This window comes from Fusicatenibacter faecihominis, from assembly GCF_020686945.1.
GTDB classification, from domain to species: Bacteria; Bacillota; Clostridia; order Lachnospirales; family Lachnospiraceae; genus Limivivens; species Limivivens faecihominis.
The window spans coordinates 115,343-173,013 of sequence record NZ_JAJEPR010000005.1; the positions used below are offsets into that span (position 1 = coordinate 115,343).

A 57,671-nucleotide genomic window follows, 5' to 3' on the forward strand; every position below is an offset into this window, starting at 1 on the left:
CGCCAGCGCATGCACTCCCACCAGCTGGCCAACAACCGCCGTATCTACCATGGTATACGTCTGCTGAAATATATTTCCAAGCATCAACGGCAGTGCAAACTGAAGCAGAAGTCTGCCGGGATGCCCTTTTGTCATATCTTTTGCCTGTGTTTTCATTGCTGCCCCCCCTACTTCAGGATCTCCTGATAAACTCTCAGGACGTTTCCGCTGAAGATTTTCTCGATCTCACTCTCATGGAAGCCTTTCTTTTTCAGTGCAGGTACCAGACGCTGAACAAAAGACACATCCGGAATGGCCGGATTCGGATCGATCCCGTCCATATCACCGCCAAGTGCACAGACCTCCACACCTCCGATATCTGCTGTATGGCGGACATGCTCTGCCATCACGCCAAGGAGCTGCTCCGTATCCATCTTTTTTGCTTCCCAGGTCAGGAAATCCATACAGTAATTGAGGCCGCAGACACCGCCTCTCTCTCCCAGCGCTTTTATCATTTCATCTGTCAGGTTCCGACAGACATTCTGCACGGAGGCAGCATTGGAATGACTGGCCACAAAAGGCTTCTCTGTATGCCGGTACACATCCCAGAAACCTCCGTCGGAAAGATGAGAAACATCCACGATCATTCCCAAACGTTCCATCTCCTGGATCATCTCGATCCCAAAAGGCGTCAGGCCTTTTTCCGTCCGAAGTTCTATGCCTTTTCCGGTCTTTTCACATTCGGGATGCATATTCGGACAGCCTATCTGATTGGCAAAATTCCAGGTCAGTGCGATCATCCGCACGCCTAAACGGTAAAAATCTCTCAGATAGGAAAGTTTTCCCAGCACCGTTTCCCCTTCTTCGATGGTCAAAAGAGCACTCATTTTCCCTGCTTCTCTGTTTTTCATAATATCCCGGAAAGAAAATACCGGTGCGATCAGACTACTGTTTTTCTCCAGTTCACAGTAATAAAGATCTATCATTTCCATTGCCGTTTTAAAGGGATCTTCCACTTCGCCAAACGGCACGAACATGGCAAAATTCTGCAAAAGATACTCTCCCTTTTTCATTTTTTTCAAATCTACCTGAAAGGAATTTTCAAGAAGTCCCTCTTTTGTTTCCCCTTTTTCTCCTGAAAAATAAAACCGTCCTATGGTGTCACAATGCATATCTACAATATTCATTTTTCCTCTCCTTGTTTTCGCGATTATTCGTAACTGTAAAAGTATGGAACAGTTACAGCTATTCTTTTTATTTTAGCATACTGCCTGAAAAAGGGCAATGAATCATCTCTTTACAGAATCCCTTTTTTTTCTTATAATAAAAGCAGTTGCAGCTTTGAAAGGAGGATTTCCATGGCAGCAAAAGAAGAACTCCAGGATGAGGTCCCCAGATGTGAATTCATCCATGCTCATCCTGAAACCATAAAGGCAGTGGAAGAAAATATGCCTGCCGAGGAAGAGCTTTATGCTCTGTCCGAACTTTTTAAGATCTTTGCCGACTCCACCAGGATCCGTATTCTCTATGTTCTCCTGGAACACGAAATGTGTGTCTGCGATCTGGCCCAGCTTCTGAACATGACCCAGAGCGCCATTTCCCACCAGCTTCGGATCTTAAAGCAGAGCCGTCTTGTAAAATTCCGCAGAGAGGGAAAAACCATCTTTTATTCCCTGCTCGACGAACATGTCCACAGCATTTTAAGTCAGGGCATGGAGCACATCACCGAATCGAAAAACCCCTGATCACCGTCTCCAGAATCCCAAGAAGATTGGCTCCGATGTGAAGGAGCACCGGCGCTGAAAGACTTCCCCAGCGTTCGTAGGACCAGGCCAGAAGAAGTCCCATGGGAAAGGCATAAACCAGCTGAACGATGTTTCCATGATAAAGGGCAAAAAGCGCTGCGCTGACCGCGGCTGCCGCCCGGAAAGAAAAGAGTCTTCTCATTTTTCCGTACACCAGTCCCCGGAAGACCAGTTCTTCCACAAAGGGGACAAAAAGACCGATTCCGATGATCTGGACCAGCAGGTTACTCTGAAAGAGCGCTTCCTGGGAGGCATTGGAAAAATGCTCCGTCAGGTGAACCACATTCAGAATCAAAGAAAACAGGGTGTTCCCGGCCATTCCCACAAAAGGCAGAAGCCAGAGGGAACGGCGGGAATATTTTTTTTCTGGCTTCGGCTCTTTTTTATAAAGCATCCATAGAAAAGGGAGGGCCAGAAGAGCTGCCAGCGTAGTCTGGGAAGCCGCATCCAGAAAATTTCCTGTGAGCATCGCCGCGAGAAGCATCATCCCGTAATGAAAAGCCACTGGAAAAAGAATCTCCAGGACCTGATAGGCAGATAGTTTTTTCAATCTCGTAATTCCTTTCGTTTTTCTGCCTATCATACCATAATTTCTTATGAAAATCCATTCACTGAAATTTCCGGATAACCCAGGAAACCGCTCCCATCCACATCGTAAGGAGCCCCAGGATCCACACTCCTTTTTTCAAACCGGAAGTTTCTGTCTCTGCCTCTTGTTCTTCTGAGAGGACTGTCAGCACTTCTTCTGTCTCTTCGGAACGATCGTTTCCCGTTTTCTCTGGTGCTCCCGCTTCTTTCAGATACCAGCCGTCTCCGGAGCAGAGTTCTTCCACCTCATCCAACGTCTGACTGCCCCGGGATATTTTTGTTCCTGCCGCCAGCTCCATCCGTTTTCTCTGAATCAGCGTTTTGATCTCACCGGTTTCTTCCATTTCCGTTTCTGCTCCCGCCCGGTTTAATCCCCAGACTTCTGTCTTAATCTCTTTTGGATCTTCCTCCTGCCGCTGTTTCTTTCCTTCCGCTCCCACATAGACCCGATAATTCTCCGACCAGCTCTCGTTTCCAGCCTGATCCACAGCCAGAATCCGAAAATCTGTCGTTCCAGAAAGTTCCACAGCCACCTCCGTTTTTTCTCTTGTTGTCCGAAACAGCCGTTCTCCATTCCTCCAGAGCTCCATATACGCCAGTTTGCCGTTGTCTCTGGCCTGAATGGTAAATTCTGCCTCTCCCGGCTCCAGATCCTCCGGAAGGCCCGTCAGAAAGCTTACAGGGCCGGTTCTGTCGATACAGAACTCCAGGAACGTATTTTTCTCCCGGCTATCGCTCTGATTCCCGGCCTGATCCAGGGACTGAAAGGCCAGCGTATAGACGCCCTCCTCCAGAAAACACTTCCGGAAGATCTGATAGCGGTAAAGCCAGCGCTCTCCTACCTTCTGAATTGTGGTCTGGTAATCCCGCCCCTCCTGAAGGATCCGAAAGCTTCCGTCCTTCACGCAGACGATGGCTTTTTTCGAAAGCTGATCCCTGTTCCGTTCCGTCACTTCCAGATTTTCCGCATTTCGAATGTAGTAGGTCGTACCGATTCCGGCTGTCCTTGAAGAAAGCGTATAAAGGGAGCCGGAACGGTTCACCCGGAACGATACGCTTTTTTCCGTCTGGTTCCCCGCCAGATCTTCTGCCTGCACGAAAAGCGTATAACTGCCGTCCGCCAGCCGGGCCGTAGAAAAGTCATAGGAAAGCTTTTTTCCGTTCTCTGTTTCCCTGGCCGGGGTGAAAACTGTTCTCCCCAACTGATCTTTTACCTCGCAAACTGCTGTCTTTGCAGAAAGATTTTCATCCTCCACAAAAGCCGCCACCGTTTCTTCTTTCTGGTAAGATTTTCCTTCCATCACTCCCTGTACCGAAACGACAGGATCTGTCCTGTCGATAACGATAGTCTGTGAAGTTACTTTTCGCTCATTCCCCACCTGATCCCGCAGCCGGAAAAGAACCTGCCAGGTTCCTTCCTCTTCCAGCGCAATAGCGCTCCCCGGCTGATAGGGACGATAGTCCTGTGTTTTTCCTTTTTCTGTAAGAAAAGCGACGCTGTATTCCACGGTGTTCAGACCGCTTTCTTTGTCCACAATCTCTGTTCCCATAAGCTGGCAGTTTCTCTTATAAATCCGGCCACCCGCGCTTTTCGCATCCCCGGTAAGCTTCATCTCCGGCGGCCGGTCATCGATACGGTAGCGGAAACCATTCTTAGCGGAGCTGGCCAGGAGGCTGCCATCCCGGTCTCTTCTCTCTAAAGCAAAGACCCACTCTCCCGCTTCTGTCACCGCATCGGAAAGGATGGGCTGATTAAAACCGCTGCCTTTGTCCGGCCTTGCCAGGAGCACGCTCCCCTTTGACACCCAGAAAATACCGTCTTTGTCATAGAAGCCCTTTCCATTCCGGACTTCCACCTGGTAGGAAGGATTTTTTCCCTCCACAAGGGTAATGCTGCCTTTCTGGCAAGTAGAAAGATCAAAGTAATAATTCTCTGTGGCATTGCCGGTGAGAGTACCGTCTCCCCTGCTCGCAGGCACAAGAGCTCCCGCATAGGTGATGAGCTCGCCATTTTGGTACATGGGGCTGTCGGTACGGATCACCGAAAGATCAAAATCAATGCCCGGGGCCTCAAAGCCCGCCGGTGCTTCGGAAGTTGGCACACCATCCCTCACAAAGCCGCTCACCTGCACCGGACTGCGTTCTTTGAACTGAAGTCCCTGGATGCTGAAAGGAGCGCCGTACTCTTTCAGCGCATCGCTGATACAGATTGTCAGCGACCGTTTCTTTATGCGGACAGTCAGTTCTCCCCTGGGAAGTTCCAGCTCGAATTTTCCTGCGTCTGTTCCTGTGAGGACAGTCACCGGCTTTACTTTCCATACTCCCGCATCTGCAGACTCCGCCTCGCCGTAAATTTCCAGGCCTACTCTGCCTTTTCCTTCCTGTCTGGTTTTCACAGACAGCGGAATCCGGCTCGTTCCGTCGTATACCTTCTCCCCGCCTGGAAGATTCACCGCAATCTGCTCGACGATCAGACGACGCTGAGGTTCGGTGGGCGGCTCTGTCACAGGCTCCGTTTCCGCGGGTTCTGTAGGTGATTCGGTCTCTACGGGTTCCGTGACTACTTCTGTCTCCGATTCCGTTTCCGCAGGTTCTGTAGGCACTTCTGTCTCTGCCGGTTCTGTGACGGGTTCTTCGGTCACGGGCTCTGTGACAGGCTCCGTTGGAATTTCCGTGACAGTTTCGGTCTCTACAGGCTCAGACACTGTCTCGGATTCGGACTCAGTCTCCATCGGCTCCGTAACTGGCTCTGTATTTTCTTTGCTACCTGTCTCCCTCTCCGACTCCCCAGGCTCAGTCCCGGCTTCCGTATTTGCCTCTGTCTCATCTTTCGTAATATCCTCCGACCCCATTTCCGTTTCCTGCTCTGACATTACCTCCGACTCCCTTTCACCCTCCGTAACCACCTCGGATTCCGTCATTTCTTCCGCAGGTGCTTCCGTCGCATGTTCACTCTCAGATTCTGCTGCTTCTGTCTCTACGGACTCCGCAGCCGTCTCACTCTCCGCTGGTGCTTTCGTAACCGATTTCGTGTCCATTTCTTCTCCATCCACTGGCGCAATCTCACTCTCAGACTCCGTTCCTGTCTCGCTCTCAGTTTCTGTCTCAGACTCGCTCTCTGTCTCCGTTTCCGTCTCACTTTCACTCTCTGTCTCTTCTCCCAAAGCGCCCTGCTCCTCGCTTCCTTTGCTCTCCAGAAAGTAATTATCTCCCAAAAAGGACAAACTCTGCAGCGGAGCTCCAAGGAGCGCCGCCGTACAGGCCGCCGTCATCCACTTTTTATTTTTCATCTTTTCTTCCTCCTTCTTCTGTAAAAGTATGCCCCGCATAAAGCGCCTGAACACTCTCCTCTGTGACAGAAAAGGCTTCCGCCTGTTTCCCCGGCGCCATGTTTTTCAGTTCCTCTACCAGCTCCTGAAGCTCGGTTTCCGTGATTCCATTGTCCCGGAAATACAGAAGTCCGTCGTAGCAGAGCGACAAAAGTTCCTCCTGAAGCCGTTCCCGCAGGAGCGCAGGGACACTTTCCTGGCTGTTTTCCACACAGCACGCGCAGATTGCCTCAAAGAAACCCTTCCAGTTAAGCGCGCCCTCCCCTGAGAGCTCCTGACGGGTCTTTTTCTCGCAGTAGCTCCCCAGTTCTCTATAGATCTTTGCCTTTTTCTGTCTTTCCGGCGTCAGGCCGCCTTCCAGCGCCCGCTCAAACCAGACCCCCGCATAGTTTTTTCCTTCTGCCTGCTGAAAATAGTACCAGTAAGCGATTCCCAGCTCATAAGCAAGGTCCCCATAGGCCTCCTTTTCCAGTTTTTCGCCCCAGGAACCAAGAATTTCCTCCAGTTTCCGGCTCTCTTCCCGGGTAAATACCTGATCCAAAAGATCAATTTGCAATAGTTTCTGATAAGCCGCTTCCCGATCGGGAAACAGGCGGATCGCAGACACCAGCTCCTCTGTCTGGCTGCTCTCCATTAAGATTTGATATTGTTCTTCCGCCGTCCGGTTCTGACGGCGAATGTGTATGATACTTCCAAAAAACAACAGGAATACTGCGAGAAAAGAAAACAAAAGGCAGTTTCTCTTACCCTTTCGGCAAACCCTAAGAAGCCTTCTTTGAAGCTTCCTGTCGTCCGAAAAACGCCGGCTCCGGTCTTCCTGCATACAGATATCCAGAAACCTCCGGAAACCAGGGCTCTCTTTTCCCCCGCTTAAGAAGCGGAAAGTCTTCCCGGCACTGTAAAAATCACTGCGGATATCCAGCTCCAGCTTTTCATCCAGCTGCTCCGGGGCAGCAAAGACTTTCGTCCCGTACCGCTCCCTTTTTTCCTTTCCAAGGCTCAAGCAGGCTCCAAAATCCAGAAGAACCAGCCTGCCTCCGGGCCCGATCATCAGGTTGGAGGGCTTGATATCCCCATGAATCAGGGGCGGTGTACGGGAATGAAGATATTCCAGGATCTCCGAAAGCTGTCTCAGCCAAAGCAACAGCTCTTTTTCCGAAAAGCTCCCTTTTTCCTGCTTCAACTGTTCCAGCGTCTTTCCTTCCAGATACTCCATAACGATACAAATATAGCCCTCCGCCTCAAAGACATCGTAAATCCTCGGAAGGCCGGGATGATCCAGATGCCTGGCATAATCCAACTCCCCTCTGGGCCACCTGGCCCTTAAAGGAATTCTTTTCAGCGCCAGAAGGCTACAGATTCTTTTGTGCAGAACCAGCCAGACCTCCGACTGGCCGCCTTTCCCGAGAGGCTCCAGAACCTGATAGGTTCCGCCGATCATGGTTCCCCTTTTCAATTCCAGCACCTCCCTTTCGTGTACCGCCATTATACCGCATTGCGTATTTTTTGTCCATTCGCAGACTGCACGAATTTCAGCAATTTCCGGACTGTGTATTTCTACGCTTGAACAAAGTATTTCGTCGCTTTGCACAAGACATGAAGAAAACGCCTTACCCGGCAAAACAGGATAAGGCGCTTAACAAACATTCAAAAATTACTCTGCTGCAAAGCAGCTCCCGCAATTCTATCTATTACATTCTCTCCGGTGCAGAGAAGCCCAGCACATCGATGCACTTCTCCAGAACGTCTCTGGTCAGTCTCAGAAGGGCGATCCAGGAAGCTTTCTGCTCTTCATTTTCCTCGGAAAGGATCTTCGTCTCATGGTAGAAACGGTTGAAGGCGTTGGCAAGATCGTAAATATAAGAACAGATCTTGTGCGGCGCGATCTCCTCGAAGGCATTCTCCATCACGCTGTTGAAACGGGAAACCTCAAGCATCAGTGCTTTCTCGCTATCGTTGGCTGCCTTGTGGATGGAGATTCCCTCCAGGCTGTTTCCAGCCTGCTGATATTTGTTCAGGATGGATTTGATCCGGACGATCGTGTACAGGATGTAAGGACCGGTGTTTCCCTCGAAGGAAGTGAAGCGGTCAAGGTCAAAGACATAATCCTTGCTGGCCTGGTTGGAAAGATCGCCGTATTTGATGGCGGAAAGGCCTACAATCTTGGCGGTCGCTCTTGCTTCCTCCGGGTCGATCTCATGGTTGTCCATGATCTTATGGTACATCTCCTCGTCGATATCGCGGATCAGGTTCTCCAGACGCATCACGCCACCCTCTCTGGTCTTGAAGGGCTTGCCGTCTTTTCCGTTCATCGTACCGAAGCCCAGGAAGGAAAGTTTGGTATTTTCATCCACAATACCAGCTTTCCTCGCGCAGCGGAATACCTGGATGAAATGCATCTCCTGACGCTTGTCCACAACGTAGAGGATCTCATCGGGATGATAGTCCTCCATACGCTGAACGATGGTAGCCAGATCTGTCGTGGTGTAAAGAGATGCTCCGTCGGATTTCAGGATCATGCAGGGCGGAACTTCTTTCGTATCGGTCTCTTCCTTGACATCAACAACCAGAGCGCCCTGATCCTCGTAAGCCAGTCCCTGCTCTTTCATTTTTTCCACCATACCCGGGATGTAGGGCTGTGCGTCGGACTCGCCCTTCCAGAGATCGAAGGAAACGTTCAGATTTGCGTAGTTTCTCTTCAGGTCCGTCACGGAAACTTCCATAATATGCTTCAGGATGGCCTGATAGCCTCTGTGGCCGTGCTGCAGAAGGTAGGTTGCCTGCATGGCCGCCTCTTTGTATTCCGGATGCTCTTTGGAGTAAGCGCTGGCCGCGGGATAAATCTCCTCCAGCTCGCTGATCGTGAAGGGAGCCACCTTCGGGTACTCGCCGGTGTAGCTCTCATCGAAGTAAACCAGCTCCGGTTTTCTCTTTTTCAGCTCCACGATGATGAGTCCCATCTGCAGGCCCCAGTCGCCCAGATGCACGTCTCCGATGACCTCATGGCCCAAGAAACGGCCCATTCTCTTGATGCTCTCACCGATGATGGCTGATCTTAAATGACCAACGTGCAGGGGTTTTGCCACGTTCGGTCCGCCGTAATCGATGATGATCTTTTTCGGCTCTTTGGCTTTCTCCACGGAAAGATTCTCGTCTGCCTGCATTTTATCAAGATACGCAGCCAGAAACTCCGGGTTCAGCTTCAGATTAATAAAGCCCGGATTCACAACCTGGATATCTGAAAAGATTTCCGAACCGGAAAATGCTTCCACCACCGCATTGGCAATCATAATCGGGGCTTTTTTGTAGGTTTTAGCAGCCGCCATGGCTCCATTACACTGATATTCACATAAATCAGGCCGGTTGGACAGGGTGACTTTGGCGAATTTCTCGTCATAGCCAGCCTTCTGAAAAGCCTGGATCATTTCTTCTGTGATCAAATTCAGAATTTTCTGCATGTATTTCTCCTTTTCTTTTTGCTCGTTTCTCCATACAGCTTCTGCTTTGTGAGCAGAATACTCTTTATTATAGCCTTTCAAACCACTATTTTCAACTGTTTTTCGGGTAAAAAACCTCCACCAGCATAAGGCCCCTCGCCGGGGCTGTAAATCCGGCCAGGTTCCGGTCATTTTTCTGAAAGACTTTCCCGATGCTCTCCGGCTCCCGTTTTCCCATTCCGATCTCCAGAAGGGTGCCTGTGAGAATCCTCACCATATTATAGAGGAAACCGTTTCCCGTAAAATCAAACTCCACTTCCCCCGGAAGTTCCCGGATCTTTACAGACTCCAGACGGCGGACGGTGGACTTCTTCGTCTTCTTCATAGAAGAAAAGCCGCGAAAATCTTTTTCTCCCACCAGAAGGGCTGCTCCCAGGCGCATGGCCTCCACATCCAAAGGCTGATTGAGCGGATAGATCTGCTTCCTCTCAAAAACATTTTTCCCCTCGCCGGTGGCCACCCGGTAACGGTAGGTTTTTCCCAGCGCGTTCAGGCGGCTGTGAAAACGCTCCGGCACTTCCTCCACCCGGACCACGCCGATATCTTCTGGAAGATAAGTGTTCAGTTCGGCTTTGAGTTTCTCCGGATCCAGTTTCCGGTCCGTGTGAAAATTCGCGCTCTGCCCGAGAGCGTGAACACCGGCATCGGTTCTTCCGGCCCCGTCGATCTCCACCGTCTCGCCCAGAAGCCTGGTCAAAGTCTCTTCTATTTTTCCCTGAATAGTCTTTTCCGTATTGCCCTGTCTCTGCCAGCCGTCGTAACGGCTTCCATCATATTGTAAGGTCAGACGGTAATTCATAAAATCCCTCCCCAGAAAAAAAGCTGTCTGGACTTTTCCAGACAGCTCTGTTTCAAATATGAAAAAAGCTGCTGACGGGAATCGGACCCGTGACCTCCGCACTACCAATGCGACGCACTACCGACTGTGCTACAGCAGCTTGTATTAAGCGCCACAAACAATTTACAAAGCTGCTGACGGGAATCGGACCCGTGACCTCCGCACTACCAATGCGACGCACTACCGACTGTGCTACAGCAGCTTATTCAGTTGTTTGCGATTGCTCGCTACAGTTAAGTATACTACTATAACTCCCCGAAAATGTCAACTACTTTTTTCAAGTTTTTTTTGTTTTTTAATCAGTACATTCAATTCAGTCTTTGACGCACAATTTCATAGGCCAGAACACCGGCTGCCACAGAGGCATTCAGAGAGTCAATATCGCCCTTCATCGGGATGGAGGCAATGTAGTCACACTTCTCTTTTACCAGGCGGCTGACGCCCTCTCCTTCGTTTCCAATGACCAGACCAATCGGCCCTTTGAGGTTCAGGCGGTACATGCTCTCTCCGCCCATGTCGGCGCAGACAAACCAGAGTCCCTCTTTTTTCAGCTCGTCAATGGTTGCAGCAAGGTTCGTCACCTTCGCCACCGGCGTATAGTTCAATGCTCCGGCGGAAGTTTTTGCTACCGTAGCAGTCAGACCTACCGCTCGCCTTTTCGGGATAATGACCCCGTGAGCTCCTGCCAGGTTTGCGGTACGGATGATGGCTCCCAGATTGTGGGGATCCTCAATATTGTCCAGAAGGAAAATAAAGGGCTCTTCCCCTTTGTCTCTGGCGTTTTTCAGGATATCCTCCACCTCGGCATACTCGTAAGCTGCCGCATAGGCGATGACGCCCTGATGCTTGCCGGTCTCAGAGAGCTGATCCAGACGTTCCCTTGGTACATATTTGATCAGGGTATCGTGTTTTCTCGCCTCGCGGGTGATACTCAAAATCGGACCGTCCTTGCAGCCGTCCTGCACGAACAGCTTGTCGATGGTCTTTCCGGAACGGAACGCTTCCAGAACCGCGTTTCTTCCTTCGATGGTCAGTTCTTCATATCTCATGCTCTGTCCTCTTCTTTCTTTTCCTCCGCCCAGGTGTCTCCCAGGCCTTCTCTCACCAGTGATACCAGCCTCTCCGTCTCGCCTTTCAGATAAAGATATCCCATCAGCGCTTCAAAGCCTGTGGCCTTCCGGTAGTCCTTCATCGTGGCATTTTTCGCCATCGTATAGGATTTGGCATTTCTGCCCCGTTTATAAACGGCCAGCTCCTCCTCCGTCAGGCTCTCCATAAGTTTATCAATCATCTCCGACTGAGCGGAAGCCTTTACCAGGGCGCTGGTCCTCTTGTGAAGCTTGTTGGGCTGGCAGCTGCCGTGGCGCACGATCAGGGTACGGATCACCAGATCGTAGATGCCGTCCCCGATATAGGCCAGGACCAGAGGCGAGTAGGTGCGGATATCCGCAGTCTCGCCTCCGAACTGTTCTTTCAGGATCTCAGGCAGATCCATTACGCTCTTTTCCATTTGACACCTTCCCGTGTATCTTCCAGCACGATTCCTTTGGAAAGAAGTTCATTGCGGATCTCGTCTGCTCTTGCAAAGTTTCTTGCCTTTCTGGCTGCCTGACGTTCCTCAATGAGAGCTTCGATATCAGCATCCAGCATTTCTTCTTTCTTCTCAGCGATGAGACCCAGCACATCGGAAAGGGAAACGATCTTTTCTTTCAGGGCAGAAAGGAAGGCTTTTGAGCTTTCCTCGCCGGCATGGGTATTTGCAAAACGAACCAGCTCAAAAATAGCGGCCAGAGCGTCCGCCGTGTTGAGGTCGTCATCCATGGCGGCATCAAATTTTTCTTCATAGGAAGAAAGCTGAGAAACCAGCTCTTTTTCTTCCTCTGTCAGCTCCTCTGCGCTGGCATTTGCCAGGAGATGATTCAGGTTGCCCACGGCGTTCTGAATACGCTCCAGAGAGTTTCTGGAGGCTTCCATCAGCTCGGCGCTGAAGTTTAAGGGACTTCTGTAATGAGCGCTCAGCATGAAGAGACGCAGCACCTGAAGATCGTATTTCTCGCCGATCTCACGAACAGTAAAGAAATTGCCCAGAGATTTGCTCATCTTCCGGTTGTCGATGTTCAGGAAAGCGTTGTGGAGCCAGTAGCGGGCAAAGGGCACGCCGTTGCAGCATTCGCTCTGGGCAATCTCGTTCTCATGATGCGGGAAGATCAGATCCTCGCCGCCGGCATGTATATCGATCTCCTCACCCAGATATTTTTTTGACATGACGGAGCACTCAATATGCCAGCCGGGACGGCCGTCGCTCCAGGGTGAAGGCCAGGAGGGCTCGCCCTCTTTTTTCGGTTTCCAGAGAACGAAATCCAGGGGATCTTCCTTCTGATCCTCACCAGTCACGAGAAGGGAACGGCCGCCGCTTCTCAGATCGTCCAGATTTTTGTGGGAAAGTTTTCCGTACTCGGAGAATTTGCGGGTGCGGAAATAAACGGTGCCGTTTACATTGTAGGCATAGCCTTTTTCCATGAGAGTAGAAATCATCTCCACCATTCCGCCGATCTCCTCGGTAGCCTTGGGATGGGTGGTCGCGGGTTTGACGTTCATTCCAGCCATATCTTTCTGACACTCTTTGATGTAACGCTCGGAAACTTCTTTGGAGGAAACGCCTTCCTCGTTGGCTTTTGCGATGATTTTATCATCCACATCGGTAAAGTTGGACACATAGTTGACCTCGTAGCCCTTGTGCTCCATGTAACGGCGGGCTGTGTCAAAAACGATCATCGGGCGGGCATTTCCGATATGGATAAAGTTATAAACCGTGGGGCCGCAGACGTACATCTTGACCTTTCCCGGCTCCAGCGGCACAAATTCTTCTTTTTTCTTTGTCAGTGTGTTGTATAATTTCATGTTCGATCTCCTTTTCCTGTATTTAGCGCCTGCATCCCGGACAGCTGCCGCAGCCTGAAAGCGCGTCCCGGTCTGAACCGGCATAATCCATAAGCCCCACCAGAGAGCAGATGGCCTGAGATGCCATCCCTTCACCGGTTCCGGTAAAACCCAGGCCCTCTTCCGTCGTGGCTTTGAGGTTCAGACGGTTCTCCTCAATTCCCAGAGCCCCGGCAACATTTTTCGTCATCTCTTCCATGTAAGGACGAAGCTTCGGCCTCTGGGCAATGACCGTCGCATCGATATTTTCGATGACATAATTGTTTTCGTCCAGAAGCTTTGCCACATGTTTTAAAAGCTCCACGCTGGAGATGCCTTTATACTGAGGATCCGTATCCGGAAAATGCTTGCCGATATCTCCCAGAGCCGCTGCTCCCAAAAGAGCATCCATGATCGCATGGATCAGGACATCCGCATCCGAATGGCCCAGAAGTCCTTTCTCATAAGGAATCTCCACGCCACCCAGGATCAGTTTTCTGCCTTCCACCAGGCGATGGACATCATATCCCATTCCTACCCGCATTGTTCTGCTCCTTTCTTATAATAAAAAAAGAACCACTCCATCTCTCCATTAGAGACGAAATGATCCGCGGTTCCACTCTACTAAAGATCTAATGATCTTCACTCTTCCTGCATGTAACGTATGCGCTACGGACCAGGTTGGGGCTCTCGCCGTTCTCCTGATCAGCTCCCGGATGCACTTTCAAAAAACCTTCCCCGAAAACTGCTTTCAGCCAGTGGCAGTTTCTCTCTGACGGAGCTTTTGTTCTTCTACTCTTTCCGTTCTCTGCTTTTTATCTATGAGATTTTCTTCACAGTAACCAGTTTATTCATTCCCTGCGGGTTTGTCAATCCTTTTTTCCTTACAAAAAAGACCTCCCGGTTTCCCGGAAGGCCTTTTCGATATTCCAAAAAATTATGCCTCAGTAGCTGCCTCGGTGCTTGCTGCCTCGGTTGCTGCTTCTGTAGCTGCCTCAGTTGCTTTCTCAGTAGCTGCCTCGGTTGCCTTCTCAGTAGCTGCCTCAGTTGCTGCAGTAGTAGCTGCCTCAGTTGCTGCAGTGGTAGCTGCTTCAGTAGCTGCAGTGGTAGCTGCCTCGGTAGCTTTCTCAGTCTCTTTTGTTTTGCTTCCGCAACCTACTGCCATAAGAGATGCAACAGCTGCAACCATAACTAATGCCATAACTTTTTTCTTCATAGTTTTTTCCTCCTCATTAGCGATTCCTTAAGGGATCGCACCTGTTCTTCTAAATTACGTCGCTTATCTTATCACTTTTAAATTCAAATGTCCATGGTTTTTTCATAAAATATCAGAGAAAATTTCCTTAAATTTCTTAATTTTTTTTAAGTTTTGCACAAAAATCATCTTTTTTTCTTTACTAAGGCATAATCTACGATATGATTTTTTACATTCATGACTTCAATCGTCAAATGCTCTGATTCACAGACAAAATGCTCTCCTTCTTCCGGAATCCGGCCGATCAGCTCCGAGATAAAACCGCTGAAGGTATCGTAGGTTTCCGTCGGAAGTTTTTCATCAAAACATTCTGCCACGTCCTCCAGACTCGTATCTCCCTGGATTCTCCAGGTGTTCTCATCCAGCTTCTCGATATCCGCCGGTTCTGCCGGGCCTTTTTCCTCCTCCAGATCTCCCACCAGCGTCTCAATCAAGTCATGGATCGTCACAATACCAAACATGCAGCCGTATTCATCCAGCACCACTGCAAAATAATGGCGTGTCTGTTTCATCTGATTGAAAAGAGCGTTGGCTCTCATCTCCTCCGGGACAAAGAAGGGCTTTTCCACCGCCTGTTTCATGATAAAATCCCGGTCCTTCTGTTCAGAACGGAAATAAATCTTCGTATTTAGGATTCCGATAATATCATCCTGATCTTCCCCGCAGATCGGATAATAGGTGTGGCGGCTCTTTTGAATAATCTCCGCCCACTCCTCCTCGCTGTCTTCCATATAAAGACAGACAGCTTCTCTTTTATGGGTGCTGATCTGGCCTGCCGTCGTATCGTCAAACTCAAAAATATTTTTGATCATCCAGCTTTCTTCTTCCTGGATTGTTCCCTGCTCGTTTCCTTCCGCCAGCATCATCCGGATATCTTCCTCCGTCACCACGACCTCTTCCTCATTGGGATTGATACCCATCAACCTTAAGACAAGGTTGGTGGAAGCTGTCAGAAGCCAGACCAGCGGGGCAAAGGCCACTGACACGCCATAGAGCAGACCGGACATTCCAAGGGCCAGCTTCTCCGTCTTTTTCATCGCGATCCGTTTGGGAACCAGCTCACCGAAGACAAGACTGAAATACGTCAAAATTAAAGTGATAACCAAAACCACAATGGAACGCAGCACCTGCTCCGGCAGGGCAACTCCCAGTTCTCTCAGTTTCCTGATAAGAGGGTCTGCAAAATGATCCGCCGCGAAGGCGCCGCCCAAAAGACCCGCCAGGGTGATGGCCACCTGGATCGTTGACAAAAATTTCGCCGGCTGTTCCGTCAGGGCGGAAATTTTTCCCGCCTTTTTATTTCCTTCCTGGACCATGTGCTTTAATTTGGTCTCATTCATGGAGATCACTGCGATCTCCGCACTGGCAAAAATGGCATTGATAAAAATAAGTACCGCCTGTAAAATAACTGCTTCTATCATTTCTTCTCCTTCAAATTTTTTACATCAGAATAAACATAAAGAGGTATAGCCTCCGGAAAACTCTCCGCAGACTATACCTCCTAGTTATTCATAATGCTACATGAAGCAGTTGTTCTGTCCTTATGGTTATCTCCATCGGAACTGTCGTCCATGTATTACTCACGCTCCTTCATTAATAATATATATAGAAAGAGCAGGTAGCGGGAATCGAACCCGTCTCTCCAGCTTGGGAAGCTAGCGTTCTACCGATGAACTATACCTGCAATTTGAAAAAAGATGATGACAAGCTCTGCCATCATCTTGTAGTAGCGGAAGGGAGATTTGAACTCTCGACACCACGGGTATGAACCGTGTGCTCTAGCCAACTGAGCTATTCCGCCAGATTCATGGGGCCTATAGGGCTCGAACCTATGACCCTCTGCTTGTAAGGCAGATGCTCTCCCAGCTGAGCTAAGACCCCATGTAAGCTGTCATTCCGTTTTCATCACTTCCTGACGCTCACTCAGTATACTATAGACTTTTGGAAATGTCAAGGGAATTTTTCAAATTTTTTCAACAAATTCTACTTTTTCTCCGTCGGGCCCGCTGACAAAGAAAAAACGAATTCCTTTTTCCAGAAGAGGAAGCTCCTGAATCGTGTGATTCCGCATGGAAAAACCGCTCTTTTTCGCCTCGTCAAAGGCTTCCCGGGCATTTCTTACCCGCAGGGCAATGTGGTCGAGTCTTCCCTCTTTTCGCTGTCTCAGCTCTTCCAGTCCAGAACCGATCATTTCCAATACCTCAATGACAAAGCCGGCCTTTTCCAGATAATGAATCTGAATATCGCCTTCCGGTGTGGACAGATACCCTCTGCTGATAGTACGGAAACCCATCTTTCCATAAAAGTTTTCCGTACTCTCCATATTTTCTACCTTCAGTGCCAGATGAGACCAGCCGGTAAGTCCGGATTTTCCATGATAAGCAAGGGCCTCATCCCGGCAGAACTCCAGAACCTCCCCGCCGGGGCCGTAAAAATTGATCCCCCGCACGCCTTTTTCTCCCAGGTGCTCATAGAACGTCAGCCCCTCCGGCGTTGACAGATGAACCTTCAGTCCTTTTTCCTTCGCAAGAGCAGCCTCCCTCTCAAGCTCCGGCGCCTCCATGGCAAAATGATCCCATTTTCCATTGCTCAGATGAGCAGCCTCATCTTTCAGTCTTCCTGCCGGTTCCACCAGTTCTAATACCAGATTTTCTTTTTTTAGAAGAGCGATCTCTGTTCTCCCGTTCATCACCACGATCCGCTGCTGGATTTTCTCAAAGCCGAGTTTCTCCTCATACCAGGCCACATCCCGTTTCAGATCTCCCGTCAGGATCCCCAGATGATCCACTCCAATGATCTCATTTTCCAAACTCATAAACCTTCCCCTTTCTGCCGCTGTTATTTACTGCCAGTATAACACATTTTTTTCGTATTCGCGTCATATTTTTCCAGCGGCAGCGTTTTATTCATTAGAACGATGAAGCTTCAGGAATTTTCCCAGCGCCCGGTTCCGGTTTCTATCCAGGTACTTCAGTATCACGCCGGTATTTACCATGTCCCTCTGACGAGGCGGCAGTTTCCGGTATTCCCCAAGACTGCTCCACCAGTAATCTTCCGGTTTCAGAGCCAGCTTCTGTTCTATCGCGATCATATGGATCCTGCGGCAGCTTTCGATGAGTTCTTCGTGATCCATCAGTTCCCGGGACTTGTTTTTCCGTACAAGCTGCACTTCCTCGCCTTTATGATGCGCGCTGTAATGGGCGGCGAAATTCTTCACCACGGCATCTGCCGCTTCGGCAAGCTTTCCCTCCGAATCGCCCAGCACCAGAAAATGGCATTCCTCGTCGGTAACGCAAAAAGCAAAAATATCCAGCTCCTTTTCCTTTTTCTGCTCCTCTACCAGATCCAGGAATTTTTTCTTATCCCGCTCATCTGCAAAGGGCTGATTTTCAGCCCGCAGAACATCGTGACAAACCTTCATCTTATCCATTCTTCTTCTCCTTTTCGTTTTGTCCCGATGACAGAGCTTCCTGTGTCAAAAGCACAAAATTTATTAAGAAAAGTATAGTATATACCTTGCTATTATTCAAGCAATTCTTTATTTCTGCAACAATAAGTTGCACAGAATGGATTGTTTATAAAAGTGCGTCAAAAAATACTTTTTTTCGTTTAAAAATGTTTCATAACGTTGCAGGCGTTGCCTTTTTTCCGCCCCAACTCTTCTTTCCCATGCAAACAGCCCCTCAGTCAGATTCTTCCAACTGAGGGGCTGTCCCTTTTATTATCTTTACTTGAAGTATGCCACACCGGACTCAAAGATCTTCATGTCCTGGTCGCCGTAAATATTGATGGCTACGGAATCGCCACGTCTCTCTGCATGACCCATCTTTCCGAATACACGACCATCCGGACTCGTGATTCCTTCGATGGCTGCATAGGAGCCGTTTACATTCCACTCTTCGTTCTCCACACAAAGCTTGCCATCCGCATCCACATAACGGGTTGCCACCTGTCCATTGGCAAAGAGCTTCTTCAGCCACTCTTCGTTTGCCACAAAGCGGCCCTCACCATGAGAAGCGGGGATCGCATAGGTTTTGCCGAGTTCAGCCAGAGCGAGCCACGGAGACTTGTTGCTGACCACCTTCGTGTAAACCATCTTGGAAATGTGACGGCCGATGGTGTTGAAGGTCAGTGTCGGAGAATCCTCTTTCTGACCACGGATCTCGCCATAGGGGACCAGTCCCAGCTTGATCAGGGCCTGGAAGCCGTTGCAGACACCCAAGGCCAGTCCGTCTCTCTCATTCAGAAGACGCATAACGGCCTCTTTGATCTTTGCATTCTGGAAGGCCGTCGCAAAGAATTTCGCGGAGCCATCCGGCTCGTCGCCTGCGGAGAAGCCGCCGGGGAACATGATGATCTGGGCCTGATCGATGGATTTTTCAAAAATATTGACAGAATCGCGGATATCCTCTGCAGTCAGGTTCTTGAATACCTTTACATCCACCTCTGCCCCTGCGTGCTCAAAGGCTTTGGTGCTGTCATACTCGCAGTTGGTGCCGGGGAATACCGGGATAAATACGCGGGGTTTCGCGATCTTGTGTTTGCATACATAGACGCTTTCTGCCTGATAGCAGGTATCCGGATACTCTTCCCCTTTGGTGGTCTCGCCGGATACAGTCTTGAAGACTTTTTCCAGAGTACTCTTCCATGCATTTTCTGCATCCTGGAGGGACAGCTCCATATCGCAGTAACGGAGAACCGGCTCTGCAAGGACTTCACCAACTACCGTATAGGTGACGGCCAGTTCACCGACCTTCTCGGACGGAACTTCTGCCACGATGCAGCCGAAGCCTTCCTCAAAGAGATCTCTCTTATCCACAGAATGTTCAATCTTCACACCAAGACCGTTTCCGAAGGCCATCTTGCTCACTGCTGCTGCCAGGCCATTGGCATCCAGCGCATAGGAAGCTACGATTCTTCCAGCTTTGATATCCTCATGGAATTTTCCGTACTGATCCATCACCTGATCATATTTCGGAAGGTCATATTCATCCTTCTCGATCTTCACAAGAACCAGTTTGTCTCCTGCTTTCTTAAGCTCCGGAGTCACGATATTCTTATCACTGGCCACATCCACTGCGAAGGATACCAGTGTCGGCGGAACATCAATCTCGTTAAAACTTCCGGACATACTGTCCTTACCACCAATGGAGGGCAGACCAAAGCTGAGCTGTGCGCTGTAAGCGCCCAGAAGGGCTGCAAAGGGCTGGCTCCAGCGTTTCGGATCTTCCGTCATGCGGCGGAAATACTCCTGGAAGGTGAAACGGATCTTGCTGTAATCTCCACCAACAGCCACAATGCGGGATACGGATTCCAGAACTGCATAGACTGCTCCGTGGTAAGGGCTCCAGCTGGAAAGATAGGGATCGAAACCATAGCTCATCATGGTAACGGTATCGGTCTTTCCTTTGAGAACCGGAAGCTTCGCTACCATGGCCTGGGTCTCAGTGAGCTGATATTTTCCGCCGTAAGGCATCAGAACACTGCCTGCACCGATGGAACTGTCGAACATTTCCACCAGTCCCTTCTGGGAGCAGCAATTCAGATCTTTCAGCGTATCCAGCCATTTGGCTCTGACATCGGCTACCTCTTCCCGTTTGAAGAAGGAATCCTTTTTGGAAGGAATCTCTACATAAACGTCGGTCTCCTGATGAGCTCCGTTCGTATCCAGGAAGGCTCTGGAGATATTTACGATCTCTTTTCCTCTCCATACCAGAACCAGACGCGGACTCTCGGTCACGACTGCAACTTCTACGGCCTCCAGGTTCTCCTCCTTGGCATATTTGAGGAACTCATCCACATCTTTCGGATCCACAACAACTGCCATACGCTCCTGAGACTCGGAAATGGCAATCTCGGTTCCGTCAAGACCTGCATATTTTTTCGGCACCTTGTCGAGGTTGACACGAAGGCCCGGAGCCAGCTCTCCGATGGCAACAGAGACACCGCCCGCACCGAAGTCGTTACATTTCTTAATCAGGCTGCTGACCTCCGGGCGACGGAACATACGCTGGATCTTACGCTCAGTGGGAGCATTACCTTTCTGCACCTCTGCGCCGCAGACCTCAATGGAAGCCTCTGTATGTACTTTGGAAGAACCGGTAGCTCCGCCGATTCCGTCACGGCCGGTCCGTCCGCCCAGAAGAATGATGATATCTCCCGGATCCGAATTTTCTCTTTTGACAGCTTTTCTCGGAGCTGCGCCCATAACTGCGCCGATCTCCATACGCTTTGCCACATAATCCGGATGATAAATTTCTTTTACATAACCGGTAGCCAGACCGATCTGGTTTCCATAGGAGCTATAGCCGTGAGCTGCGCTGCGGACGATCTTCTTCTGCGGCAGTTTGCCTTTCAGCGTCTCCTTCACAGATACGGTCGGATCAGCAGCTCCGGTCACACGCATGGCCTGATATACATAGGTACGGCCTGACAGCGGATCCCGGATAGCTCCTCCCAGACAGGTTGCAGCGCCACCGAAGGGCTCAATCTCTGTGGGATGGTTATGGGTCTCGTTCTTGAAATTCACCAGCCACTCTTCAGTCTTTCCGTCGATCTCCACCGGAACTACGATACTGCAGGCGTTGATCTCATCGGATTCCTCCTGATCTTCCAGCCTGCCTTCTTTTTTCAGCTTCCGCATGGCCATCAGAGCCAGATCCATCAGGCAGACGAATTTATCGTCTCTTCCCTTGAAAATCTCCTTGTGATCCTTCAGATACTCCTCATAGGTTGCTTCCATGGGCTTGCGGTAATCGCCGTCGCCGAAAGTCACATTTTTAAGCTCTGTGGAGAAGGTGGTATGACGGCAGTGGTCGGACCAGTAGGTATCCAGCACACGGATCTCTGTCACGGAAGGATTGCGTTTCTCTTCATTTTTATAATAATTCTGAATATGAAGAAAATCCTTAAAGGTCATAGCAAGATTTAAAGAGTCATAGAGCTTTTTCAGTTCTTCTTCAGGCATATCCTGGAAGCCGTCAAAAATCTTTACATCTTCCGGCTCGTCAAAATGAGTTTCCAGTGTCTCAGGCTTCTCCATGCCTGTTTCTCTGGAATCCACAGGGTTAATGCAATGGTTCTTGATCGCCTCAAACTGTTCGTCGGTGATGTTTCCTTCAATGACATAGGTGGTAGCTGATTTAATGATCGGCTCCTCATCCTCTTTCAGGAATTTCACACACTGAACGGCAGAATCTGCTCTCTGGTCAAACTGTCCCGGAAGAAATTCCACGGAAAACACCCGGTCACTGGGACCGGTCTTAAAACTTTCACGGTAAAGAGTATCCACCGGAGGCTCTGAAAAAACAGTCCTGCATGCTTTCTCAAAGACTTCGTCTGAGATATGTTCCACATCGTAACGAATCAGAACCCGAACACCAGTCACCTCGGAAATTCCAAGATAACTGTGGATTTCATGCTTCAAATCTTTCGCCTGAACGGCAAAATCCGGCTTTTTTTCCACATAAACTCTTCTTACGCTGCTCATAGTTTCCTCCATATTCTGCGTGTTTTGTTCGCACATCCGCTGATTGTACCTCATCATTGTAACACCGGTCTTTCTATCTTTCAAGAAAGAAATCCCTCAACTTTTCCAAAAGGCCGCGAGCTCTTCCTCCACATTCCAGAGACCGCAGCTTCTCACATCTGTCCATTCCCTCGGAAACATTACCCGGTATTCCCATTCACAGAACCGTTCATCCAGAAGAAGAATCACGCCACGATCCTCCTTTGTCCGGATCACCCGGCCCGCGGACTGGAGGACCTTATTCATGCCCGGAATCCGGTAGGCATAGGCAAAACCGTCCATTCCCCGGCTGTCATAATAGTCTTTCAAAAGCTCCCGCTCCGCACAGACCTGGGGAAGCCCGGTACCGACAATGACAGCACCGATCAGCCGTTCTCCCTTAAGATCAATACCTTCACCGAAAATGCCGCCCATGACGCAGAAGCCGATGAGGCTCTGTTCGCCCTCCGTCTCCTCAAAGGCCTTCAGAAATTCTTCCCTCTTTTCCTCCGTCATACCGCTTTTCTGATAGAGGGTACGAAACTCTGCTCCCCAGCGCGTTTCAAAGCTGGCTCCTACGTCCTCCAGCATCCTGTAGGAAGGAAAGAATACCATATAATTTCCCCTGCAGCCGGAAACTGTCTTCTTGATGTAATCCGCAATCCGCTCATATTCCTTCGGCCCCCGGCGCTTATAGCGGGAGCTCACATCCCTTCCGATGAGCACCCGCCGCTGTTCTGGCAGGAAGGGTGTTTTAGCATAAACGGCGTAATCGTCCTTCGCCTGACTTAAAAGGCTCTGATAATAAGTCACCGGAAGAAGGGTTGCAGAGAAGAAAACCGTACTGTTTCCCTTATTCAGGCATTCCTGAATGGCCGTCGAGGTGTCGATGCAGAAAAGCTTCACCAGAAAACTTCCGTTCTCATCCAGCATGCTGTAGATCACATAGCTTTCATCCAGCCGGTCCGCGATCTTGAAAAACTGGTCGATCTGAAAATAGAGATCCAGCAGTTTTTTCCTCTCTTCCCCCGGCGGCTCCTCCTCCAGATACTCCTCCAGAAGCCCCTCCGCACTCATGAGCATTACTGGAAAACCTTCCAGACTTTTCATCACCCGGCAGCCTTCCTCACACTCTCTTTTCCAGGCCAGCATCTGACGGTTTACCCGATCCAGCTGACCCACCAGCTTCTTTCCCCGGTAATTACGGCCGCTGTCCTTGTTTTTCTGCTGAATGACCTTTTTCGCCTCCAGGAAATCTTCTTTATAGAGAAGGGCGCTGTACATCTCTCTTCCCCGCTCCACCAGATTATGGGCCTCATCGATGAGAAAAATGTAAGAACCTTTTCCGCTGCTTCCCTCCCCGAAAAAGCGTTTCAGATGGGCGGTTGGATCAAAAACATAATTGTAGTCGCAGATTACCGCATCCACCCAGGTGGAGACGTCGAGACTCAGCTCAAAAGGGCAGACATTCCATTTTTCACTCTGATTTAAAAGAGCCTCCCTGGAAAAATCGTCTGTCTCCTTGAGCATCTCAAACACCGCATCGTTGATCCGGTCAAAATGCCCTTTCGCATAGGGACAGTGGACGGGATCACACTCCGCCTCCTCCAGAGGACAGATCTTCTCCTTGGCCGTCAGCGTCACCACCTTATAGGAAAGACCCTGTTTTTTCAAGAGACCGAAAGCCTCCTCCGCCACCGTCCTTGTGATTGTCTTCGCCGTGAGATAAAAAATCTTCTCGCCCAGACCCTCTCCTACGGCTTTTACCGCCGGAAACACCGTGGAGATGGTCTTTCCCACACCCGTAGGCGCCTGAATAAAGATTTTCTTCTTCCGCTCAATGGTCCGATAAACTGCCGCCGCCAGATCTTTCTGGCCTTCCCGGTAAGGAAAAGGAAAGCGTATCTTCCGGATGGATGCCTGGCGTTTCTCCTTCCAGAGAATCTGAAATTCGCACCATTTTCGATACTCCCGGATCAGTTCATCGAACCACTCCTTAAGCTCCTCCGTGGAATAAATATAGGGAAACCGCCGGATCTCCTCGCTTTCCAGATTGCAGTAGGTCATCTGGATCCCAATCTTTGAAAGCTTCTTCTGCACTGCATAGATACAGGCATAGCATTTCGCCTGAGCCAGGTGAACCGCCACCGGCTCCTCCAGAAAAATCAATGGACGGTAGATTCCTTTGATCTCATCTATAATCTCTTGCCCGTCTTCTGTAAAAATGCCGTCCGCCCGGCCCTCCACAGAAAGCTCATAGCTGCCCGTTTCCGAATCTTCCGGCATGCTCTCCTTTCCGGAAAGTGGAAAGGTCTCCATATATTTCAGCGGCACCTCTGCCCGGTAATCAGCTCCCATCTGCCCCTGGATCTTCCGGTGCAGTCTGCTGCCCAGCTGCATGGCTTCCTTGTCTGCTATCCCGCCCTTCCGGTTATCAATATCGCCACTTCTCAGAATAAATTCCACCAGATTTCTCACTGAAATACGGATTGTCTTCACGCTTTTGTCCTCCCGGCTCCAGCCTTTTCCCGGCTTTCTCCGGCCGGGTCTGCTGCTCTATCTTACCACATTCCGCGTAAAAGACAAAAGAAAAAATAAATCAGCCCCATTCCGTCATGTATTTCCGGAATTTCAACGGAAGAAGCTGCTGTTGAAGTCCTCCGTTTTCCCGCTCCCGGATAGCGATCGTATCCACGAACCTTTTCCAGAGCTCCTCATAGGCTTTTTCCCCGTCCGACTGCTCCAGAAGCTCTGTCTTCGGCGCTTCCCCTCTGAAAAGATACCAGGGAGCTCCCGGCTGATGAAGAAGACTCATCTGATGATGCCTGTCGAAAATCAGGAAACGCTCCCCGGGATAACGGTTGGCGAAATGGTCTCCAATCAGCGGCAGAATCTGTCCGAAAGGCTCAATCTCCGAATAGAGAAGTTTCCCTTTCATCTCCTGAAACCTTATAAATCCAAGATAACGATGAGCCTCCCTGGCTACTGTCCTGGATAAGGTCATAACCTGAAAAATACAGGGTTCCTGGATATTTTCCATCAGGCGGTAAACGCTGCCGTTTTTCCTCTGGGCCAGGGAAAGCCCCAGCACCACGCTCCGGTAGACTGCCTCCGCTTTTTCCTTCTCTTCCGCCAGCGTGGCCTGATAAATACTCTCCCAGCAGTTCTGACCCATGCGCCGCCGGATCGTCCCTGCCACTTTTTCTGCCTTTTCTCCATCGGTCTCCACTCTCCGGTATTCGGAAAAAAGCTCCATCTCATGATCCGGACCTGCCTCCAGCTTTACCCTGTCATGGCCGACTCTGCTGGCCCAGGCATCATAAACTCCGGTGAGGATCCCTTCCATACTGTCCTCGCACTGAAAAATCACCCGGTTCATCTTATCTCCTCCTCTTGTTCTCTAACTCTGAAGCAGCTTCATCACCGCCTGACTGTCTGAAAAACGGCTGTCATCAAAGAGCCTCAGCTGCTGATAGTTCCCGACCTCCGGAAGTGTCTGGTCTCTCTGGCTCAACAGATTCCTCAAAATAAAGTCCTCATCCATCTTCAGCGGATACTGCGTCTTTCCCTTGCAGGTGATAAAATAGACAGCCCGCTTCAGCACCACACCGATCTTCTTCAGATCCTCAAAATCCAGACTGGAAAACCGTCTGGCCTTCACAATCCTCTGGGCGGATTTCACACCGATGCCCGGCACCCGAAGAAGCGTCTCGTAGGGGGCACGGTTGATCTCCACCGGAAAATGCTCCATATGTCCCAGCGCCCAGTCGCATTTCGGATCCAGAAACACATTGAAATTTGGATGTTTTTCCGAGAGAAGTTCCTTCGCCTCAAAGCCATAGTAGCGAAGAAGCCAGTCCGCCTGATAAAGCCGGTGTTCCCGAAGAAGCGGCGGGCCTCCGGGCAATGCCGGAAGAAGACTGTCATCATTTACCCGGACGAAAGCAGAGTAAAAGACCCGTTTCAGTTCAAAACGCTGATAGAGTGACTCCGCCACAGAGACGATCTCATAATCGCTCTCTCCCGACGCCCCTATAATCATCTGGGTGCTCTGTCCCGCCGGCACGAACTGGGGAGCACTCCTGTACAGGGTCAGTTCCTCCTGATTGTGATTTCTCCTGGTCTGGATCTGCCTCATCGGCGTCAAAATGGTCCGGCGGCTCTTATGAGGAGCCAGCCGTTTCAACGCATCCGCCGTGGGCAGCTCCAGATTGATGCTCATGCGGTCTGCCAGAAAGCCCGTCTTCTCAATGAGTTCCTCCGGTGCCCCCGGAATTGCCTTCACATGGATGTAACCCTGAAAATGATAGACCTTTCTGAGCCGGTAGAGTGTCTGGTAGAGAAGCTCCATCGTAAAGGCTGGGTTCTGAAAAACGCCGGAACTTAAAAACAGGCCTTCGATATAATTCCTGCGGTAAAACTCCATGGTCAGCTGACAGACCTCGTCCGGAGTGAAGGCAGCTCTCGGCACATCATTGGAACAGCGGTTAACGCAGTAATGACAGTCAAAAACGCACTCGTTGGTAAGCAGAATTTTCAGAAGGGAAATACACCTTCCATCCGCTGAAAAACTGTGGCAGATCCCGGCCTCTACACAGTTTCCCATGCCTTTCCCGTCCCCCCGGCGTCCATTGCCGCTGGAGGTACAGGCCACATCGTATTTTGCCGCATCCGTCAGGATATGTAGTTTTTCTCCTATCGTCATCTGTTCCGTAATCTTCATAGAAACTCCGTTCTGCCGTCTCCCCGGCACGATCTTACTCTGGTTGCATCATTGTTCGAACGTTTGTTCCTAGTATAGCACAGATATTTTTTGAAATCAAGACTATTTTTCGAATATTTGTTCTGGTATAATCTGGGTATCCTTCCTAAGGCAGCTGCTAACAGCCCAACAGCAAAACAGGCTGCACAATTCTATAAAAAAGAAGACCGCCATGGATTTTCTCCATAACAGTCTTCCTGTATTTTCCTTACTTATTCTGTTTTTCTTATTTTCCCAGTCCTTCCAGTTCCACAAGCCAGATCGCCGCGCTGGCATCGCTGGGCATCCGAAGATCTCCTCTCGGGGAAACGGCTACTGTTCCCACCTTCGGGCCGTCCGGCAGACAGGAACGCTTGAACTGCTGAGCGAAAAATCTCCGGTAAAAGGTCTTCAGCCATTTCAGGATCACTTCTTTATCATAAGTTCCCTCAAAGGCCAGAAGCGCCAGCCGATAGATTTTCGCCGGTCGGAAGCCGAAACGCAGGATATAGTATAAGAAGAAATCGTGAAGCTCGTAGGGTCCCACCAGATCCTCTGTCTTCTGAGCAATCTTTCCATCTTTGGGAGGAAGAAGCTCCGGACTCACCGGCGTATCCAGAATATCCAGCAGCACGGCACTCAGTCTCTCATCCTTGCAAGTATCCGCATAATAGCGCACCAGATGGCGCACCAATGTCTTCGGTACGGAGGCGTTGACGCCGTACATGGACATGTGATCTCCGTTATAGGTGGCCCAGCCCAGAGCCAGCTCGGACATATCGCCGGTTCCGATCACCATGCCGCCGGACTGGTTGGCGATATCCATCAATACCTGGGTCCTCTCCCTGGCCTGGCAGTTTTCGTAGGTCACATCATGATCTTCCTCGCTGTGACCGATATCTGAAAAATGCTGGCGCACCGCTTTCTTGATATCCACCTCTTTTAAGGAAGCTCCCAGGCGTCTCGTGAGCTCACAGGCGTTCTTATAGGTCCGATCTGTCGTTCCAAAGCAGGGCATGGTCACAGCCGTGATGGAGCTTCTGTCAATACCGAGAAGATCAAAGGCCCGGGCCGTTACAAGGAGGGCAAGCGTGGAATCCAGCCCCCCGGAAATTCCCACGGTAACATTTTTGCAGCCCGTATGTTTCAGCCGTTTTTTCAGCCCCATGGCCTGAATGCTGAAGATCTCCTCACAGCGCTGCGCTTTCCGCCGCTCGTCCGAGGGAACAAAAGGAGCCAGATCAATAAAACGGGTCAGCTTCGTCTCTCTCTCTTCCAGATGGAAGAGAACCTCCTCGTAGCCTTCCCTTCCTCTGACAGAAAAAGTGGTCTGTTTTCTCCGGTCCGCCCGGAGTCTCTGAATATCCAGTTCCGTCACGATCCTGCTGTTTTTAAACAGCGGAGATTCCGCCAGTATCACTCCGTTCTCCGCAATGACGTTATGGCCGCCAAAGACCAGATCCGTACTGGACTCGCCTTCTCCCGCACTGGCGTAGACATAACCGCAGAGCAGGCGGGCAGACTGGCCGGAGATCAGATTTCTGCGGTAACTGTTTTTCCCGGTGGTCTCGTCGCTGGCAGAGAGGTTGACAATCACCGTCGCTCCTGCCATGGCATGGGAAATACTGGGCGGCATCGGCGTCCAGAGATCTTCGCAAAGCTCCGCTGCCACAGAAAGCCCCCGTACCTCCGGGCAGGAAAAGAGTATCTTACTTCCGAAGGAAACCCTCTTCCCATTCACTGTCACCCAGGTCACTTCTTCCTCTCCCGGCGTAAAGTTTCTCTCCTCATAAAATTCCGAGTAAGCCGGCAGAAAGCGCTTCGGCACCAGTCCCAGCAGCTCTCCGTCAGAAATAACCGCCGCCACATTATAAAGCTTTCCGTCCTTTTCCCAAGGAAGCCCCACAAAGACTAGCATTTTCTTTCCGAGGCTGTGCATCACAAGCTCTGTAAGCCCCCGGCGCGCCTTCTCCAGAAGTTCCTCCTGCCAGAAAAGATCCCCGCAGGTATAGCCGGTAAGACAGAGCTCCGGATAAACCAGAAGCTGGATTCCATCCTTCCAGGCCTGATCCATCCCCTGAGCGATGAGTTCCTTATTGTAATCTACGTCCGCTACCCGGATCTCCGGCGTTGAAGCCGCCACTTTTATAAAACCGTCCCGCATGACAAAAGTCCTCCTATCGGCTTTTTTTCAGAAGTTCCTTCAGTTCCTCCGGCGTAAAGGTATAGCCGCTGTTGCAGAAATGACATTTGAGTTCGATGGGATTGCCCTCCTTGATCATAGAGGTCAGTTCCTTCTCGCCTAAGCTTACCAGCACCTTTTCCACCCGCTCTTTGCTGCAGTCACAGTGAAATTCCGCGGGAACCTTCTCTGAAATCTCCGGCTGGAACTCTCCCAGGAGTTCGTTTAAAATATCCTCCGGCGTCATTCCCTGATTCAGCATGCTTGTCACGCTCTGCACCTCAGAAATCTTTTTCTCGAGTGCTTCAATGACTTTTTCATCGGTAAAGGGCATCAGCTGAATGATAAAGCCGCCTGCCTGCTTCACCGTATTGTCTTTCTCCATCAGAACACCCAGCCCCACAGAGGAAGGCACCTGCTCAGAGGTAGCAAAATAATAGGTGAGATCGTCGCCGAGCTCTCCGGTCTCCAGAGCCACCTGACCCACATAGGGCTCCTTAAGGCCCATATCCTTGATCACGCGAAGCATACCGTGACCTACGGCTCCGCCCACGTCCAGTTTTCCAAGGGCATTGGCCGGAAGCATCACCTCCGGATTGTCCACATAGCCTTTCACATGACCCTGGCTGTCCGCCGTCACTGTGAGGCCGCCGATAGGGCCGTCACCCTTCACCTGAATGGTCAGAACATCCTTCTCGCCCTTCATCATGACACCCATCATGGCGCCGCCGGTGAGAAGACGTCCGAGAGCCGCCGTGGCCACCGGACTGGTATTATGAGCAAGCCGCGCTTTCTCCACCAGTTCTCTTGTCGTTGCCGCAAAAGCACGGATCTGATTGTCTGCCGCCGTTGCTCTTACAATATAATCTCCCATATATTTAAAACCAAACCTTTCTGTTTTTTCATTTGCCCTGTTCTCTGGCAATAAAGTAGAGGCGTTCACTGTCGCTCTTCGGAGCCTCCCTGGTAAAAGCGTCATATTCCGCCACAAACTCCATTCCAGCCTCCCGGATCAGCTCTTTTACCCGTTCCGGTTCAAAGGCTTTCTGGAAATGCGTCTCTTCGTATTTCCGATAAAGATCGTCCTCCTCCTTTCGGAAAATGGTGAGGTCATACTCGTTCACTCCATCTTCCTCGTAGAAGGTGTTTTCCCAGATAAAGCTGCACTCCTCCCGGTTCTCCGCGATCACGGAATCGCCGAGGATCTCCCGGTATTTGTAAGGTGTGTTCAGATCGAACACGAAGATTCCGCCGGGATCCAGATAATTGTTGGCCAGACGCAGAACCTCCAGAAGATCCTCCTCGGACTCCAGATAATTGATAGAATCGCAGATGCACACGATGGCCCGGACCGTGCCATAAAGTTCAAACTCTCTCATATCCTGCTGTAAATAGAGGATGTCCAGACCTTTGCGGCTTCTTTTGTCCATGGCAATCTCCAGCATATCCGCGGAGAGATCAACGCCGATCATATCGTAACCTTTCTCTGCCAGAAGTTCCGTCATGCTTCCCGTACCGCAGCCAAGATCCAGCACCAGCCCGTCGGTAATGCCGTACTCTTCCAGAATACCGGTCACATATTCCGCCCACTCTTCATAGGGCACATTGTCCATGAAGGTATCGTACACATATGCGAAACCTTCATAGCTTCTATGAATCGTATCATCCATCTTTAATTCTCCTGAATGTATTTTTTCAGAAATGCCAGCAACTGATCCATCTCTTCATCCGTACCGATGGTGATACGGAGATAATTGTCAATCCTGGGCTTGTTGAAGTACCGCACAAAAATCTTTTTGATCTTCAACGCCTCAAAAAGTTCCCGGGCAGAGATCCGCTCATGCGTCACAAAGAGGAAGTTTGCCATGGAATCCCCGAAGGAAAAGCCCAGTCTGGAAAGTTCTTTCTTGACCCGCTCCCGGGTGGCGATGATCTTCCCGCAGCACTCCTCAAAGTAAGCCGGATCCGCAAGAGCCGCCTTGCCAAGCTCCAGGGCCGGGCGGTTCATCGTATAGGAATTGAAGGAATATTTCACATCATTCAGATATTTGATGAGCACCTTGCTTCCGAATGCATAACCGATTCGCATACCCGCCATGGACCGGGATTTTGAAAAGGTCTGCACCACCAGCACATTGTCATATTTGTGAACCAGCTCCAGAGCGCTCTTTCCGCCGAAATCCACATAAGCCTCATCAATGATGACCACTACGTCCTGATTGTGACGGATGATATCCTCGATCTCGGAGAGCTCCATAAGGATTCCTGTAGGAGCGTTGGGATTCGGAAAGACCACGCCGCCATTTTCCCGGTAATAATCCTCTTTCACAATCCGGAAATCCTTATCCAGCGGCTGACACTCATACGGAATCCGGAACACATCTGCCCAGACATCGTAGAAGGAATAGGTGATATCCGGGAAAAAGACCGGCTTTCCGGAATTGAAAAAGGTCAGAAAGCACATCGCCAGAACATCATCGGAACCCACTCCCACGAAAATCTCGTCCCGATCCATGTGATAGGTTTCTGCCAGCGCATCCACCAGGGTATCGCAGGCCGGCTCCGGATACAGACGAAAAGCCTCTGTGTTCATTTTTTCCAGACATTCTTTTACTTTCGGTGAAGGCGGATACGGATTTTCATTGGTATTCAGCTTGATCACATCCACAAATTTCGGCTGCTCTCCCGGTGTATAGGGAACCACCGTGCGGACATTTTTTTCCCATGTTCTCATTTTTTTACCCTTTCTGTCATAATGCTCTTAATTAGCGGTATTTTTTCATCAGCTCTTCAAAATGAGGAAGAGAGCGGAGGATCATCTCATAGGAAACGCAGTAGGCCAGACGCACATAGCCCGGGCAGGCAAAAGAACTTCCCGGAACCAGCAGAAGATTCTGTTTCTTGGCCTCCTCACAAAATTCTTTCTCATCCTCCACCGGAGATTTCACGAAGAGATAGAAAGCTCCCTCCGGTTTGATGCAGGAAAGGCCGGCTTTCTTAAGCCCCTCATAAAGTGTTTCCCTGTTTCTGTCATAGTAAGCGATATCGGCTTTCTCTTCCAGGCACCGGGCCACGACTCTCTGGAAGAAGGATGGCGCATTGACATAGCCCAGGATTCTGGTGGCTACATTGGCCGCATTCTTGATCGCCTCGCTGTCGTCCATCTCTGTGGGCAGAACCAGATAACCGATCCGCTCGCCGGGAAGGGACAGGGATTTACTGAAGGAATAGCCCACGATCGTGTTCCAGTAGAAATCCGGAATCCAGGGAACCTCCACACCGCCGTATACCAGCTCCCGATACGGCTCGTCAGATATGAGATAGATCGATGTCCCATATTCCTTCTGCTTTTTCTCCAGAATCTCTGCAAGGTTTCTCAAGGTCTCCGCAGAATAAACCACGCCGGTAGGATTGTTCGGCGTATTGACGATGACCGCCTTGGTCTTCTCTGTCAGGAGCTCCTCGAACGCCTCAAGATTCGGCTGAAAAGTCTCGGTGTTCGGCGATACTACCTTCAGAACACCGTCATAATTGGTCACATAGGCGCGATACTCTCCGAAATATGGAGCAAAGGCAATGACTTCATTCCCCGGATTCAGCAGCGTCTTGAAGATTACATTCATTCCGCCGGCAGCACCTACGGTCATCACCAGATTGCTCTCGTCATAGTGGGTTCCGAAACGGTTGTTCAGAGAATCTGCCACCGCTTTCCGCACGTCCTCATAGCCGGAATTGCTCATGTAACCATGAACCATCAGGGAATCTTCCTCATTCAGAACATGGAGTGCTGCCTCTTTCACCGCCTCTGGAGCCGGCACATTGGGATTTCCCAGGCTGAAATCATAGACATTCTCCGCCCCGTAAATGGAAGCGAGCCTTTTGCCCTCCTCAAACATGGCACGGATCGCTGAACTGTTTTTTACATAGCCCTGCATTTTTTCTGAAATCATTGTTATCCTTCTTTCTATTTTCTATATAATTTTGCATAAATACCGTTTTTTGCAAGAAGTTCTTCGTGCGTTCCTTCCTCCTCGATACCCTTTTCAGTCAGGACAAGGATTCGCTCCGCGTTGCGGATCGTGGAAAGACGATGGGCGATAACAAAGGTGGTGCGGTTTTTCGCCAGTTTTTCCAGGGATTCCTGGACGATCTTCTCGCTCTCGTTATCGAGGGCTGAGGTAGCCTCGTCAAAGATCAGCACCGGCGGATTTTTCAAAAAGACTCTGGCGATGGAAAGGCGCTGTTTCTGGCCTCCGGAAAGCTTCACGCCCCGCTGTCCGATATCAGTCTCATAGCCGTTTGGCAGTTCCACGATAAATTCGTGAGCATTAGCCCGCTTTGCCGCCTCGATGACTTCCTCATCGGTGGCATCCGGCCGGCCGTAACGGATATTTTCCATGACATTTTCCGCGAAAAGATATACATCCTGCTGGACGATACCAATCTGATCCCGGAGATTTTTCAGCTGGACTTTCCGGATATCGGTTCCGTCGATGAGGATCCGTCCCTCATCCACATCGTAGAATCTCGGGATCAGGCTGCAGAGAGTGGTTTTTCCACCTCCGGAGCTTCCCACGATGGCGAGATATTCTCCGGCATGGACCTTCAGATCCACATGGCTTAACACCTTATCCAATCCTTCCTCGTACCGGAAAGAGACGTCCTCGAAGGTGATATCTCCTTTTACGTCGCTAAGCTTCACCGCATCCGGCGCATCCTTTATATCCGGATCTACATTCATAATCTCCAGGAAACGCTCGTAACCGGTGTAGCCGTTCTGGAACTGCTCGGTAAAGTCGATCAGCTTTTTCACCGGCTCGGTGAAGTTGTTGATATAGAGAAGGAACGTGATCAGATCAGTAAGCTCCAGTCTTCCGTTTGTCATCATGACCGCCCCTGCCACCAGAACGCCGATCGTCACCATCGTCGTCATGGCTCCCAGTCCGGAATGGTAAAGTCCCATATAGCGGTAGCTGATCCGTTTACTGTCCACGAAAGCCTCATTTCCCTGGGCAAATTTTTCCATCTCGATCTCTTCGTTTCCGAAGGATTTCACGGCCCGGATGCCGGCCAGGCTGTCCTCGATCTGGGTATTGATATCCGCGATCTTTTCCCGCCGAAGCTTGAAAGCCCGCTTCATCCTTCCATTTAAGAGGAAAGCATAGATCAGAATCGGCGGCAGAAAAGCGAACGTCACCAGCGTAAGCGCCGGATTGATCGTACAGAGAATGATAAAGGAACCCACAAACTTGATGAGGGAGATCACCACATCCTCCGGTCCGTGGTGTAAAAGCTCACTGATCTCAAAGAGGTCGTTGGTGATTCGTGAGAGGAGCTGGCCCACCTTCTGGTTATCATAAAAATGGAAGGACAGCTTCTGGTAATGCTCGAAGATCTCCGCCCGCATGTCGCGTTCCATCTTCGCTCCCATGATGTGACCGTAATAGGCCTGATAAAAGTTACAGAAGGCTTCCAGAACCACAAGCCCCAGCATCAGCACCGCCAGTTTCAGGATCATCGGCAGCGGATTTTCCAGGTGAATCACATGATTTGTGATATAGCGGACAATCAACGGTATCACCAGCGTAATCCCGGCGCCGATCACTGCCACCACCATATCCGACCAGAACAGGAAACGGTAGGGCTTGTAGTAATTTGCCAGTTGTTTCATTTTCTCTTTCATCCTATTTCTCCCATTTTTCTTTTTTCGTACTGTCCTTCATTATACTTCCCCCCGCAAAAATTGACAAGACAAAACAGAAAAACAGCAGGGAGAAGGTTTTTCACCTTACTCTCTGCTGTTCTTTTCTCACTGTTCGTTCATTTTTGCCAGTTTGGCTGCCTGATCTGCTGCGATCAGAGGATCGATGACCAGATCCAGATCGCCGTTTAAGACCGCGTCGATCTGATGCAGGGTCAGCTTGATCCGATGGTCCGTCACACGACCCTGGGGGAAATTGTAGGTCCGGATCTTCTCGGAACGGTCTCCGGTTCCGATCTGGCTCTTTCTTTCCTCAGCTTCTGCATCGTGACGTTTTGCCAGCTCCATCTCGTAGAGACGGGAACGAAGGATCTTTAACGCTTTGTCCTTGTTCTTTAGCTGGGATTTCTCGTCCTGACAGGAAATCACGATACCTGTAGGAATATGGGTCAGACGGACAGCGGAGTCCGTCGTGTTGACGCACTGACCGCCGTTTCCGGAGGCACGGAACACATCAAATTTACACTCGTTGAGATCCAGGTGGAAATCAATCTCCTCCGCTTCCGGCAGGACAGCTACGGTCACGGTGGAAGTATGGATTCTTCCGCCCGACTCGGTCTCGGGTACACGCTGCACGCGATGAACGCCGCTCTCATATTTCAGCCGGGAATAAGCGCCCTGGCCGGTAATCATGAAAGTGACTTCCTTGAAACCGCCGATGCCATTCTCGTTGAGAGACATCATCTCGGTTCTCCAGCGGCGGCTCTCGGCATATTTCACATACATCCGGTAAACCTCGGCCGCGAAAAGAGCCGCCTCATCTCCGCCTGCGCCGGCACGGATCTCCACGATAACGTTTTTGTCATCGTTGGGATCCTTCGGCAGAAGCAGGATCTTCAGCTCGTTTTCCAGCTCAGGAATCCGTTTCTTCGCATCGGAAAGCTCTTCCTTCAGAAGTTCCTTCATCTCCTCGTCGGTCTCTTCCTCCAGCATCATCAGGCTTTCCTCTACGGTTTCTTTACATTTTTTATATTCTTTATACGCATCCACAATGGGAGTCAGCTCGCTCTGCTCTTTCATGAGCTTCTGAAACCTTGCGGTATCGTTTACCACGGAAGGTTCACTTAATTCGCTCATGATCTCTTCCAGACGGATGAGTAAATCTTCCAGACGATCAAACATCGTTTCTCTCCTCCTGTTTCGGTCTCCTTCCGCCTACGACCCGCTCCAGCCCCGCCAGATCCTTTTTCACATAGACGTCCAGAAAACCACCGTTTTTCAAAAATTCCATTACCGCTTCAGCCTGGGTGCAGCCGATCTCAAAAAGCATCCAGCCGCCGGGCTTTACATGCTCTTTTCCCTCCCGCACCAGCCTGCGGTAAAATTCCAGCCCGTCCGCACTTCCATCCAGGGCGCCGATGGGCTCATGATCCCTTACCTCTTCCATGAGAGTGGGTATCTCCTCCGAAGCAATATAGGGCGGATTGGAAACAATGAGACCAAAGCTTCCCTCCACCTTTTCAAAAAGATCGCTTTCCAAAAAAGAGGCCTCCGTCTGAAGCCTCTTTCCATTTTCCACAGCGACTTTTAAGGCTTCTCCGGAAATATCCACTCCCGTACCGGTAAGCCCCGGTACCAGTTTGAGAAGACTTAAGAGAATGCAGCCGGAACCGGTACACATATCCAGCACCTGGTCTCCGCTTTTTACTTTTCCCATAGCTTCCTCCACCAGAGTTTCCGTATCCTGTCTGGGGATCAGCACATGTTCATTTACCCAAAAGGAAAGGCCCATAAATTCCTGTTCCCCGGTAATCTGCTGGAGCGGAATCCGTTTCGCCCGGCGCTCAATGAGCTCCTGATAGGCTTTCTCTTCCTCCGCCCTGGCCTCGTCCTCCCGGTTAAGAAGATACCACTGCCGGTCGGAGCGCTCTCCTCTCTCTTTTCTCAGATATTCCAGAAGATACCAGGCATCCAGCTCCGCCTCCGGCACTCCTGCCGCCGCAAGAACCCTGCCGCCCTCTGTCACCATGGAACGATAAGTCATGATTCTTTATCCTCCGGAAATTCCTTACCGAAATTCTCCCGTAAAAATTTCTTCCAGTCATAGACCGCTTCCACCGCAGCAATGGCCACCTCGATCATATCGTCCGTGGGCTCCTTGGTGGTCAGATGCTGCATGGCAAGACCGGGTTTGCTCAAAAGACCTACGATCTTATTCTCGCTGATTCCCGCCAGACGGATGAACTCATAGGAAACGCCCGCGATCACCGGAATGAGAAGCAGACGAACCACCACCCGGAGAATCGGGGAATGTACCCGTATAAATAGAAAGAAAATGATACTCACGATCATAACAATCAGAAGGAAACTGGTTCCGCAGCGCTTATGCTCTCTGGAGCTCTTGCGGACATTTTCTACATTCAGCTCCATGCCGTGCTCAATACAGTTGATGCATTTATGCTCGGCCCCGTGGTACATGAACGTCCTCTGGATATCCTTCATCCTGGAAATCAGAAGAATATAACCGACGAAAATCAGAATCCGGACCACCCCCTCCGCGATGGAGATGAGCAGCTGGGAATCTGTCAGTTTCTGAAACAAAAGAGAAATAAAATAAGGAAGGATCATAAACACGCCCACAGCCAGGACAATGGAAAAAGCAACGGTAAATCCCAGAAGGATGGAATTTTCTTTTTCTGGATCTTTGCCCTTTTTGCGCTGTTTTTCTTCCTTCTCCCGCTCTTTTTCCTCTTCCTCGTCATCCATGAAAAACTCCGCGGAAAACATCAGACTCTTCATACCCAGGACCAGCGAATCCACAAAGTTGAACACGCCGCGGATGAAGGGGAGCTGAAGGATCTTCTTGTTCTTGATAAAGCTATGGCATTCTTCTACTTTTACTTCAATTTCTTTATCCGGCTTCCGGACGGCTACGGCGTAGTGATCTCCGTTTTTCATCATGATGCCTTCCATGACAGCCTGGCCGCCGATGTTTGAATACTTCATCCTTCGCCTTCTTTCTTATTCTTTTTTAATAATAAGAAAGGTTGGGATTTTTTCAAACCCCAACCCATCGGAATACTATTATTTGTTTTCACCAAGACCGTATTTCTTATTGAACTTATCAATACGTCCACGAGCCTGAGCTGCTTTCTGCTGACCGGTGTAGAAAGAATGACATTTGGAGCAAACCTCTACATGAATCTCTTTCTTTGTGGAACCAGTTACAAAAGTGTTACCGCAGTTGCAGGTTACGGTTGCCTGATGATATTCCGGATGGATACCCTGTTTCATGATTTTCACCTCTTCTTCCTTCGCTTTATGCAGACATTGTCTTGCATATTATGGCATCGAAGGGGAATCAATGCCCCCCATTCAATGATATCACTTTTAATTTCCGTTTACTTATCTCTAAACAGCTATTGCATTATAGCATAGATTTTTTTGAATTGCAACAGTTTTATATAAATTTCTGTTTTCTTACGATCTGAATAAATTCTTCGTTGCTTTTTGTCTTCGCAAAGGTGTTCAGAATGTTCTCCACGGCGTCCTCGGGCTTCATGCCGTTGAGCTGTTTCCGCATGATATCCACGGCTTCTTTCTCCTCCGCCGTCAGAAGAAGATCCTCTCTTCTGGTTCCGGATCGGACGATATCAATAGCTGGGAACACTCTCTTCTCTGAAAGCTTCCGGTCTAGGATCAGCTCCATGTTACCGGTTCCCTTAAACTCCTCGTAGATCACATCGTCCATCTTGCTTCCCGTATCCACCAGAGCAGTGGCAAGGATCGTCAGGCTTCCGCCCTCCCTCATATTCCGGGCTGCGCCGAAAAATTTCTTCGGCATATGAAGTGCTCCGGGATCGAGACCTCCAGAAAGAGTCCGGCCGCTGGGCGGAACTACCATATTATAAGCTCTGGCCAGACGAGTGATGCTGTCCAATAGAATCGTCACGTCTTTGTTATGCTCAACGAGACGCTTGCTTCGCTCGATTACCATCTCCGCCACGCGCTTGTGGTGTTCCGGCTGCTCATCGAAGGTGGAATAGATGACTTCCACGTTATCGCCCACGATGGACTCCCGGATATCCGTCACCTCCTCCGGCCGCTCGTCGATCAGAAGGATGATGATGTGCATCTCCGGGTTGTTGTGAACGATGGACTGGGCCATCTCTTTTAAGAGGGTAGTCTTACCTGCTTTCGGCGGGGAAACGATCATGCCTCGCTGGCCTTTTCCCACAGGAGAAACCAGATCCACGATACGCATGGCCATATGATGGCCTTCCCGCTCCATCCGAAGACGCTCATTCGGGAAAATCGGCGTCATATTTTCAAAATTCTGCCTCTTGGAAGCAATAAAGGGAAGCAGATCATTGACTGTCTGCACATACATCAGGGCGCAGAATTTCTCCTGGGGTGCCTTGATTCTGGTATTTCCGGAGATGATATCTCCGGTTTTTAAATTGAAACGGCGGATCTGAGAAGGGGAAACATAGACGTCGTTGTCTCCCGGCATATAATTGTCGCTTCGGATAAAACCAAAGCCATCCGGCATAACCTCCAGAATACCGCAAGCAATCTGACCGGAATCCAGCTGTCCGAAATCCGGTGCCGGGCGATCTTCGTTCTGCCAGTCCTCACCGGAACGCTCCTGGGAATAGTCCTGATTTCTCTCGTAAGTATTTTCCGTACGATTTTCCTGATTCCGCGAATTATAACCGCCATTCTCCTGATACTGGGAGCGGTTTCCATAGCCGTTATTTTCCTGATTGTTTCGATTATTGTTATAGCCGTAGCTTCCGTTATTCTCTGTATTCTGGTTCTGGCTGCGATTGTATCCGTAGCCATTGTTTTCCTGGCAGTTCTGATTCCGGTTATTGGAATAGCCGTATCCGCCGTCCTGATTGTTCTGATTCCGGTTGCGATTCGGCGCAAAGCTCCGGACATTTTCCTGATTTCTTCCATAGGAATAGGTCCTGGTATTCTCCTGGGTACGGTTATAGTTCCGGTTCGTATAGGTATTCTGCCGGGGACGGAATGTTTCCTCCTGCTTTTCCTTTTCCACAGAAGGAGCCTCTTCTTCCTGGGCAGCCGTCTCTTTCTCTGCGGCTTCCCGCGCATCCTCCTCCAGCATCCGGTCGATGAGCTCGTCCTTCTTAAGACCGGAAATATGCTTTAATCCTCTTGATTTTGCCAGTTCTTTTAACTGAACCAGCTGCAGAGATTTGTATTGTTCTCTGGTCATCCACTCTATCCTTTCTTTTTATAAAACAAGCTTTCTGTTTGTGTAAATCTATAGTTTGCAGTATTAGCAACGACTCAGAAGAGACACAGGGAGAACTCACACTTTTACCAGAAAAGCCGCCTGGCTCTGAATCATTATCAAATATACCTTTTTCATCAAAAATAGGGATACATAAACTCGGGATTTCTTGTCAGAATCGACTTGAAGTCATAAAAACAATTTAAGTATATCATATCTTTTTTTAAAAATCCACCGGTATTTTCCAGGAGCGCGCTTGATTTTTCCCGCACGCCCCTGTTTTTCCCGCTCAGGAAATCATTCCGCCCAGCATCCCGCCGCCCAAGCAGAGTGCTCCGGTCAGTATCAGCGAGAGAAAACCATCCCTCTCTGCTCCCAGATTCCAGGACAGCAGAAACAGTACGAGAAAATAAACTGCCCCGGTGAGAAGCCCCCAGAGGAATTTTTTCTTTTTTCCGCCTTTTCCTGCCGCCAGCCCGCCAAAAAAGCAGGACAGCACATAGACCGCGGTCATCCCCAGCGAAACCTTGCTTTCGTTGAGCTCCAGTTTAAAGAGGAGCAGCGCCATAAGTAACAGAAGAAGGGCCGTCACCACCCATGCCGTCAGCTGGGCACGGATCAGGATGGCCATCTTTCTCCCGATGGAAGCATTCTCCATTCTCATCCCCCCCTGTCTTACTATATGCGCCTCACGAAAAAAAGAGACCCTTCCGCAGGAAATTTCCTGGAAAGAATCTCTTTTCGTTAATCTGCTTTTCGTTTCATGATCAGGTCGCCGACAAGTAGGAGACCTGCTGCCGCTCCCAGCAGAAGGAAGGGAACGAGGTCCGTTTCGTCTCCGGTGACTGCGGGTTCTGCCTGCAGATCCTCGGCGGCGGTGTTTTCTGAAACCTGCTCGGTTTCTTTTTCTGTCTCGATAGTTTTTGGCTTTTCGGTCTCAGATACGACCGGCTGAGTGGATGCTGCGCTGGGTTTTGACTCCGCCGCACCCTTCGTCTCTGTCACCTGTTTTTCAGTCTCAGGAGTTTTGCTGGTTTCTGCCGTTTTCTTCTCAGTCTCAATTGTTTTATTCGTCTCTATAGTCTTTTTCTCAGTCTCGGTCGTCTTACTTGTCTCGGTTGTTTTTTTCTCGGTTTCCGTCGTCTTACTGGTTTCTGCGGTCTTCTTCTCGGTTTCCGTCGTCTTACTGGTTTCTGCGGTCTTCTTCTCGGTCTCCGTTGTTTTGCTGCTTCCCGTCGTTCCTGTCTTGCCGGACGTTCCTGTTGAAGAACCGGAAGTTTTCCCCGCTTTCACCGTTTTTGCCTCAGTCTCCGTCTTTTTGGAGGTCTCTGACGTCTTCGTCCCGTCCTCCGAGAAATCAAACTCGGAAGTGATGCCGATACCGGCGATCACCGTACTTCCTGCCACGGAATAAAGTCCGGAAAGATCCAGATCCAGTGCTCCGATCCGGTCGGCTTCCTCGATGGCCTCCGCCGTTTCATTGGAAATATAGGCGGAACTACTTTCTGTCTCCGCCGCTCTCACGGAAGCATTCCCTGTCCCGGAAAAGACCAGCGCCAGGATGCTCCCCAGAAGGATTGCCTTTCTGCTTCTCATACTCTTCTGCTCCCTTTTTATCTTCGCAGCCAAAAATCGGCCATTTTCATTTTATGATGTACTGACACTGATTCTATCACATCTTTGTAATATTTTTCAAGCATTTATTACAAAATTATTAAAATCTATTTTCAATAATATTGCCTTATTGCATTCGCCCGAAAAATATTGTATATTCAGTAACAATACTAATATAGAAAAAGGAGCTGATCTTTTGGATTCAAATTCTGCCCTGCAGCTGGTCATCCTGATTCTGCTGCTGGTGCTGTCCGGCTTTTTCTCTTCCGCCGAGACTTCTCTGACGACTGTAAGCACAATCCGTCTCTTAAGCCTTGCCGAGCAAGGAAACAAACGGGCTCAGACGGTTCTCAAAATCCGGAAAGACTCCGGAAAAATGCTGAGCGCCATTTTAATTGGAAACAACATTGTCAACCTGACCGCTTCCTCCCTGGCCACCACCCTGGCCATAAATCTTCTGGGAAGCGCCACCGTGGGTATCGCCACCGGCATTCTCACCTTCCTAGTGCTGATGTTCGGCGAAATCACCCCGAAGACCCTGGCTACGATCCATGCGGAGAAATTTGCTCTCAGCTATGCCAACGTTATTTCCTGGCTCATGAAGATTCTGACCCCGGTGATTTTTATCATCAATCACCTGTCACGCTTCATCTTAAAACTCCTCCATGTAGACCCCAATGCCAAGCCCAGCTTTATGACTGAGCATGAGCTCCGCACAATTGTGGATGTGAGCCATGAAAACGGAGTCATCGAGAGCGACGAGCGGCAGATGATCAACAACGTGTTTGATTTCGGCGACTCCACCGCCAAGGACATCATGATCCCCCGCGTGGATATGGTCTGTGCAGACATTGACAGCACCTACGAAGAGCTTCTTGAGATCTTCCGTGCGGAGCGTTTTACCCGTATCCCGGTCTACGAGGGAGACGGCGACAACATGGTTGGCGTTATCAATATGAAAGATCTCCTTCTGTTTCATCCTGCGAAGGAATTTCATATCCGGGATATCATGCGCGAGCCCTATTTCACCTACGAGTATAAAAAGACCTCCGAGCTCATGGTGGAAATGCGGAAAGACTCCGTGAACTTCACCATCGTGCTGGACGAGTACGGCGCCACCGTGGGAATGATCACGCTGGAGGATCTCCTCGAGGAGATTGTCGGCGACATCCGTGATGAATACGACCACGACGAGGAAGACCCGATCCGCCGGATTCAGGAAAATGAGTATCAGGTTTTAGGTTCCTCCAAGCTGGATGATCTGAATGAAAAATTGGGAATCCATCTGGAATCCGAGGATTACGATTCCATCGGCGGTTACATCATCGAGCATCTGGATCACCTCCCCAAAGCCGGAGAATTTATTGTCACGGAGGACGGAATCCGTCTCGTGGTCGATACCGTCACCAGAAAAAGAATTGACCGGGTTCACATCTATCTTCCGCCGAAAAAGGAAGAGGACGAGACCGAAGAGAATTATCTGTAACAAAAAAGACCTGCAGACACACCAGAAAGTGTCAACTGCAGGTCTTTCTCTTTACTCATTCACATCAATCTCATCGCCGGCCATACGGAGAATATCCCGTATCTCTTCCACCGGCATATCCAGATAAGCGGAAAGCTCATCCACAGAAACTTTGTGTTCCAGGTCCTCTTCCAGGTTGTGGACGGCTTCGCTCAGATGGTTAACCTTCTGGGCTACTTTATCGCCCATATCTTTCAGGTCCTGGCCCTCGCTTAAAGCGTCCTCCATGGCTTCCCGGATCTTCTCGTAGAGGAAATTCTGATAATCTTCCAATTTTCCAAAAAATTCCAGCTCTTCCAGCGCCAGCATCAGCGCCACATTTCCCTCCTGAATCAAGTCGCTTCTCGGAACAGAGCCGAAAGCAAAGGTTCTGGAAAGGTCATAGACCGTTTTCAGGTAATGCTCGGTGAGCCGGCTCTTTGCCGCCGGGTCGCCTGCACTGGCCAGCTGGAAACACTTGAGTTCTTCCTCCTCGGAAAGTCCTTTGATTTCTTCAAGCTCTGCCTGATAAAGTTCCAGACAGTCGCTCTCCTCCATGGCTCCCGCCTCTTCCTTTTCCGGCGTCTGCTCCTGTTTTTCCGGGCCCTCGTAGCCCTCCACCCGGATTTTCTCTCCGATAAGGTAAACGCAGACCATGTTCAGCTGCTCATCCGTCAGATGGGCATTTTTGAAAAATTCTTTTACCTCATCCAGCGTCAGAACATTTCCCTTCTGATCCGCCAGCTCCTTGATCTCACTTAACATTTCACGAAAAATATATCTTTCCTGCATTATTCTTCCTCCAGTATCTCAATTGCTTTCTGAAGCTGGTTATCCTGATCCTTTGGAATCGTGATCTGCTGCTCCAGTCCTTCCTCCAGCTCCACTTCCACATCCGGCTCAATGCCTTTGTCATGGATGTTGTTTCCCTTCGGCGTATAGTATTTTGCGATGGTAAGCTTCACCGCCGTGCCGTCGGAGAGTTCCACGATCCGCTGAACGATGCCTTTTCCAAAGGTCGTCGTCCCCACCAGAGTGCCGATGCCGTAATCCTTCACAGCCCCCGCAAAAATCTCTGATGCACTGGCGCTGTCTCCGTTGATCAGCACCGCCAGCGGGATCTCTAATTTCCTGTCCCCGTCGCAGCTGTACTCCGTCCGGTTTCCATACCGGTCTTCCGTGTAAACGATGAGGCCCTCGGGCAGGATCTCCCTCAAAATATCCACCACCGTGGAGAGATTTCCTCCGGGATTGTTCCGGAGATCCACGATAAGCTTCTCCATGCCCTGACTCTCCAGAGACGCTTTCGCCTCCTGGAACTGTTCCAGCGTTACCGTGTCAAACTCGCTGATTTCCAGATAACCAATGTTGTTTTCCAGCATTTCGCTGGTCACAGTCGGGATATCCACAGCCCGCCGTGTGAGCGTAATCTCTTTTTCCTCCGACTCGCCTTCCCGCTTAATCGTAAAGGTAATCTCATCGTTTTCCCCGGTCTTGATCTCGTTTACGATCTCCGTAAGATCCAGCCCGGAAGTATCTTCCCCATTATATTTGGTGACGATATCACCGGGAAGCAGGCCGCTCTCAGCCGCCGGTGTATTCTCGTAGCAGCGCACCACAGAGATCTCGCTGGTATCCTTGTCCTGGGTCATGACGGCACCGATTCCTTTATAGGAACCGCTGGTGCTCTCCTTCAGGCTGTTCAGCTCTTCCTCGCTGTAATAATCCGCATAAGGATCCTCAAGGCCGGCCATAACACCCTTGTACATCCAGTCTTCCACCTGCTCCTCATCGATGTCATTGAGATAGTAGTAATTGATCACATTGGAAAGCTCACTGAGCTTCCTGGACGTTTTCAGACCGGAAAGGGAAAGACTTCCCGCATTTTCAGGGTAAAACAGCCGGTCCACAACTCCGTTTGTGACACAGAATACGGCGCCCGCCACCAAAAACATGGCCCCGGCCCCCGCCGCAAAGCCTTTCCAGAAATGCGGCCGTTTCTTTTTCTCCTCCGTATCCTCTTCCTCGTTTTCGCTCTTTACTTCCCCCAAAAACAGATCCTTTTCTTCGTCCAATCTTACACTCCTTTACCTAAAAGGAGAGGGCTTTGGCATATTCACAAAACCCTCTCACCTTAAAATTTCTCTTAATACTCCAGATTTTCCATATATTTCATGTATTTGACTACCATCAGCGCGATCTTGAAGGTGATGGCATCCTCGAAGACCCGAAGATCCAGTCCCGTGCTCTTCTGCAACTTATCCAGACGGTATACCAGGGTGTTTCTGTGGATATACAGCTGTCTGGAAGTCTCAGAAACATTCAGGCTATTCTCGAAAAACTTATTGATGGTGGTCAGCGTCTCCTCGTCAAAGTCATCTGGTGACTTGCCGTCGAAGATCTCGCGGATAAACATCTTGCACAGCGGAATGGGCAGTTGATAAATCAGACGGCCGATTCCCAGAGAGCTGTAGGCGATAACGTTTCTCTCGCTGAAGAAGATTTTTCCCACATCCAGAGCCATCCGCGCTTCCTTATAGGAACGGGACACCTCTTTGATCTCCTCCACGATCGTTCCGTAAGCCACATAGGCGTATTCTCTCTTGGCCGGCTCCAGCGCCTCCAGAATCTGATGGGCAATGCGCTCCATATCGGAGTAATCCTCCTGCTCGCCCACTTCCTTCACCACAATGATGCTCTTCTCATCCACCGCCGTGATAAAATCGCCGTTCTTGCTTCCTAAGACCGTGCGGACACTCTCAAGAGAAGAATTATCCTTCTCGTGATCCGTCTCCAGAAGAAATACCACCCGACGGGCTTCCGTATCGATGTGAAGCTTCTTAGCTCGGTTATAAATGTCCACAAGAAGCAGGTTGTCCAGAAGAAGATTCTTTATGAAATTGTCCTTGTCGAACCGCTCCTTATACGCCACCAGAAGGGTCTGGATCTGAAAAGCAGCCATCTTTCCGACCATGTAAACATCATCGCTGCTTCCCTTTGCCACCAGGATGTATTCCAGCTGGCTTTCATCAAAGATCTTGAAAAACTGGTAGCCCTGCACCACCTGGCTGTCCGCCGGCGAATCCACAAAAGAGAGCACGGAAGCATGATGTTCTTCTGCTTCCGGATAGGTCGCTGCCAGTACATTTCCTTCCAGATCCATCACACTGAGATCAATTCTGGAAATCACCTTCAGTCCATCTATGGTAGACTGTAAAATCTGATTTGAAATCATTTTTCTGCCACTCCTTTACTTCATACCTTATTCCGGATATTTCCATTTCTACCCCCGAAAAATCCAATGTCTATCTGATATTCTAATATAAAATGCCAAAAAAGGGAAGTAAAAATTGTGAAATTTTTACGTTTTTTCACAGAAATTCAGTTTTTCTCCTCCTGATATTGGTTCACTTTTTTCTTAAACAGACGCTTGATGAAAAGGTTTTCCAGGAAACCGGCAGTCTTTTCCTTCTTCTCCCCGGCGACGGAAGCCTGGCCCAGTCCCAGCCAGAGACGGATATTCAGCCGTCCTTTGTTGCTGAAAATAAAGGCCTCCTGCTCCGGCGGCGGCAGCTTCGCGATGACCAGCTCCGCATCCAGACCGTTAATATGATTCACCGCATCGTCCATATCATCCGAGGTCTCCATAGAAAAAGCCCCCGCCAAAGATAAAGAAGGGTAATTTCTTTTCAGATTTTCCACGGTCTTCTCTTTTTCCGCCTCGGTTTCCGTCAGAACAGCCACCGGACGGCCATTCTCAGAGAGTTCTTTCAAAAGCTGCGTCTGGAAGGAATGATTTTCCAGCTCTTCCAGCCGGTCTTTTCGTTCCTCTCCCATAGCCTTCAGGATGGCCGCATCGCCCACGATCCGAAGAGCCGTCTGGCTTAAATACTCACGATACTCCTCATCCTTCTCCGCAAGCAGGAGCATATCCGCCCGAAGGACCGTACAGACGCTTAAAGGTTCCCTGGCAAGAAGCCCCATGATCCGCCGGACAGCTGAAGCGGCACTCATATTCTCGATCTCAATTCCCATTATGTCTTTCATTCTGCATCTCCTGCCAAGTCTTTTCTGTTTTCTATCATACCAGAAAAGGCGCTGTCTGTAAAGAAGAGCAAAAAAAGAAGCACAGCAGACGGTTCCGCTGCGCTCCTTTTTCCTGTTTTTAAACTTCAAAAAGAAGGTCGCCGTAGGAAGGCATGGGCCATTCTTCTTTGTCAACAATCATCTCCAGCTCATCCACTGGAAGACGAAGGGCTGCCATCGCTGTGCAGACTTCATCATGATAATAGTGGGCCTGTTTTTCACCCGCTTCCAAGGAGTTGGCGGTTCTGGTCACATCCTTGAGGACCAGAAGAGCTTTTCTCGCCTCGGAGAGAAGAGCTGTCAGCCGTTTTAAGATCTCTACCGGAACAGAATCGTCCGCACCTGCTTCCCGGATCTCGTTGGCTGTCTCTGCCAGATTCTTCGCATAACGCATCACTGCAGGGATGATGTGCTTGCTGGCGATATCGATCATCGCTCTTGCCTCGATGTTGATGGCTTTCGCATAGCCCTCGTACTGAATCTCCGCTCTGGAGTTCAGCTCTGCCTTCGTGAAGACACCAAATTTTTCAAACATCCGGACAGATTTCTCCGTCACCAGAGCTGGAATGGCGTCTACCATGGACTGGATATTCGGAAGACCTCTGCGCTCTGCTTCTTTTACCCACTCCTCGGAATAACCGTTTCCATTGAAAACAATGCGCTGATGGAGGGTCGCATATTCCTTGATAAGATCATGAACGGCCAGATCGAAATCCTCTGCCTTTTCCAGAATATCGCAGGCATCGGAGAAAGCCTCTGCCACGATGGTATTCAGGACCACGTTGCACTCTGCCACGGAATCCCGGGAACCCACCATACGGAACTCGAATTTGTTTCCGGTGAAGGCAAAGGGTGAAGTACGGTTCCGGTCTGTGGCGTCCTTGGAAACCTCAGGAAGGGTCTTTACACCGGTGTGAAGATGGCCGCCCTTTAAGCTGTGAGCTGCGGCTCCCGTATTGACCAGCTGACGAAGTACATCTCCCAGCTGTTCTCCTAAGAATACGGAAATGATGGCAGGCGGAGCCTCGTTGGCACCCAGACGATGATCATTTCCCACATCGGCAGCGGATTCCCGGAGAAGATCCGCATGACGGTCCACCGCACGGAGGATGCAGCAGAGTACCAGAAGGAACTGAATATTTTCGTGAGGAGTTTTTCCCGGCTCCAGAAGGTTAATGCCGTCGTCTGTGGTGAGCGACCAGTTGTTGTGCTTACCGGAACCATTCACACCGGCAAAAGGCTTCTCATGAAGCAGGCACTGGAGTCCGTGCTGCTCTGCCACCCTTTTCAGAGTCTCCATGATAATCTGGTTATGGTCGGAAGCCACGTTGCACTTCTCATAGATCGGAGCCAGCTCATGCTGTCCGGGAGCTACCTCGTTGTGCTGTGTCTTGGCCGGAACGCCCAGCTTCCAGAGTTCTTTATTCACATCCTTCATGAAAGCGCCAATCCGCTGACGGATGACACCGAAATAATGGTCATCCAGCTCCTGGCCCTTCGGCGGCATTGCTCCAAACAGGGTTCTTCCGGTAAAGATCAGGTCTTTTCTCTGGAGATATTTCTCATGATCCACAATGAAATACTCCTGCTCCACACCTACGGACGGAAAAACCTTCCGGGAAGTCGTGTTTCCGAAAAGACGAAGCAGACGTAAGGTCTGAGCCTGTACCGCCTCCATGGAACGAAGAAGGGGTGTTTTCTGGTCCAGAGCCTCGCCGGTATAGGAACAGAAAGCCGTGGGCACACAGAGAATCGCTCCTGTGGCATCCTCACGGACAAAAGCCGGTGAAGTGCAGTCCCAGGTGGTATAGCCTCTTGCCTCAAAGGTGGAACGAAGACCACCTGACGGGAAGGAGGACGCATCCGGCTCTCCCTTGATCAGCTCTTTTCCGGAAAATTCCATCAGGACATTGCCGTCCTCATCCGGCGCCGTAATAAAGGAATCATGTTTTTCTGCTGTAAAACCGGTCAGCGGCTGGAACCAGTGAGTATAATGGGTTGCCCCTTTTTCCATCGCCCAGTCTCTCATGGCGGAAGCCACAACCTCAGCCGTCATGGGATCCAGTTCTTTTCCCTCATCAATGGTCTTGTGCAGCTCTTTGTAGACTTTCTTGGGAAGACGCTCCCTCATCGCATGCTCGTTGAAGACATTTTCTCCGAAAATTCCGGTGACGTTCACATTCTCGCTCATCACATTCCTCCACATATTTTTTTACATAAAATGGCATCCCTTCCTGGGAAGAGATGCCACAGTTTCTGACAAAACAGATGATATTCAGGCTTTGTCGACGGAACCAAAGATTTCCATTTTCTCTTTAACGGTCTTCTTGATTGCCTCAGCACCCGGTGCCAGAAGTTTACGCGGATCGTAGCCTTTGCCCTGCAGATCCTTGCCTGCCTCAATGTACTCACGGGTTGCTTCTGCAAATGCAAGCTGGCACTCGGTGTTTACATTGATCTTGGAAACGCCAAGGGAGATTGCTTTCTTGATCATATCGGTCGGGATACCGGTACCGCCATGAAGAACCAGAGGCATATCGCCGGTCAGCTTCTGAACTGCATCCAGAGTCTCGAAGCTTAAGCCCTTCCAGTTTGCCGGATATTTTCCGTGGATGTTACCGATACCTGCTGCCAGGAAATCGATGCCAAGGTCAGCAATCATCTTGCACTCGTTCGGGTCTGCGCACTCGCCCATACCGATAACGCCGTCTTCCTCGCCGCCGATGGAACCAACCTCTGCCTCCAGAGACATACCGTGCTCTGCGCAGATCTTAACCAGCTCTTTGGTCTTTGCAACGTTCTCTTCGATCGGATAATGAGAACCGTCGAACATGATGGAGGAGAAACCTGCCTCTACACATTTCAGGCATCCCTCGAAGCTGCCGTGGTCAAGGTGAAGAGCTACCGGAACAGTGATGTTCATCTCTTCCATCATACCTTTTACCATGCCAACAACGGTTTTGTAACCGGTCATGTATTTGCCTGCGCCCTCGGAAACACCAAGGATAACGGGAGAATTGCACTCCTGAGCGGTTGCCAGAATTGCTTTTGTCCACTCCAGGTTATTGATATTGAACTGACCTACTGCATAGTGACCAGCTTTTGCTTTCTGAAGCATTTCTTTTGCAGATACTAACATAATGCGAACCTCCATAAATGATATTTTTATTGTAAGCCTCCGGTATTTTCCGGAATGCCCCATTTATCGCCACCATTATAACGCAAAAATTTCAAAAAGGGAACCATTATTTGCGTTCTTTTTTTATCATGATGGGAATTGCCTGTTTCTGGTTGGTGATTTTCACCGTTTTGTGGGTTCCTCCGTCCTCTCCGTCCAGGGTCCAGGGAACCTCCTCCGTTCCTTCCAGCTCCAGCTCGTCGGCCTTGAAGGTCTCGATAAACTTCGAATCCAGCTGACCGGTCATCAGACTCGTGATAATCTCCTGAAACTCAATGACATTGGCCGGCTGGTAAATCAGGATCACCTCAAAAAGGCCGTCGTCCAGGCAGACATCGTTTCCGGTGATCTTCTTGAAACCGCCCACGGACTCGGAATTTGTGATCATGCCGTAGGCAAAATCACCCTCGAACTCCCGCTCCTTCGTCCGAACCTTCATATGGTAGCTTCTGATATTAAAGAGCCGCTTGGCTCCCTCCAGAAGGTAAGCCATATGGCCGAGCACGTTTTTCGCCTCCTGGCTGGTCTGATATGCCACATCTGTAAAAAGGCCGAAAGCCGCGATATAAATAAAATACTGGTCGTTAAAAGCGCCCACATCAAAGCGTCTGGAAGCTCCTGAGACTGCAATCTTCGCCGCATCTCCCATCCGGACCGGAAGCTTCAGACTGCTGGCGAAATCGTTGGTGCTGCCCGCTGGGATATAGCCCACCGGCGTGTCATGGCCGCCTTTCATGAGACCGGAAACCACCTCGTCCAGGGTTCCATCCCCGCCGCTTAAAACAATCTCATCATAATTGCCGCCCTCTTCCATCGCTGTGCGGCAGGCATCCAGCCGCTCCTGCGTGATATGTACGGTCACATCGATTCCTTTTTTGCTGAAAGTATCCAGAATATCCAGAATGTGATATTTTATGCTACCCTTTCCGGATCTCGGATTTACAATAAATAAGACTCTCTTCATTTTTTCGCCCTCTTTTTTATTGTAGAAGCCTTTCCCGCGCAGAGGCCTCTCTGTCAGACCATTTTACATGGATTTTACACCCATGGCAAGCAGTTCATACTTTTTTAACTATTCAGAGCGTAGCTGAATCGAGGTGTGGTTCTGAATAGTTACGAAAAACCCCGCGGCAGCTCTGCCGCAGGGTCTCATTTTTTAGAAGAACTTTGCTCCCATGTAGCCGGTCATACCGTCCACGGATACTTTGTACCAGCCTCCCACATCCTCCAGAAACTGTACGGTGGTTCCTGCCATGTAGGTTCCCAGGATCTGGGACTCTTTGCTGGTCTCTGCTCTTAAGTAGCAGGCGCCTTTCAGCGTCTTATAGATCGGCGTGGGCGCTTCGGTCTGAGGTTCGGTCTCCACTTCGTTTTCCATTCCTGCTTCGTATGGAACCTCTTCCAGATAATCTCTGCTCATATAGCCTTCCCGGCCGCCTACCCGGACCTTATACCAGTTTCCTTCTTTCCCAAGGAATTTCACAATCCGGCCGGCTGCATAAGAATTGATGACGGTGCCGTTGGGTTCGGTTCTAAGATTCAGGGTCGTCGTGACTTTCAGATACTCCGGATCCTTCGCTGCCTCTGTGGCTGCGGTCTCGGAAGCAGCTGTCTCAGCAGCCTGTGTCTCCGAAGCTGTTGTCTCTTTTTCTGTCTCTGCCGCTTTCGTCCCGCTCTCTGTTACACTCTCTGTCTCTCTAGCTTCAGAAGCCCTGGTCTCCGCCTCCGTTGCTTTTTCAGAAGCTTTGGTCTCTGACTGTTTCTCTGTCTCGGAAGTCTTCTCCGTACCCTTGGCTGTCTCCCCGGCAGCTGAACTCGTCTCTGACTCCACTCGCACATTGTCTGTCGGTTTCTGTGCAGAACCTTCCACTCTCTGATAAATACGGATACCAATTGCCGCTATGATGACCACTGCCAGAATTGCAAATCCTAGCAGGAAATATCGAAGATTATCGGAAAGCCATTCTCTAAAATTGTCCATACCTTTTGTTCCTTTCTCTATGTAATGGTGTTTTTATTATAACGCAAGTCCTCCTGAATGGCAAGTAAGGAAAGAAAAAGCATTTTTTTACAGAAAAAGTCCCTCGGCAGAGCTGATAAAAGCTCCGTTCCGGGGGACTCCTTTTTCTCTGTTATTCTTCTTTGGCTTCGATGGCACCGGTTTCCATGATGAATTTCACTTTGCTGTCCATGCCCTCGCTGCTTCCTGCGAAGGTCTTGTAAGCTTTGTCTGCGTCAAGAACTGCATCCAGGCGGTCTACAAGGATCTCGATATTGTTCTCATAAGCCTCGTTGAGCTTCTGAATACCTTCCTCATCGAACTCCTTCATGCCGTCTCTGAGCTCTTCTGCTCCATCGTTCAGATCGTTGGCTCCGTCTTTCAGCTCATCTACACCGTCAGAGAGATCGCTGACGCCGTCCTTCAGATCACCGACTCCATCAAGCAGCTGGTTGGTTCCGTCTTTCAGGGTATCGGTTCCGCTCTTTAACGTATCGGCTCCGTCTTTCAAAGTATCGGTTCCGCTCTTTAACGTATCGGCTCCGTCTTTCAGACTGTCGGTTCCGCTCTTTAACGTATCGGCTCCGCTCTTCAGGGTATCAGCTCCGCTCTTTAAGCTGTCGGTTCCTGCTTTCAGGGTAGCTGCACCACTGGCCAGGGTCTTGCCACCCTTTGCCAGGGTCTTGATGCCGCTCTTTAAGGTCTTTCCGCCTGTTGCCAGCTGGCTTAAGCCCTTGGAAAGGGTATCGGCTCCGGCCTGGAGCTGGGTTGCGCCGGTCTTCAGGCTGCCAGTTCCATCAGAAATGGCTTTTGCACCGTCTTTCAGATCCTGGCTGCTGCCTTTCAGGGTGGCTGCGCCGGTGGTCAGGGCGGTTCCGTTGGCGGTAAGGCTGGTGCCGGCATTCTTGAGGTCGTTGTTGTTGTTTGTCAGGGCGGTTGCACCGTCTGTCAGGCTCTTCATGCCAGCTGCCAGTGTATCGGCGCTGCTATTCAGCGGGGAAGCCGCTTCTTCCAGAGTGGTAAGTCCGGCATTCAGCTCTTGCGCACCAGCTACATACTGTATTACACCAGTCTTAAGCTCGCTCTCATCATTGGTAGCTGCTTCAAGCCCTGCCAAAGCCTTAGAAAGGTCAGCAATCAGCTCTTCCGGTGTTTTCTCCGTTGTGCCGCCTTCTTCTGCACTTTCTGCCAGTACAACACAATTCTCTGCGGATGCAGATACACTCTGCAGTGCATCTCTCTCGGCGATCTGCTCATTTCTCTTTTCTGTCAGAGCCGTAATATCGCTGTTCAGTTTATCAACGACAGACTGGTAATCACTGATCGCCTGAGAAACGGTACCCGATCCGAGTTTTTCCATGACATTTGCTGCTCCGCTGTAGCTGTTGTAATAGCTCTGAGCCGTCGCAAGAACACTGTTCAGATCGGCAATTACGCTTTCCTCCGTATCAATACTGCTCTGGAGAGTTGCGATGGCATTGCTGAGCTCCTCGTCTACTCCAGAAACAGCCTCTGCGATACTTGCATAAGAAGCGGTTGCTGCTTCACCCTCAGAACCGGTCGATCCGCCTTCGGATGAAGAAGGAATCATGTTCTGAATTGCTACAATGCTCTCATGAAGGTTGGTAATTCCATCAATCAATTTTGAGGTCGTATCTTCATTTACCAGCGCATCGCTTCCGGTCTTTGCAGTGCTGATTCCGCTGTACAGATCTTTCATGGAACTCGGAAGGGTTCCTGCCTGGCTTGCGAAGCTCTGCACGCCCTCATTCAGTGTCTCCTCACCGCTCAGATAAGAGTTCACAGCGCTCGTATACTGGCCGGCTCCTGTCACATAGGCGGTAGTTCCGTCTGCCAGGCTGTCAGCTCCTTTTGTATAGCTGTCCACACCTGTTTTCAGGCTCTTGGCTCCGGTATCTGCGGAGGTGATGCCTTTTACCAGGGTATTCAGTCCATCCACCAGAGCGCCTTTTCCATCATTCAGCTGGTTAATACCATCCACCAGATCTTTGGATTTGGTATTCAGAGTATTCAGTCCGTTGCTGAGTGTTGTTGCTCCATCGGAAAGATCAGAAGCGCCGCTCTTCACGCTGCCGGCTCCATTTGCCAGGCTCCGTGCTCCGCTCTGGAGACTTCCGGCTCCGCTCTGAAGGCTTCCGGCTCCCGTCTGAAGCTGTGCAGCTCCGCTCTGAAGATCTCCGGCTCCGTCTGCCAGCTGTTTCGCTCCGTCCTGAAGATCTCCGGCTCCATCATCCACTTTTTTCACTCCGTCATAGAGATCAGAAGCGCCGTCGGAAAGATCGCTGACGCCATCAACCAGATCATCCACACCATCTTTGAGATCGCTGGTACCATCTGCCAAGTCGCTGCTTCCGTCTACCAGCTTCAAAGAGTTTTCTGTCAGCTCATCCAGAGAATCTTTCAGGTCTTTGAGATCATCCAGATTTTCAATGCCCAGATCATCCAGCACACCAGTGGTAGCCACAGTAGCCGTCATATCCAGTTTGAAGTTCGTGGTGTCGGCTTCCACTTCCACATAGTCCGGAATATCAATGTCATCCAGATCCTCTGTATCAGAAAGACCGATGCTCTCGGAAAGTCCCGGCAGAGCCACGCCTACAACGATGTTTCTGCTTCCGTCGGAAATCACTTTACCGTTTGTAACTTTTACATTGCTGAAATTGTCCTGAGAAAGGATCATTCCGGAGATCATGGCAAACGGGGTGTAGATTTCTCTGTCCTCGCCGTTGACCTTCACGGTCTCTTTCTCATTGTTGGTGTAGTCGATGCGGATCTTTACCTTTCCGCTCTTACCGGCCAGATCTTCCGGAGAAATCTCCTGACCGTCCAGATAATAGGTCAGCTTTACAGTAACCGGAAGTTCCTTATCCGTGGTACCCTGATAGTAAATATCGGAGCCATCGGCCTGCCAGGTCAGCTTCTCGCCATCCTGGGTAAAGGTCTCATCTCCTTTGACATTCTTAATGTCGGACAGGGATGAGGAATCACTCAGTTCAGCGGAGCCGGCGGCATTTTTTAACCAGTCGCTGACGGTAATCTTCTCCACATTACCAGACGCATCCATATTTACATAAACGGTTTCCTCTTTTTCCGGTGCTGCACTGTCTACAGTCAGAGCAGGCGCAGCCACCATGCATGCACTCAAAACAACTGCTGTCGTGGAAGCGACCGCTTTTTTCAATTTCCGATTACGGTTCATAAGACATCCTCCTGATCTTATACTTCTATATTTAATGTTTTCCTTCGTAACTGTTCAGTACCTTCACAGTTACGAGCAAAAATCCAATAAAAATCGCCTTCGGCGATGGGATTTTTGCGTGCAACTCTCGGGATTTTGGCATATTCATGCCAAAACACCTCGCGGGATAGTGGCTCCTGAATAATTACTTTCATGCTATATTTATTTATGACTTTCGGTCACTTTTAATCTTATACACTAAAACTGACTAATAGTCAATATTTTTTAGAAAATCTTAATACTTTTTACGCAACAATATGATATAATAATCACAAAAAGGGGCTGGAGCCCCGAATCGGAGGAATTTTTCATGAGAAAAGTAGATCAGAACAAGAAGCAGAAAAAAGATTCTCTTCTGGATGCTGCATTCGGACTCTTCATGGAGAATGGTTTTCACAAAACTTCTATCTCCGACATCGTCAATCAGGCCGGCGTGGCAAAGGGAACCTTCTACCTTTATTTTACCGATAAGTACGATCTTCGGAACAAGCTTATCTCCCATAAAGCGATCCAGGTTTTCTCCAATGCCTACAACGCTCTTTTAAATACGGAAATCAAAACCTTTGAGGAACAGATCATTTTCATCATCGACCACATTCTTACGCAGTTCCAGGAAGACCACTCACTGGTCTTTTTTATTTCCAAACATTTAAGCTGGGCGCTTTTCAAAAACTCCCTGATCGATGTAGCGGAGGAAGGTCAGGAAAGCATCTATGACGAGTATTGCCAGCTTTTGGAAAAATCCGGGCTGCATTTTAAAAATCCGGAGATCATGATTTATATGATCATCGAGCTCATCAGCGGAACTAGCTATAACTCGATTCTTTACGATCAGCCCAAACCCATCAACGAGCTGAAGCCCTATCTGTATGATACGGTGAGATGCATTATCCAGCAAAATCTCTTACCCGACAACGGTACCGGACGAGAAGTTCCGGCAGAAGAAGTCTGTCCGGTTTCCGAGCCTTCTCCCCGGTCCCAAATCGGTTCCAGCCCGGCAGCTTTCAAGAAAACCCGACGAAGCCCGGTTACGCCCGGCGCGGGCGGCGTTCTGTCCGCCCTCCATCTCGGTTACAAACCCAGCTGAAATACAAGAAAGAGCGGACTTCCCTTTCAGAGGAGGTCTGCTCTTTCTTTTTTCCATATAGCTTTCAGAAGAATCATGGCGGAAGCGCCGGCTAATAAAAGATAAGCGGCAATTTTGGTCTCATCTCCGGTTTTTACTTTTTTCAGAGGCTGACTTTGGCGGGGCGGCTCGCTCTCCGGTGTATTTTTCAGAACCAGTTCCACTTTAGGCAGGGTTTTCACTTCATAATCCCATACCATTTTGCCGGAAATCTTTTCCCCCTGGGGAACGGACACCAGATACGGATCTATTTTTTCAAAGCGTTTTGCCGTTTTTTCGCTGGAACTCTGCCAGATGAGATACATCCCCGGTTTCAAATTTTCAAAAAGAGCTTTTCCGTTCTCATCCGTCCTGGCTGAAAATCCCGTTTTTCCTTTTTGCTGATAGAGAGCCTGGAGTTTTTTAGCTGCCAGAAGCGCCTCAGAGGCTTTCATTCCTTCTAATTTTAAACTACTCTCCGCAAAATCCGGAAGCAGAGAATAAGAAACCTGCCCTTCGGAAAATTTAAGATCCGCAACCTCTATAAACTCCAGACCAGCTCCCTCTACAGCAGTCTTTTCTTCCTCATAAAAAAGCGTCACCGTCAAAGTCCCCTGGCGATTCTCATCCGGACTATCTGCCGAACTTTCCAGAACCCGCCAGAAAAAGAGCCCAAACAACAACAACAGCAAAAAACTTTTTTTCACAGGGAATCCCCCTTTCCATTGATCCGATGCCCCCGCACCAGAAGGCGGTGGGTATTGATCGCGTAGGGCGTACACGTCACCAGCGTCACATAATCTTTTCCTTTTTCAATGGCAAGATCCTCCACCTCCTCCGGCTCCACCACCTGGATCTGATCCACCTCATAGGTCAGCCGTTTGTTCAGAACTGTGATAAAAAACTGGTCGCCCTCTTCCATTTTATCCAAGTCCGTGAAAAGTTTGGCTCTTGGAAGCCCCCGATGGCCGGAAATTACGCAATGGGCGCTCTCTCCTCCCACTGGAAGGCTGCTCCATTCCAGATGCCCTGCAGCAATCTGGAGCGCGGATTCTTTGGTCCCGTGATAAATGGGCAGGCGGCAGCCGATCTTCGGAATCTCGATATAGGCCATGATCCCGTCACCGGAAACATTCAGAAGTTTTTCGTAGCGTTCCTTCTGTTCCTCCGTCAGGGCATACCGGGTGCTCTGTTCCGCCAGGGCCCGATTGTATTCCCGGGCCTCTCTCCAGAGCCGGGCATATTCTTCCGCATCCATCTCATCCACCTTTCCCGCATAGTCAGAAATCGCCTGGGACTGCCGGGAGGCATTCCACCAGTTGCTG

General features: G+C 50.0%; 46 protein-coding genes, 5 tRNA genes and 1 other annotated feature (2 of these 52 running past the window's edge). Of the genes, 3 read left to right on the top strand and 48 right to left on the bottom strand.

Annotated elements, in window-relative coordinates; translation table 11 throughout:
* Nucleotides 1–156, bottom strand: partial view of an MATE family efflux transporter gene (locus LKD71_RS04625; protein ID WP_227614546.1) — the 5' portion only. It extends 1,218 nt beyond the left edge of the window; the window shows 156 of its 1,374 coding nt (coding positions 1–156); its start codon is at nt 154–156; the stop codon falls past the left edge of the window.
* 11 nt (nt 157–167) lie between these two features.
* Nucleotides 168–1,166, bottom strand: coding sequence for a dipeptidase (locus tag LKD71_RS04630; RefSeq protein WP_227614547.1), 999 nt, complete (start codon nt 1,164–1,166; stop codon nt 168–170).
* Nucleotides 1,167–1,337: 171 nt separating this feature from the next.
* Here LKD71_RS04630 and LKD71_RS04635 point away from each other — a divergent pair, with 171 nt between their 5' ends.
* A complete protein-coding gene (locus LKD71_RS04635; protein WP_227614548.1) occupies nt 1,338–1,724 on the top strand; it encodes an ArsR/SmtB family transcription factor in 387 nt (128 codons plus the stop codon).
* Here LKD71_RS04635 and LKD71_RS04640 read toward each other — a convergent pair.
* The 35 genes from LKD71_RS04640 to LKD71_RS04810 all read right to left on the bottom strand — a co-directional run bounded on the left by LKD71_RS04640 (nt 1,702) and on the right by LKD71_RS04810 (nt 41,197).
* The gene (locus LKD71_RS04640; RefSeq protein WP_227614549.1) at nt 1,702–2,367 is read right to left on the bottom strand and encodes a CPBP family intramembrane glutamic endopeptidase; all 666 of its coding nucleotides are present in this window, start codon (nt 2,365–2,367) and stop codon (nt 1,702–1,704) included. The two genes, LKD71_RS04635 and LKD71_RS04640, sit on opposite strands and share 23 nt — an antisense overlap.
* A 25-nt stretch (nt 2,368–2,392) precedes the next feature.
* The gene (locus tag LKD71_RS04645; RefSeq protein ID WP_227614550.1) at nt 2,393–5,662 is read right to left on the bottom strand and encodes an Ig-like domain-containing protein; all 3,270 of its coding nucleotides are present in this window, start codon (nt 5,660–5,662) and stop codon (nt 2,393–2,395) included.
* The gene (locus tag LKD71_RS04650) at nt 5,652–7,157 is read right to left on the bottom strand and encodes a serine/threonine protein kinase (RefSeq protein ID WP_227614551.1); all 1,506 of its coding nucleotides are present in this window, start codon (nt 7,155–7,157) and stop codon (nt 5,652–5,654) included. The genes LKD71_RS04645 and LKD71_RS04650 overlap by 11 nt, the downstream gene beginning before the upstream one ends.
* Nucleotides 7,158–7,392: 235 nt before the next feature.
* Entirely contained in the window at nt 7,393–9,159 is a 1,767-nt protein-coding gene (gene argS, locus LKD71_RS04655; protein WP_227614552.1) for an arginine--tRNA ligase, read from the bottom strand.
* A gap of 91 nt (nt 9,160–9,250) precedes the next feature.
* Nucleotides 9,251–9,997, bottom strand: a complete 747-nt coding sequence (gene truA, locus LKD71_RS04660; RefSeq protein ID WP_227614553.1) for a tRNA pseudouridine(38-40) synthase TruA — start codon at nt 9,995–9,997, stop codon at nt 9,251–9,253.
* Nucleotides 9,998–10,063: 66 nt separating this feature from the next.
* Nucleotides 10,064–10,136: transfer RNA gene (locus LKD71_RS04665), tRNA-Thr, on the bottom strand.
* A gap of 29 nt (nt 10,137–10,165) precedes the next feature.
* Nucleotides 10,166–10,238, bottom strand: a tRNA-Thr gene (locus tag LKD71_RS04670).
* Nucleotides 10,239–10,344: 106 nt separating this feature from the next.
* Nucleotides 10,345–11,085, bottom strand: coding sequence for a 23S rRNA (guanosine(2251)-2'-O)-methyltransferase RlmB (gene rlmB, locus LKD71_RS04675; RefSeq protein WP_178044913.1), 741 nt, complete (start codon nt 11,083–11,085; stop codon nt 10,345–10,347).
* On the bottom strand, nt 11,082–11,546 hold the full coding sequence (locus LKD71_RS04680; RefSeq protein ID WP_227614554.1) for a Mini-ribonuclease 3: 465 nt from the start codon (nt 11,544–11,546) through the stop codon (nt 11,082–11,084). Before LKD71_RS04680 ends, rlmB begins: the two co-directional genes overlap by 4 nt.
* Nucleotides 11,531–12,937 (bottom strand): cysteine--tRNA ligase, encoded by a 1,407-nt coding sequence (cysS, locus tag LKD71_RS04685; RefSeq protein WP_227614555.1) that lies wholly within the window; start codon nt 12,935–12,937, stop codon nt 11,531–11,533. Before cysS ends, LKD71_RS04680 begins: the two co-directional genes overlap by 16 nt.
* 22 nt (nt 12,938–12,959) lie before the next feature.
* Complete coding sequence (gene ispF / locus LKD71_RS04690; protein ID WP_227614556.1) at nt 12,960–13,499, bottom strand: 2-C-methyl-D-erythritol 2,4-cyclodiphosphate synthase; 540 nt, start codon at nt 13,497–13,499, stop codon at nt 12,960–12,962.
* Nucleotides 13,500–13,546: 47 nt separating this feature from the next.
* Nucleotides 13,547–13,773 (bottom strand) — a binding site (T-box leader).
* Nucleotides 13,774–13,892: 119 nt separating this feature from the next.
* A complete protein-coding gene (locus LKD71_RS04695; RefSeq protein WP_227614557.1) occupies nt 13,893–14,171 on the bottom strand; it encodes a hypothetical protein in 279 nt (92 codons plus the stop codon).
* A gap of 164 nt (nt 14,172–14,335) precedes the next feature.
* Nucleotides 14,336–15,631 carry a hemolysin family protein gene (locus tag LKD71_RS04700; RefSeq protein ID WP_227614558.1) on the bottom strand — a complete coding sequence of 432 codons (1,296 nt, stop codon included), beginning with the start codon at nt 15,629–15,631 and terminating at the stop codon, nt 14,336–14,338.
* Nucleotides 15,632–15,823: 192 nt separating this feature from the next.
* Nucleotides 15,824–15,894 (bottom strand) — tRNA-Gly (locus tag LKD71_RS04705).
* 43 nt (nt 15,895–15,937) lie between these two features.
* Nucleotides 15,938–16,011: transfer RNA gene (locus LKD71_RS04710), tRNA-Met, on the bottom strand.
* Between the two features lie 7 nt (nt 16,012–16,018).
* Nucleotides 16,019–16,091, bottom strand: a tRNA-Val gene (locus tag LKD71_RS04715).
* Between the two features lie 82 nt (nt 16,092–16,173).
* Nucleotides 16,174–17,025, bottom strand: a complete 852-nt coding sequence (locus tag LKD71_RS04720) for a VOC family protein (RefSeq protein WP_227614559.1) — start codon at nt 17,023–17,025, stop codon at nt 16,174–16,176.
* 87 nt (nt 17,026–17,112) lie between these two features.
* Nucleotides 17,113–17,640, bottom strand: coding sequence for a hypothetical protein (locus LKD71_RS04725; protein WP_227614560.1), 528 nt, complete (start codon nt 17,638–17,640; stop codon nt 17,113–17,115).
* 297 nt (nt 17,641–17,937) lie between these two features.
* Nucleotides 17,938–21,699: a phosphoribosylformylglycinamidine synthase gene (locus tag LKD71_RS04730; RefSeq protein WP_227614561.1), complete on the bottom strand. Its 3,762-nt coding sequence runs from the start codon at nt 21,697–21,699 to the stop codon at nt 17,938–17,940.
* A 96-nt stretch (nt 21,700–21,795) separates the two neighbouring features.
* On the bottom strand, nt 21,796–24,216 hold the full coding sequence (locus LKD71_RS04735) for an ATP-dependent DNA helicase (protein ID WP_227614562.1): 2,421 nt from the start codon (nt 24,214–24,216) through the stop codon (nt 21,796–21,798).
* 100 nt (nt 24,217–24,316) lie between these two features.
* Nucleotides 24,317–25,096: a TIGR03915 family putative DNA repair protein gene (locus tag LKD71_RS04740; RefSeq protein WP_227614563.1), complete on the bottom strand. Its 780-nt coding sequence runs from the start codon at nt 25,094–25,096 to the stop codon at nt 24,317–24,319.
* A 21-nt stretch (nt 25,097–25,117) separates the two neighbouring features.
* A complete protein-coding gene (locus LKD71_RS04745; protein WP_178046575.1) occupies nt 25,118–26,440 on the bottom strand; it encodes a putative DNA modification/repair radical SAM protein in 1,323 nt (440 codons plus the stop codon).
* Nucleotides 26,441–26,705: 265 nt separating this feature from the next.
* Nucleotides 26,706–28,622: an NAD(+) synthase gene (locus tag LKD71_RS04750; protein WP_227614564.1), complete on the bottom strand. Its 1,917-nt coding sequence runs from the start codon at nt 28,620–28,622 to the stop codon at nt 26,706–26,708.
* Nucleotides 28,623–28,635: 13 nt separating this feature from the next.
* Nucleotides 28,636–29,514, bottom strand: a complete 879-nt coding sequence (gene hslO, locus LKD71_RS04755) for an Hsp33 family molecular chaperone HslO (protein ID WP_178046486.1) — start codon at nt 29,512–29,514, stop codon at nt 28,636–28,638.
* Between the two features lie 28 nt (nt 29,515–29,542).
* Nucleotides 29,543–30,310, bottom strand: coding sequence for a class I SAM-dependent DNA methyltransferase (locus LKD71_RS04760; protein ID WP_227614565.1), 768 nt, complete (start codon nt 30,308–30,310; stop codon nt 29,543–29,545).
* Nucleotides 30,311–30,312: 2 nt separating this feature from the next.
* Nucleotides 30,313–31,374, bottom strand: a complete 1,062-nt coding sequence (gene hisC, locus LKD71_RS04765) for a histidinol-phosphate transaminase (protein WP_178046488.1) — start codon at nt 31,372–31,374, stop codon at nt 30,313–30,315.
* Between the two features lie 31 nt (nt 31,375–31,405).
* Nucleotides 31,406–32,590 carry a pyridoxal phosphate-dependent aminotransferase gene (locus tag LKD71_RS04770; RefSeq protein WP_227614566.1) on the bottom strand — a complete coding sequence of 395 codons (1,185 nt, stop codon included), beginning with the start codon at nt 32,588–32,590 and terminating at the stop codon, nt 31,406–31,408.
* Between the two features lie 14 nt (nt 32,591–32,604).
* Entirely contained in the window at nt 32,605–34,323 is a 1,719-nt protein-coding gene (locus tag LKD71_RS04775) for an ABC transporter ATP-binding protein (RefSeq protein WP_227614567.1), read from the bottom strand.
* Nucleotides 34,324–34,449: 126 nt separating this feature from the next.
* Nucleotides 34,450–35,523 carry a peptide chain release factor 1 gene (gene prfA, locus LKD71_RS04780; protein ID WP_178046491.1) on the bottom strand — a complete coding sequence of 358 codons (1,074 nt, stop codon included), beginning with the start codon at nt 35,521–35,523 and terminating at the stop codon, nt 34,450–34,452.
* Nucleotides 35,516–36,385 (bottom strand): peptide chain release factor N(5)-glutamine methyltransferase, encoded by an 870-nt coding sequence (gene prmC, locus LKD71_RS04785; protein ID WP_227614568.1) that lies wholly within the window; start codon nt 36,383–36,385, stop codon nt 35,516–35,518. The genes prfA and prmC overlap by 8 nt, the downstream gene beginning before the upstream one ends.
* On the bottom strand, nt 36,382–37,347 hold the full coding sequence (locus tag LKD71_RS04790; RefSeq protein WP_227614569.1) for a DUF1385 domain-containing protein: 966 nt from the start codon (nt 37,345–37,347) through the stop codon (nt 36,382–36,384). The genes prmC and LKD71_RS04790 overlap by 4 nt, the downstream gene beginning before the upstream one ends.
* 78 nt (nt 37,348–37,425) lie before the next feature.
* The gene (gene rpmE / locus LKD71_RS04795; RefSeq protein ID WP_178046494.1) at nt 37,426–37,635 is read right to left on the bottom strand and encodes a 50S ribosomal protein L31; all 210 of its coding nucleotides are present in this window, start codon (nt 37,633–37,635) and stop codon (nt 37,426–37,428) included.
* Nucleotides 37,636–37,801: 166 nt separating this feature from the next.
* Complete coding sequence (rho, locus tag LKD71_RS04800; protein ID WP_227614570.1) at nt 37,802–39,583, bottom strand: transcription termination factor Rho; 1,782 nt, start codon at nt 39,581–39,583, stop codon at nt 37,802–37,804.
* Between the two features lie 307 nt (nt 39,584–39,890).
* Nucleotides 39,891–40,259 (bottom strand): TIGR04086 family membrane protein, encoded by a 369-nt coding sequence (locus LKD71_RS04805; RefSeq protein ID WP_178046496.1) that lies wholly within the window; start codon nt 40,257–40,259, stop codon nt 39,891–39,893.
* Nucleotides 40,260–40,345: 86 nt separating this feature from the next.
* Nucleotides 40,346–41,197, bottom strand: a complete 852-nt coding sequence (locus LKD71_RS04810; protein WP_227614571.1) for a hypothetical protein — start codon at nt 41,195–41,197, stop codon at nt 40,346–40,348.
* Between the two features lie 214 nt (nt 41,198–41,411).
* Here LKD71_RS04810 and LKD71_RS04815 point away from each other — a divergent pair, with 214 nt between their 5' ends.
* Nucleotides 41,412–42,701 carry an HlyC/CorC family transporter gene (locus tag LKD71_RS04815; protein ID WP_227614572.1) on the top strand — a complete coding sequence of 430 codons (1,290 nt, stop codon included), beginning with the start codon at nt 41,412–41,414 and terminating at the stop codon, nt 42,699–42,701.
* A 51-nt stretch (nt 42,702–42,752) separates the two neighbouring features.
* Here LKD71_RS04815 and LKD71_RS04820 read toward each other — a convergent pair whose 3' ends face one another.
* The 9 genes from LKD71_RS04820 to LKD71_RS04860 all read right to left on the bottom strand — a co-directional run bounded on the left by LKD71_RS04820 (nt 42,753) and on the right by LKD71_RS04860 (nt 55,202).
* Nucleotides 42,753–43,511 (bottom strand): sigma-70 family RNA polymerase sigma factor, encoded by a 759-nt coding sequence (locus LKD71_RS04820; RefSeq protein ID WP_227614573.1) that lies wholly within the window; start codon nt 43,509–43,511, stop codon nt 42,753–42,755.
* Entirely contained in the window at nt 43,511–44,794 is a 1,284-nt protein-coding gene (locus LKD71_RS04825) for a S41 family peptidase (RefSeq protein ID WP_227614574.1), read from the bottom strand. The genes LKD71_RS04820 and LKD71_RS04825 overlap by 1 nt, the downstream gene beginning before the upstream one ends.
* A gap of 71 nt (nt 44,795–44,865) precedes the next feature.
* Nucleotides 44,866–45,954, bottom strand: a complete 1,089-nt coding sequence (locus tag LKD71_RS04830) for a PucR family transcriptional regulator (protein WP_178046500.1) — start codon at nt 45,952–45,954, stop codon at nt 44,866–44,868.
* A 146-nt stretch (nt 45,955–46,100) separates the two neighbouring features.
* Nucleotides 46,101–46,766: a WecB/TagA/CpsF family glycosyltransferase gene (locus LKD71_RS04835; protein ID WP_178046501.1), complete on the bottom strand. Its 666-nt coding sequence runs from the start codon at nt 46,764–46,766 to the stop codon at nt 46,101–46,103.
* Nucleotides 46,767–46,884: 118 nt separating this feature from the next.
* The gene (locus tag LKD71_RS04840) at nt 46,885–48,996 is read right to left on the bottom strand and encodes a glutamine synthetase III family protein (protein WP_227614575.1); all 2,112 of its coding nucleotides are present in this window, start codon (nt 48,994–48,996) and stop codon (nt 46,885–46,887) included.
* A gap of 84 nt (nt 48,997–49,080) precedes the next feature.
* Complete coding sequence (gene fba, locus LKD71_RS04845; protein WP_117765222.1) at nt 49,081–49,944, bottom strand: class II fructose-1,6-bisphosphate aldolase; 864 nt, start codon at nt 49,942–49,944, stop codon at nt 49,081–49,083.
* A gap of 106 nt (nt 49,945–50,050) precedes the next feature.
* Nucleotides 50,051–50,947: a diacylglycerol/lipid kinase family protein gene (locus LKD71_RS04850; RefSeq protein WP_227614576.1), complete on the bottom strand. Its 897-nt coding sequence runs from the start codon at nt 50,945–50,947 to the stop codon at nt 50,051–50,053.
* Nucleotides 50,948–51,139: 192 nt separating this feature from the next.
* Complete coding sequence (locus tag LKD71_RS04855; RefSeq protein WP_227614577.1) at nt 51,140–51,964, bottom strand: SH3 domain-containing protein; 825 nt, start codon at nt 51,962–51,964, stop codon at nt 51,140–51,142.
* A 151-nt stretch (nt 51,965–52,115) separates the two neighbouring features.
* Nucleotides 52,116–55,202 (bottom strand): YhgE/Pip domain-containing protein, encoded by a 3,087-nt coding sequence (locus tag LKD71_RS04860; protein WP_227614578.1) that lies wholly within the window; start codon nt 55,200–55,202, stop codon nt 52,116–52,118.
* 349 nt (nt 55,203–55,551) lie between these two features.
* Between LKD71_RS04860 and LKD71_RS04865 the strand changes: the two genes are divergently transcribed.
* Entirely contained in the window at nt 55,552–56,328 is a 777-nt protein-coding gene (locus LKD71_RS04865) for a TetR/AcrR family transcriptional regulator (RefSeq protein WP_331466383.1), read from the top strand.
* Between the two features lie 26 nt (nt 56,329–56,354).
* Here LKD71_RS04865 and LKD71_RS04870 read toward each other — a convergent pair whose 3' ends face one another.
* Both LKD71_RS04870 and LKD71_RS04875 read right to left on the bottom strand, forming a co-directional pair.
* A complete protein-coding gene (locus LKD71_RS04870; RefSeq protein ID WP_227614579.1) occupies nt 56,355–57,053 on the bottom strand; it encodes an isopeptide-forming domain-containing protein in 699 nt (232 codons plus the stop codon).
* A protein-coding gene (locus LKD71_RS04875) for a class C sortase (protein WP_227614580.1) crosses the window boundary here: on the bottom strand, nt 57,050–57,671 show its 3' portion. It continues 95 nt past the right edge of the window; the window shows 622 of its 717 coding nt (coding positions 96–717); its start codon lies beyond the right edge, outside the window — the gene reads right to left on this strand; the stop codon is at nt 57,050–57,052. Before LKD71_RS04875 ends, LKD71_RS04870 begins: the two co-directional genes overlap by 4 nt.

What these genes read in the sequence shown, in the direction of transcription:
- LKD71_RS04630 (WP_227614547.1), bottom strand. Translation starts at nt 1,166, where the DNA reads ATGAATATTGTAGATATGCATTGTGACACCATAGGACGGTTTTATTTT.
- LKD71_RS04635 (WP_227614548.1), top strand. Translation starts at nt 1,338, where the DNA reads ATGGCAGCAAAAGAAGAACTCCAGGATGAGGTCCCCAGATGTGAATTC.
- LKD71_RS04640 (WP_227614549.1), bottom strand. Translation starts at nt 2,367, where the DNA reads ATGATAGGCAGAAAAACGAAAGGAATTACGAGATTGAAAAAACTATCT.
- LKD71_RS04645 (WP_227614550.1), bottom strand. Translation starts at nt 5,662, where the DNA reads ATGAAAAATAAAAAGTGGATGACGGCGGCCTGTACGGCGGCGCTCCTT.
- argS (WP_227614552.1), bottom strand. Translation starts at nt 9,159, where the DNA reads ATGCAGAAAATTCTGAATTTGATCACAGAAGAAATGATCCAGGCTTTT.
- truA (WP_227614553.1), bottom strand. Translation starts at nt 9,997, where the DNA reads ATGAATTACCGTCTGACCTTACAATATGATGGAAGCCGTTACGACGGC.
- rlmB (WP_178044913.1), bottom strand. Translation starts at nt 11,085, where the DNA reads ATGAGATATGAAGAACTGACCATCGAAGGAAGAAACGCGGTTCTGGAA.
- LKD71_RS04680 (WP_227614554.1), bottom strand. Translation starts at nt 11,546, where the DNA reads ATGGAAAAGAGCGTAATGGATCTGCCTGAGATCCTGAAAGAACAGTTC.
- cysS (WP_227614555.1), bottom strand. Translation starts at nt 12,937, where the DNA reads ATGAAATTATACAACACACTGACAAAGAAAAAAGAAGAATTTGTGCCG.
- ispF (WP_227614556.1), bottom strand. Translation starts at nt 13,499, where the DNA reads ATGCGGGTAGGAATGGGATATGATGTCCATCGCCTGGTGGAAGGCAGA.
- LKD71_RS04695 (WP_227614557.1), bottom strand. Translation starts at nt 14,171, where the DNA reads ATGAAGAAAAAAGTTATGGCATTAGTTATGGTTGCAGCTGTTGCATCT.
- LKD71_RS04700 (WP_227614558.1), bottom strand. Translation starts at nt 15,631, where the DNA reads ATGATAGAAGCAGTTATTTTACAGGCGGTACTTATTTTTATCAATGCC.
- LKD71_RS04720 (WP_227614559.1), bottom strand. Translation starts at nt 17,025, where the DNA reads ATGAGTTTGGAAAATGAGATCATTGGAGTGGATCATCTGGGGATCCTG.
- LKD71_RS04725 (WP_227614560.1), bottom strand. Translation starts at nt 17,640, where the DNA reads ATGGATAAGATGAAGGTTTGTCACGATGTTCTGCGGGCTGAAAATCAG.
- LKD71_RS04730 (WP_227614561.1), bottom strand. Translation starts at nt 21,699, where the DNA reads ATGAGCAGCGTAAGAAGAGTTTATGTGGAAAAAAAGCCGGATTTTGCC.
- LKD71_RS04740 (WP_227614563.1), bottom strand. Translation starts at nt 25,096, where the DNA reads ATGAACCGGGTGATTTTTCAGTGCGAGGACAGTATGGAAGGGATCCTC.
- LKD71_RS04745 (WP_178046575.1), bottom strand. Translation starts at nt 26,440, where the DNA reads ATGAAGATTACGGAACAGATGACGATAGGAGAAAAACTACATATCCTG.
- LKD71_RS04750 (WP_227614564.1), bottom strand. Translation starts at nt 28,622, where the DNA reads ATGCGGGACGGTTTTATAAAAGTGGCGGCTTCAACGCCGGAGATCCGG.
- hslO (WP_178046486.1), bottom strand. Translation starts at nt 29,514, where the DNA reads ATGGGAGATTATATTGTAAGAGCAACGGCGGCAGACAATCAGATCCGT.
- LKD71_RS04760 (WP_227614565.1), bottom strand. Translation starts at nt 30,310, where the DNA reads ATGGATGATACGATTCATAGAAGCTATGAAGGTTTCGCATATGTGTAC.
- hisC (WP_178046488.1), bottom strand. Translation starts at nt 31,374, where the DNA reads ATGAGAACATGGGAAAAAAATGTCCGCACGGTGGTTCCCTATACACCG.
- LKD71_RS04770 (WP_227614566.1), bottom strand. Translation starts at nt 32,590, where the DNA reads ATGATTTCAGAAAAAATGCAGGGCTATGTAAAAAACAGTTCAGCGATC.
- LKD71_RS04775 (WP_227614567.1), bottom strand. Translation starts at nt 34,323, where the DNA reads ATGAAAGAGAAAATGAAACAACTGGCAAATTACTACAAGCCCTACCGT.
- prfA (WP_178046491.1), bottom strand. Translation starts at nt 35,523, where the DNA reads ATGTTTGATCGTCTGGAAGATTTACTCATCCGTCTGGAAGAGATCATG.
- prmC (WP_227614568.1), bottom strand. Translation starts at nt 36,385, where the DNA reads ATGACTTATCGTTCCATGGTGACAGAGGGCGGCAGGGTTCTTGCGGCG.
- LKD71_RS04790 (WP_227614569.1), bottom strand. Translation starts at nt 37,347, where the DNA reads ATGAAGTATTCAAACATCGGCGGCCAGGCTGTCATGGAAGGCATCATG.
- rpmE (WP_178046494.1), bottom strand. Translation starts at nt 37,635, where the DNA reads ATGAAACAGGGTATCCATCCGGAATATCATCAGGCAACCGTAACCTGC.
- rho (WP_227614570.1), bottom strand. Translation starts at nt 39,583, where the DNA reads ATGACCAGAGAACAATACAAATCTCTGCAGCTGGTTCAGTTAAAAGAA.
- LKD71_RS04805 (WP_178046496.1), bottom strand. Translation starts at nt 40,259, where the DNA reads ATGGAGAATGCTTCCATCGGGAGAAAGATGGCCATCCTGATCCGTGCC.
- LKD71_RS04810 (WP_227614571.1), bottom strand. Translation starts at nt 41,197, where the DNA reads ATGAGAAGCAGAAAGGCAATCCTTCTGGGGAGCATCCTGGCGCTGGTC.
- LKD71_RS04820 (WP_227614573.1), bottom strand. Translation starts at nt 43,511, where the DNA reads ATGCAGGAAAGATATATTTTTCGTGAAATGTTAAGTGAGATCAAGGAG.
- LKD71_RS04830 (WP_178046500.1), bottom strand. Translation starts at nt 45,954, where the DNA reads ATGATTTCAAATCAGATTTTACAGTCTACCATAGATGGACTGAAGGTG.
- LKD71_RS04835 (WP_178046501.1), bottom strand. Translation starts at nt 46,766, where the DNA reads ATGAAAGACATAATGGGAATTGAGATCGAGAATATGAGTGCCGCTTCA.
- LKD71_RS04840 (WP_227614575.1), bottom strand. Translation starts at nt 48,996, where the DNA reads ATGAGCGAGAATGTGAACGTCACCGGAATTTTCGGAGAAAATGTCTTC.
- fba (WP_117765222.1), bottom strand. Translation starts at nt 49,944, where the DNA reads ATGTTAGTATCTGCAAAAGAAATGCTTCAGAAAGCAAAAGCTGGTCAC.
- LKD71_RS04850 (WP_227614576.1), bottom strand. Translation starts at nt 50,947, where the DNA reads ATGAAGAGAGTCTTATTTATTGTAAATCCGAGATCCGGAAAGGGTAGC.
- LKD71_RS04855 (WP_227614577.1), bottom strand. Translation starts at nt 51,964, where the DNA reads ATGGACAATTTTAGAGAATGGCTTTCCGATAATCTTCGATATTTCCTG.
- LKD71_RS04860 (WP_227614578.1), bottom strand. Translation starts at nt 55,202, where the DNA reads ATGAACCGTAATCGGAAATTGAAAAAAGCGGTCGCTTCCACGACAGCA.
- LKD71_RS04865 (WP_331466383.1), top strand. Translation starts at nt 55,552, where the DNA reads ATGAGAAAAGTAGATCAGAACAAGAAGCAGAAAAAAGATTCTCTTCTG.